Here is a 57476-nt window from a genome sequence, read left to right on the forward strand (position 1 = left end):
GTGGCGCACCAAGGCCCGCAGCGAGTCGATGGTCTGCGGCGTCTTAGGCGTCCTACTGGAAGATGGCGTCCGGGTATTGGCCAGGGCGCCGGGGCTGACGAGTAGCAGGCCGAGCACGGCCCAGATAGCTCCGCCCTTCACGCGGTAACGAATTGAAGGTAAGGTAATGACGGATATAAGGGTTGTGTAGACATAGCGGGGTGGTAGTAGAGCCTCTCCCCTCCCCCACCGTTAAGCGCAGTATTGGGAAAAGGCAAGAGCGGGAAACGGAACGGCCAGCTCAACCACGGAAGGTGAGCCGGCCGCTATACGTATGGAATAGCCCTGGGATACCAGCGCTGCCCTATTTTTTAGGTGCCATCATCTGGCGGATCTGCTTTTTCATCGCCTTCTGCAGCTGTGCTTCGTGCTCCTGCCGAAAGCGATTCAGAATGTTATGAATGATATCCGGGGCCGACGCGCCCCCGCCCAGGATAAAGCCGAGCTGGGTGAAATACTGCTGGTGGTCGGCCGTGATGCGCAGGGTGGTCGTCTTCTTCTCTGCCGAAGGCACGAACAGCTGCGCCAGGTCAAGCTCCCCACCCGCCGTGACCGGTGTGGCAACGGGCAACTCCTCCTCGGCTTCCTCCCCGACTTCTTCTTCCGGCGCGCTGGCCGGAGCTGGCGAAGGCAGTGGTGCGGGGGCGGCCGCGCGGGGCTCCTCCCCTACTGGTGCCGGCGCCGCTGCTGCGGGTTCTACCGCCTGAACGGGTGCCGCGGGTACGGCCGCCACCTCTGGCGCAGGCGTCGCCTTTTTTCCCGCTGGTTCCTTTGCCGCAGCGGGGGGAGCGACTTCAGCCGCGGGGGGCATCGACGGCGCGGCAGGAGTCTCCGCAACGGCAGCTGCGGATGCTTCAGCGGGCGCCGGTGCCGGCGCCACTGGCCGGGGGGCGTCGCCCATCAGGCTGAAAGCAGCAACGCCCGAGGTGAGGGCAGCAAGTTCACGCTGGCGCCGCTCGGCCGCGGCTTCTTTGGATTCAGTGGTTTTCTTGGCCATGGGAGCGGGCGTTATTTAGCGTTGTCGTCGAGGGTTTCAAGGGCAGCGGGGGCCGGCTGCTCGAATTCCGTGGGCGTGAAGTCAATGGTCTTGCCCGAGGGGGTAACCGTGCCCTTGCCGAGCACCAATTCCAGAATCTCCGTAATCAGGCTGCCCAGGCCGAGTTTGCCCAACTCCTTTTCCGGCATGGGGAACATCGTGGAGCGCTTGTCCTTGATGCTGACCAGCGACTCTACCCGGCTGTTGAGCAGCGGATAGCCCTTTTCACGAAACAGCTCGGCGGTCTTCGTGTAAACCGTCCGTTTCTCCGCCTTGAGGAATTTGTTCCAGAAGGCGTAAAAGCCTGCCAGGTTGGATTCCGGCCGCTGCTTATGGGTGAAGTTGCCCAGGATGTGCATGTAGGACATCGTGGAGGCAATGGTTCCCATATCCGGCTCCATGGGCAGGAAGATATAATCTACCCGCTCCAATAGCTCGCTCAACCCCACAACGTTGACCGTACCAGGCGTATCCACCAGGATAAAGTCGAACTCCTTCTCGGCCAGGGTGTCAATCGCCTCAACGGCCTTTTCAACGCTCGAAATAGCAATCGGGTAAGGCGTTACCCCTTGCTTGATGAGCCGCTCCTGAAAAGCCACGTCGGATTGCAGAAGCTGCTGCTCGTGGCTGCGGTAGGCGTGCAAGGTGTTCTGCGGATAGTCGCAGTCAAGCATCGCCACTTTGTAACCGTAGAGATAGCAGAGCGCCGAGGCGACGTGCGTGCCGATGGTGGATTTGCCAGCCCCACCCTTCTGAGTGGCAAAGGCAATTACCCGAGTGTTTTTCATTAGGTGAGTGGTTTTAAAAAAGTGGTAGTCGGTTCATAATGCGTCAATGCTTCAAAGTTGCAATGTGTCAATGAAGCATTGACTCTTTGCTTCTGTGCTTCAGAGCTTCTAACTGTTCACGAGTCGCTGAAGCAAAGAAGCAAGGCATCAAAGATACATAGCCTCGTTGAATTATCGAAGTATCGAAGCAGACTGTCAGCGCATCAATACTTCAATGCTTCAATGAAGCATTGAAGTATTGATTAAATTGAAGCGCCGAAGTAATGAAGCACTGAAGCAAAAAAATAAAACTTTGAGAAACCTGTAGTGAAGCAATGAAGCGCCGAAGCACAGAAGCAATAGTAACGTGGCAATTTTACAAGTAGTATAAAAGCTACATGTGAAGCAATGAAGCACCGATTCTTTGAAGCAGAAATTGCAGTAGATAGTAGCAATGTGTATTCAAATGTTCTGGTCCTTCATCACCAAGTTTAATTCGTGTTTTAAGTGCTTCATTGAAGCAAGGAAGCAATGATGCAAAGAAGCGCGCTAGTTATAGTCCTAGCCCCATTCAACGTCCTCGTTCAATATGCTCGTTCATCAACCAGCAGCAAGCCATGTCATTGTCCGGACAAACTTCGTTTGCCCAAACAATGACACCGCCATGTTCGCAGGCTCACATAGCTTGGCTTGCTAGCTCTAGCTGCTTAGATTTGCGTGAATGGTGAACATTACTATTCAGTAGCCATTCTTCACGAAGCGCCGTAAGTAGCTTATGGAATCAGAGAAGCCAGATGAAACAACTGCCGAGGCTGCGCGCACTTTGCGCATTGATGTGCGCGTAAGCCCGGATGAGAAAAAGGAGCTGCAGGAGAAGGCTATGGCTGCTGGCTACAAGAAGGTATCAGCGTATTTGCGGGACGTTGGACGGGGGGTAGAGATAAAAGAAAGCGTACCGGCGGAGTTGCGACGGCAGCTGGTTGGCATTGGTACTAACCTTAATCAGATTGCGCGTCTGGCACAGGCTGGTAAGTCGTTTAGCAACCATGAGGCGCAGCTGTTGGAGGCGCTGACAATTATTAGAGGCTACCTGATATGATTGCGAAAACAACCACGGGTAACGACTTTGAGGGCGCGCTGACTTACGGGGCTGGGCAGCGGCAGGGGAGGGGTAAGGAGCCAGGGGAGGCGCCACTTTTAGTGGTCTCCAACGTAATTCCAGGAAGCCCGAAAGAGATGGCGCAGGATATGCAGGCCGTGGCGGCACGGAGCAAGCGCGTGCGGAAACCCGTGTGGCATACGGTCCTTTCGTGGAAGGCCGGGGAAGCCGTGAGTCAGGCGCAAAAGGTGGCGGCGGCCAAGCGCTATTGTGAGTTGATGGGAGCACCGATTGATCGGCACCAGGTGGTCGTGTATGAGCACCGGGACAAGCAGCACGCCCACGTGCACATCTACCTGAACCGGGTGCCGATTGACGGCGGCCCGGCGTTGCGAACGGATAATAATTTCTACCGGCAGCCAGCCGTCACGCGGCAGATAAGCCAGGAGCTGGGCATGGACCCGCTACCCGAAAGGCGGCGTAGTTTGAAGACACTAGACCCAACCAAGGAGGCAGCGCGGCAGCGGGTAAGTCAGGCGTTGGCGCAGTTGCTGCGTCAGTCGGATAGGGAAGGGGAGCAGTGGCTGGCTTTGCAATTGCAAAAACTAGCCATCGAGATTCGCTACACCCACGACAAGGGCGGGGTATTGCGCGGCGTCAGCTTTGAAACGGAAGGAGTGGCCCTGCGGGGCCAGGAAGTAGGCTACAAAGGGGCGCAGCTGCGGGAGGCCCTGGCGGCATCCGTGATGCCGGTTATGGAGCCGGAAGCTGAGCGGAAGGCTCGTCCCAAGGTATCAACCACGCTGCCTCAGCCGGCGCCGCCTGTACGGCCGAAGCAAGCCCGCCGGAAGGGGCGTAGACAGTAGGGGCAGGGCAGGGGGTGTCACCCTTCGTGTGCTGAGCGTGCACCTCACCGCTGACTTTGAACCGCTCGTCAAGTAATCCGTGCCAGAGGTAAGGCGGGGCGGTAAGTTGCTTGATTCACCAAGCGGTTCAAGCAATGGAAGACGAAAAGGGGTTACGGAAAATCATGGAGTTTATGCGCCTGTTTGCCATTGGGCTGCTGGCCATAAACATCTACTACTACTGCTTCGCATACTTCCGCTCTCTGGGCTGGACAACCGGCGTGGTGGAGCACCTGCTGGAGAGCTTTACGCGAAATACCTTTCTGTTCAAAGCCAGCTGGGTCAGCAAGAGCCTAGCCGTGGTATTCCTACTGCTCAGCTGCCTGGGCACGCGGGGGCGGGCTAACCAAGAGCTCAAAGGCCGAACGGTGGCGTGCTCCGCCGCGCTGGGGCTGCTGCTGCTCTTCGGGGCGGATGCAGTGCGCGGGCTGACGCTGGGAGCCGGGCTGACGACGGTGCTTTACGCCGGACTGCTGACGGTTGGCTTTCTGCTCTTGTTGAGCGCCGGGGCGTGGCTGAGCCGGCTGTTCAACAACGACTTGCTGAAGGACATCTTCAACAAGGAAAACGAGAGCTTCCCGCAGGAGGAGCGGCTGATGGAAAACGAGTACTCAGTGAATCTGCGCACCGAGTACTGGCTGCGCGGCAAGCGCCGCCAGGGCTGGCTAAACGTGGTCAACCCCTTTCGCGCCACGATGGTGCTGGGCACGCCCGGCTCGGGCAAGAGCTTTGCCATCATCAACGAGTTTATCCGGCAGCACCTGGCCAAGGGCTTCTGCATGTACATCTACGACTACAAGTTTGACGACCTGAGCCGCATCTGCTACAACACGCTGCTGCGTCACCAGGACAAGTTCGATAGGCCGGTGGGCTTCTACGTCATCAACTTCGACAACCCGCGCAAAAGCCACCGCTGCAACCCGCTGCTGCCCGAGCTGATGACCGACATCGTGGACGCCTACGAAAGCGCGTCGACCATCATGCTGAACCTGAACAAGAGCTGGATTCAGAAGCAGGGCGATTTTTTCGTGGAGTCACCCATCAACTTCGTGGCGGCCATCATCTGGTTTCTGAAGCTGTTCGAGAGGGGCAAGTACTGCACCTTTCCCCACGTTATCGAGTTTCTGAGCCGCGACTACGAGGAGATTTTCCCGGTGCTGGCCTCGTACCCGGAAATTGAGAATCTGGTGAAGCCTTTCGTATCGGCCTTTCAGAAGGACGCCATTGAGCAGCTGGAAGGGCAGATTGCCAGCGCCAGGATTCCGCTGAGCCGGCTGGCTTCGCCCCAACTCTACTGGGTGATGTCGGGCAACGACTTTACGCTCGACATCAATAGCAACGAGGAGCCCAAGGTGTTGTGCGTGGGCAACAACCCCGAGCGCCAGGCCATCTACGGGGCCGCGCTGGGCCTCTACAACGCTCGCCTGGTGAAGCTGGTCAACCAGAAGGGCAAGCGCAAGTCGTCGCTGATCATTGACGAGTTGCCCACCATTTACTTCAAGGGCCTCGATAACCTCATTGCCACGGCCCGCAGTAACAAGGTGAGCACCTGTCTGGGCTTCCAGGACTTCTCGCAGCTGGAGCGCGACTACGGGCAGAAGGAGGCCGAGGTCATCAAGAACACGGTGGGCAACGTGTTCAGCGGGCAGGTATCGGGCAATAGCGGCAAGTGGCTAAGCGAGCGGTTCGGCAAGATTCTGCAGCGGCGCCAGAGCCTGAGCATCAACATGCGTGAGACGAGCACCAGCCTTTCCACGCAGATGGACAGCATGATTCCGGCCAGCACCATTGCCAACCTCACCCAGGGTAATTTCGTGGGAGCGGTAGCCGACAACTTCGGCGAGGAAATCGACCAGAAGGTGTTTCACGCCCGCATCCAGGTAGACGTGAAGGCCGTAGCGGCGGAAGCCAGCGGCTACCAGCCCATCCCTGATATTACCAGCTTCATCAATCCGACTACGGGCAAGGACGAGGCCGAGGAGATGATTAAGGCCAACTTCAACCGGGTGAAAACGGACGTGAAAGAGCTATGCGCCCGCGAGCTGACCCGCATCAAGCAGGACCCAGCATTGCGCCATCTGATTAAGGAAAAGGCCGAGCAGTAGAATCATTTATAGTGCGGTGGTGGGCCTGCCTGAGGATGCCGTTCGTGTACCCAGCCGGCACCTTACCCCCCAATTCTGACCACTCGTCAAGTTTCTGCTCCGCGCCTAGTGGTGGCCGATAGGTTTGCACAAGTCGAATTCCGGGCTGCCCGGCCCCGTGCTAAGCGGTCAGGGTGGCTTTTTCCTTCCTCTATTTCACTTTCCAATGGCTGAGCAAGATGACGAGATGACCCCAGCGTCGTTGCCCCAGATAAAGGCCAGCGACGCAAACGAATCTTTGACTGCCGGGCAGGCGCAAACCCCGCCGCCACCCGTACCCCAGGCCGAGGAGGTGGCCATACCTCCAGGCGTTGCGCCGGCCGGGGATACAGCTCCTGTGGCGTTGGCGCCCGATGAGCTACCAGCCGACCCGGCAGAGCAACCGGGCAACACCCCGCAGGGGCCGGAGCCACCGGTAGGGGAAGGGCAGCAGGCCCCCGCCGGCCTTGCTACTGACGTAGCTGCAGCAGCGCCCGTAGGCGAATTGCGCATCACCTGGCAGCAGAAGGGCGACGAGGTGGCCCCGCTGCTGGAAATGCGCGCTTACCTCGACCAACTCCGGGAAGCCGGCGTGGCCGTGGGCGCGCTGCAGTTCGAGCGTAACCCGGCGGGCAAACTCACGGGGGGCTTTGCGGTCAGCTACGACCCCGAATCCAACAAGCTGGGTCAGCTGGAGGCGACATTACAGGGCTTCCGGCAGATAGGGAATGGCGTGGGCGTGGTAGAAAAGCCGGAGCAGGCGGCCGCCCGCCGGCAGGAGGCGGGCTACGATGACGGCTACGAGCCCCCGCGCAGCAAGCAGGTGCGGCAGGCATTCGGCGCCGGGCAGTGGGACGCACTGAGCGCCCAGCTCGCGGCCGTGCCCAAGCACGCGCTAACCGTCCCGGAGCAGGGGCAGCAGGCCGCAGCCGAGCAGCGCGTGCAGCAGCTGGCCCAGCAGCATGGCAGGACCACCGAGCAGGTGCTGCGCGACGGGAAAAGCATTTTCGACATCGACACCAGCGGCAACCCGGCGTCAGCCTTTCTGAAGAACTTCTACGCCCATCTGAACGGCGGCCCCAAAACCCGGCAGCACCTGGAAGTGGACTACGAGCAAACCCGCCAGGATTTGCAGGCGCGCCTGCTCCGTAAGGCGGGCACTGCCCAAGCAAAAGTTCTGCCCGACCAGGCGCCAGCTGCCATAGGTGCCCACGCGGTGGCCGTCGCCGACGCCGGCAAGCCGGCCCCGATCGAGGTGATGGCCCCGCCGGTCCCCGTCGCCCCGCCATTCCGGGCCAGCGACGTGCCGCAGCAGGTGCTGGCTTCGCTGGGCCTGACCCTGCAGACGCTGGAGCAGAGCGGGCAGCTGGAAAAGCTGCTGAGCGGGCGGCAAACCGACCTGCTGGCCATGCAGGTGACAGACCGGCCGGATCAGGACCCCGTTCGGTTTGCGGGGAAGATGGTGCTGCGCCGCGAAGCTGACGGCACGGCTACCCTGAAAATGGAGTTGCCCCAGGCCCGGCTGGTGATTCCCAATGAGATTGGAGGAATGCCCTTCACGCCCGAGCAGCGGCAGCGGCTGGAAACGGAGGGCAACGCCGGCCTGCTGCGTGGCCTCAAGGACGAGCAGGGCCGCACCTACAACGGTTACGTAGCCGTGGACAAGGCCATGAACAAGGTGGTGATTCTGCCCGAGGACAAGGTGACGCTGCACGATACCATTGCCGGCGTCAAGCTTACGCCCGAGCAGAGCCACGACCTGCGCGAGGGCAAAGTTGTGGCCCTGGCCAACATGGCCAGCGGCGACGGCGGCCGGCAGTTCGACGGCACCGTGCAGGTAAATGCCGCCAAGGCCTGCATCGAGGTGCGTCCCGCCGCGCACGAGCTAATCCAGCACCAGGCGCCGCAGGTGCAGCAAACGGTACCGGGTGCTACCAAGACGGTGGTGGCCACGCCGGCCAAGGAGCAAACGACGCAGGTGAAAACCCGGGGGCCACGCCACTAAGCGGGCCAACTGCTTCCACGCCATCATCTATTCACCCCAAGCCCGGAAGCTCTTTTCCGGGCTTCTTTTTTCTGGGCTGCCCCCGGTCTAACCCATCCCCAAGCCATGGAACACGAGCTGACTTTTCAAAAAATCAAGGAGCGGGTGGAGTTGCCCGAGCTGCTGAGCCATTTCGGCTACACCCTGAAAAAAGGCGAGCAGTTGGGCCGAGGCAAGTGGCATGTATTCGAGGGCGACGATACCCTGGTCGTGTTTAAGGGCCGGGGCGGTGACTGGATGTATTTCAACGCCCAGGATGACCGCGACAAGGGCAGCGTCATCGACTGGATGAAGAACCGGGTAAGCTCGGGACGAATTGCTGGCATTGCCCAGCTGCCGGGTCGTACTCTGTGGCAGGCAGTCAACGACCACTTCCGCGCCTACCTGAGCCTGCCCGAGCCGCAGCGGCCCCGGCTCGATTTGCCACCTATTGCCGAAACCGCGCCCGGCGAGAAGTTCCACAGCATCTTCACTAAGGACTGCCGGCCGCTGGAAGACACCACCTACCTCGAAGGGCGGGGCATCAGCCTAGCTACGCTGCGGCACCCGCAGTTCGTCGGGCGCATACTCAACCACCGGCACACCGTGCAGCGGGCCGGGCTGCCGCCCAAAACCTACGTCAACACGGCCTTCCCGGCCTACCACGAGGGGCGGGTAGTGGGACTGGAACTGAAAGGCGCAGGCTTCAAGGGGCAGGCGCCGGAAAGCCAGTTTTCCCGCTCCTTGTGGCTGAGCCGGCTGCCCGAGGGCCGGCCGGCGGCGGTGCTCGTAGTCAGCGAGTCAGCCCTCGATACGCTTTCCTATGCGCAGCTGCACCCCCAGGAAAGCGCCCTCTACGCTTCCACCGCCGGCACGCTCACCCAGAATAAGATTTTCGAGTTGAAACGGCTGCTGCGCGAGGAGCAGATTCCGGCCATCCGGGCTGCCTTTGACAATGACACCCAGGGGCACCATTTCGACACGCGGCTCTTGGCGGGCCTGGCCAGCGACCAGAATCCGATGAAAGTGGTGCGCGAGCATGAGCACCAACTGACCGTCGAAATCGTGGCGCCCCAGCCGGCCGGCGTGCAGGCATTGAGCCGGCGGCTGCAGGCTTACAACGAGCAGACGAGTCAGCAGTTCAGTCAGGCTAATGGAGCCCCCGGTACGCCGGCCACGAGCCCGACCCTGCGCGATGAGCTAATACACTCTCAGAAGCTGGGCGCCCACACCTACCAGTTTCATCTGCCCATGAGCCCGGGGGCGCTGCACGCCTTCAATCAGGCGGCCAGCCAGACGCTGGCCTTCGAGCACCGGGTGGAACTCGTGAAAAGCCAGGGCAAGGACTGGAACCAGGATCTAAAGCAGGACCAGCTGCAGCAGGTGGTGCGGCGCGAGCTGGGTGACGTGGACGAGGACCAATACGGCTTCGGCCAGCAGCACTGGGACAATCCGGAAATAAGTGGCAGCGGGAAGATTGCCCAGCTGCACCAAGCCCAGGCCGAGGCCCGGACCCAAGGGGAGCGGCTGCTAGTGGTAGAGTTGCGCGAAAGCCGGGACGAAACGGCGCTGCTGCCCACCCTGCGCGAAAATCTGGAGCGCATCGGCCTGCACATCGACCACGCCACCCGGCAGCCGCCCGGTGTAGCCCGCGAAATACTAACGGAACTGACCCTGCGCTACCCCGTTCAATCACCCCAGTTGCCGGCCATCAGCGACGCAGTGGATGCGCTCCGGCAGAATCCCCGGGTCACGGTGGTAGAATCCGGGCAGGACGCGGTGGAGCGCCGGCAGCTGGCCGCCGCCCGGGAGCAGGAGCGCCAAGCTGGCCCGCCATTGCGGCCCAGTGACTCCCCCGCCCGTGACCAGGCCCGTCAGGACTTCATCGAGGCGGCGCGGCAGGTAGTCCGCGAGCTGCGCGTGTGCGCCGCCGGCTTGGAGGCCGCCCGGCTGCAGGAAGTCAGCAAGCAGCTGCTGACCCGGCCGGCGCTGACGGGTATCAACCAAGAGAATGTCGCAAGGGTTCTGGCGGTGGTGGATACGCTGGACACGCTGAAAGCCAGCCCCGCCGTACTGCAGTTGCGCCAAGCGGCGCAGCTGCTACATGCGCCCAAGCCCCCAGTTCCGGAAAACCGTCCCCGGACCAGCCCCCGGTGGTAGTGGTTGCCAGGTGCCGGGCGTCGAGAAGTTCACTAGCTAACGAGGCAGGCTAGTTGCAGAAGCATTGACTGCTATCCGACACTCTTCAATTTCCCGCTGCCGCATCCGGAAGCGTAGCCACCCGGTGAGCAGCACAACGCCGGCAGCACCAACCGCCCAGTAGCCCAACGACCCGGCGCGCACCGGATGAAGCTGAATCAGGGCCAGACCGAAGCCCAGCATAGCCAGACTGGTGCGCACGTAGGTGAGAAACGTACGCTCATTGGCCATGCGGGTGCGGGCCGCGGCCAGGCCCTGCTGGTCATAGTTGGGCGGTAATGAAGGAAATGCAGGCATGCGGAAGCAGTAAAGCGGAGGCCCGGGCTACCCCGGGCATTATACCACTACGAACGTCGCGTGCGGATGCACAACCATGGGCCGGTGCTGGGTTAAGTATGCCCGCATAACGGCCACCACGTGCTGCCCGGTTTTGCGGCGGTTGCGGCCCACCTGATGTGGTACGCCCTGGGAGGTGATATACGCGGCCGTATAGGTCCGTTCCGGGTCTAGGGGCTGGTCTTTGATAAACACCGTTTGCAAGCGGCTGCCCTTGGGGTTCTCGGCTTTGAAGTACGCTTTCAAGCCCAGGGCCCGCTTCACGTAGCCGCCCATCTGGTGCAACGGGTTCTGGCTGTAGGTGCCTTCCAGATTCTTCTCCAGCATCTGGCGCAACTCCGCGCCGGTGAGCTCGACCGTTTCAATCTCCGGGTCCATCGGCACCAGGTCGTAGAGGTCGTTGAGCTGCACCGGACCGGGGGGGATGGGCGCCCCGTAGCGCCAGCCGTTGGAGAAGTACAGGTCGGCGGGCACTAGCGCCCGGATGCTGGCCAACAGAAAATCGTCGGCCGGGCACTCCACCGACGTGCCCCGGTGCAGCCCGGTGGCGGTGACGCCCACCACCTCGCGCAGGCTGGCATAGGGCAGCAGGGCCGCGTCGATGCGCGCCTGCAGAGCCGGGTCGGGCGTCAGGTCCGCGCTGACTTCCCGTAACTCATGGTCGTGGGCGGTGACGCGGCCGTTTTCCACGGTGAGCGTGAGGCGGCCGACAAAGGAGCCGTGGGCCCCGGACTGAATAACCAGACAGTCGCCCGCGCGGAAGGGATCGTAGAGGCGGTTGTGGGTGTGGCTGCTCAGGCACACGTCCACGCCGGGGTGCGCCTGCAGCAGGGCTACGTCCTGCGGGAAGCCGCAGTGGGAAAGCAATACTACCAGGTCGGCGCGCTCTGGGCCGCGCAGTTCGGCCACGTAGCGGGGCAGCTCCGCCGTCCCATCGGTGAAGCGCAGGCCCTCACCGAAATGGGCCGGCATGGTTTTGTCGACGATGGGGCAGGCCAGGCCGATGACGCCCACGCGCAGGCCAGCCGTTTCGTAGACCTGATACGGCGGATACACCAATTCGCCCGAGGCTTTCTCATACACATTGGCGGCCAGCAGGGGGTAATTCAGCTGCTTAACCAACTGGCGCAGCCGGTTTGGTCCATAGGCAAAATCCCAGTGGGCCGTCATACCGGCCACGCTCAACTCGTTGAGGATGGGCACCAGAATCTCGCCCTGGGTATCCACCACCGGCCGGGTGCCGTGAAACGTGTCGCCCCCGTCGAAAAGCAGATTTTCCGGGTATTGCTGGCGCCACTGCTGCAGCAGGGTGGCAATGCGGGCGTAGCCCCCACAAGGACGGTACTCGGGGCCGGTGGGCCCGTAAAACAGCTCCTGGTGCAGGTTCAGGTAGCCATGCACGTCGTTAAGCTGGAAGAAGGAGAGGGTGGTGCCCATAGTGAATTGCAAGGCTAAAAATCTTCCAGCATGCCGCCTGCATCCTCGTACACGATGGGCTCTGGAAACTGGATTCCGTGGTGGTCAGTTAGATATTGCCGGCTCAACAACTTAACCAAGTACTGCGCTTCAGATAATGGCATCGGATTGGCAGGCGGTTGGTTGTTGCTAGGGCCGTGACGCGCTAGCAAGCCCGAAGCGCCGAAGTTGTCCGCTGTGCGGGTGAACAGTTTGTACTTGGCGTTGGAAATGCCCGCCGTCTGTAGAAGACCGTCAAAGTCACTTTCATAATGGCGCAGCGTATCCACAATGGCGTAGAGCGTGCGTAAGTCCAGTTCCTGGCCCAGTTGGGTCAATAGCGTAAGCACATCGGGCTCCGTGCGGGCAAGCAGCAAGGCTTGGCTCATCGGGCCGCTGCTGTAAACCGGATGCACTGGCTCAGCCAGCACAGTGGCCGTGTAAGGATGCTTGCTTGGCTCATCCGGCGTTTCGGAGTCGAGCCCTTTATCAGCCCATAAATCATACAGATTATAAAGCACCGGACGTGCTGACCCGAAAGGTGAATTGGGAGATAAAGAGGCCAGTACGTAAATGCCATGGAACATATCAAGCAACTGCCGGGCCCTTCCCCAAACCTGCGCTGGCTCACTTAATTCGTCCAGATGAGCAGATGTGAAAAAGAACTGAGGAGCACCGCTGTCGTACTCCTCGTTCATAAATGCCAGATCTGGACTAGGGTTGTGTGCAGATAAGTCAAAGAGTAGTGGATGCGAGTAGCCCCGAATGGCAAAGCGGTAGTGGTAACCTTTCATAAGGTAGGTGTAGTAAGGCCAGTGTTAGCCTGATTAGAGTTAACTAGGCCATACGGCTCTGCCGTGGGCACGTTCAGGCAACAACCTGGCTCTATGCGGTTATAGGCAGCAACCAGAAAGATTACGCTTTGCCGGCCAGAAGGTACCCGAAAACCCGGCAATTACATCTTCCAGCCGCTGGGCGTGAAAGGCATCATGCCCGTGGCCTTCCGGGTAGGAGTCGATGCAGTAGACGGGAACCGGGGCCGTTTTCACGCGCAGCGTAGTAAGGGCCGGAACAGGTAGGAGCTTAGCGGCCGAACCAGACGCGTACTACTCAGGTGAAAGGTTGAAGCGGGCCGGGCGCAACTGCCGGTGAAGGCGTCTACGCTATCCGGCGCGGGCAGGCAGTACATGCGGCGGCGAATGACGAGAGAGGAGAGTACTGTTAGCCCTCCGATGGCAGCCAGGGCGGCCCCCAGGCCCAGCGTATCGGCCAGTATGCCCGTAAGCAAGGCGCCGATGGCGTAGCCCACGTCCCGCCAGAGGCGGAAGATGCCCACGCTGTGAGCCCGCTGGGGCAGGGGGGCATACTCGGCAATAGCTGCCAAAAAGGTGGGATATACCAGGGCCGTACCGGCCCCCAGCAGACCTGCCAGCAGTAGAAACACCGGGTAAGAAGAAGTAAACAGCATGGCCAGCAGCACCGCCCCCTGCAGCAGCATGCCCCAGAAGAGCAGGTCTTTTTTGCAGAGCCGGTCGGCCAATGGGCCGGTCACCAGCTGGCCCAGCCCCCACACGGCCGGGTACACGGCGGCCACGGTACCAATCTGGGTAAGGGTGAATCCCTTGGAAGCCAGCAGCAACGGCAGCAAACCCCAGACCATGCCGTCGTTGAGGTTGTTCACGAGGCCGGCCTGCGTGACCGAGCCCAGGTTGGGGTGGCGCCAGGTCACGTCCCAGAAGGAAAGCGGCGGCCCAGCTGAACTGCCGGCCGGAGCCTGAGCCGCTTCCAGAGCCACGTGGTGGCGCGTATCGCGCACCAGCAGAGAGCCCAGCAGGCCCAGCACCGCCAGGACGATGCCCAGATAAAAGGGATAAGGCCGCAGGCCGTACTCGGTGGCCAGCCAGCCCGAGGCAAACGCCGTAGCGGCCACGGCCAGATAGCCCGCCGACTCGTTCAGGCCCATGGCCAGCCCGCGCTGCTTGGGGCCCACCAGGTCAATCTTCATCACCACGGTGCTCGACCAGGCCAGGCCCTGATTCAGGCCCAGCAGCACGTTGGCGAAAATCACCCAGCCCCAGGAGGGAGCCCAGAGCAGCAGCAGGGGCACGGGCAAACCAATGAGCCAACCAATAACTAGTAGGTTTCGGCGCCCCACCGTATTGGCCCAGGCCCCGGCGTAGTAGTTGGCCACGGCTTTCGTAAGCCCAAACACCACGATGAAGGAGAGAATGGCCGAGCGGGCTACTAAGTGGAATTCCTGCTCCGCCAGCCGGGGCAGAATCGTGCGCTCCAGCCCCACCATGCCCCCCACAAAGGCATTCACCAGGACCAGCAGGCTGAACTGGTGCCAGTTTTCACGCAGACCCAGACGCGGAGTAGTCATGGCTAGTAGCTAATGGGGGGAGGAAGTATAGGAAACGTAGTTGTTTAGGGGTGCACGATAGCCCAGCCCTGGGCCTGGCGGATGATCAGCTCACCGTTGCCGGTGGGTACGTAGCTGATAAAGGGAAACAGCTCGTCCTTACTGATCTTGCGCTCTTTCATCGTGTTCAGGCACTGGGCCAGCAACACGCCCTGCTGTTGGAGGGCTTTTAGATCCGCCTCGTAGGGCTGGGCTTTGCGGAACACGTCCGTGCCGCCGCCGTAGGCCACCAGCTCCATCTGCAGCTTGCCCTTGAGGCGCGGGTCTTCCAGCGCGTTTTTCATGTTGCGCAGGGTCTGCTTGATGAGCTTGGGGTCGTCGCTGTCCAGCTGGTACACCACTTTGTACTCCGCTTTGTCCGCTACAGCACCTGTGAATTCGGCGGCTGGTTTACCGGCGGTCGGGGTCTGGGCCTGGGTGGTGGTAAGGCTGGCCAGCAGCAGGGCAGAGGCCGCAAGAAAGCGGAGAGGAGCGTTCATGGCGAAGGGGAAAGGGTTAAAAATCGTAGTTGAGAATCAGATTCACCAGGTGCAGGTCTACTTTGTTGACTTCGTAGCGGGCCTCGCCGTAGGTGTTGCCCAGGCGGCCCTTGTACACGTAGAGCAGCTGCCCGCGCAGTCCCTTGGCCCAGCCCGGGAAAGCATAGGTCAGGGAAGCGTTCAGCTGGCGATACGAGGGCATACCGTACTTGTTGAGGCGGGTGTTTTTTACGTCCGGCAGGTAGTAGTGGCCGTAGCCAGCTTCCGCTTTCAGGCCCGGCACTCGGGCAAAGGAGTAGCCTCCCAGCACGGCCGCCGCATCCACTCCCCCGAAGCCCTCTTCCCGCTCGCGGGGCAGAAACGTGTAGAACGGCTCCCGGCCCCACTCCCGCGGAAACAGAAAGCGCCCGGTGCGGGTGATGCGGGTGTAGTTGCCGCTCACGCTCCAGGCCCCGCGCTGGTAGCCCAGGCGGGTGCTCAGGGCATGGGCCCGGCGGCCGGGGGCGCTGTAGGCCAGCTGTGGATTCGGGTTGCCGCCAGAGCCCACCGTGCGCTGGTAGTGGTACTGCCCACCCAACGTGAGCTGGCCCATACCCAGGACCCGGCCGGTGGTCAGCTCCGCAAAGCTGGCGTTGAACAGGTTGTCAGCGTAGTAGTTCCAAACTTGGGCTGTGGTACGCGCACCTACCTGCCGGTTGACGCCCACAATCCCTAGCCCCCGGCTGTGCAGGTTGCCCGCGTACAGGGCCCGCTGACCGGCTTCCGTTACACCCGCCGGGTACAGGCCCACGGAGCCGCCTACTGAGGTCCAGTCGGTGGTGGAGCGCACGGCCAAGCCGGTTAACCAGCCCGCGGAGAGGGTGGTGCGGGGAAGCTCCCGCAGCTCCAGCCACAGCCCTTCGGCGTAGTTGGGGCTCAGGCGGCCGTCCTGGGGGTTGAGCAGCGGGGTAGTGAGCAACTGCCGGCCCAGCGTGAGGGTGGACTGCCGCCAGCGGTAGCGCAGAAACAGCTCCTCGGCCCGCCCGGTGAGCCGGCGCCGGCCGGGGTTCGTCACATCAAACAACCCCACCTCGTAGCGGCTCACGGCGCCGGTCAGCGAGTCCGGCGTCGCCAAGTCATTGGAGGCCAGATTGGCCCAGAAAAAGCCGCCCACGCCCACCTGCAGTCCGTGGAAAGAGGCCGTTTCAAAGCGGGCCCCGGCTCCCAGGCCCTGGGCGTAGTAGTCGGGGTAACGGCCCTGGTTCAGGGTGGCCATCGTGTAGCTGCGCACCCGCCCGTGCCAGCGTCCCCGGCGGAAAGCATCCGGCAGGGAGCGGGCCCGCACCGTATCCGGCGCCGTCGGCGCCGGGTAGGGTGGCAGCTGCGTGCGCCCCGTTACCGGCCGGGTCAGGGCCGGCTCGGCGTGTTGCGCCCAGGCCGCCGCCGGCAGCAGCAGGCTGGCCACCAGCAGGCGCAGGAAGCGCGGCAGCGCGGACGACTTATTTGGCTTTGGCCAGTTGCGGGTGGGCATCTTCGATGGGCTGGTAGGGCCCGTATTTGTGCTGGCGCTCCGAGAAGGAGTCCGTATAGGGCCCGAAGGGATGATCGACGGGCTTTTTGCTGATATCGGGCCAGTCCCGGGGCGTGTGCAGGTGCGGCCGGGGCTGGGAGTTGACGAAGGCGGCCACGTCCCAGGCCTGCGCGTCGGTGAGCTGGGGGTGGTCGAAGGCCGCGCCGAAGGGCATGGCGGCCTTCACGTACTTGGCCAGGTTTGTGACGCGGTACAGGCCCGCCCCGTCGTTGTAGCTGCGCTTGCCCCAAAGCGGCGGGTACTGGTACTCGCGCCCGTCGGCCAGCTGCTTGCCTTCCCCGTGGGGGCCGTGGCAGCTCTGGCACTTGGCGGCAAACACGGCCTTTCCTATTACCGGGTCGGCGGCGCGTGGCAGGTAAGCCAGCTTTGTGAACCCGGTACCATACACTTTTTTCCCTTTAGGAATGTCGTGGCCCAGCCAGTTGATGTAGGCCACGATGGCGCGCATCTCCCGGCTGCTGTCGGCCAGGGCCCGGCCGTTGAGGCTGCGCTCCAGGCAATCGTTCACCCGCATCTGCGTCGTGACCATCGTGCCCGAGCGGGCCCGCAGCTTGGGGTAGGTGGCGGCCACGGCCAGGTAGTTGTTGGCAAAGCCCTTGGTGCCCGCATCCAGGTGACAGTTCTGGCAGTTCATGCCGTTGGTCAGGTGCGCTACCGAGCCCTGCGGCCCCAGATAGCGGGCAGTGTGGGCAATCAGGTCGCGGCCGTAGCGGATCTGCCGGCCGGCGGCGGTGCGGGGAAGGGTCGCCGTGTCGGGGGCGGCCGTGGCCGGGCGGTGGTAGCTGCCGGAAGGGGGCGGCCCCTCGTTGGCTTCGGCCACCGGGGCCGGCGGGGGCGGGCTGGCCGGGCCGTACAGCTGGGTCAGCACCACCACCACGACCAACACCAGCGCAGACGTCAGCAGCAGCAGGATGCGCACCAGCTGGGGCAGCCGGGCAACGGAATCAGACGGTGTTTCCATGGCAGCGTAGCGAAGGCGGGCACCGATGCCCGGCAGTTAGTGAGGCAGCTTTTCGCGCAGGGCGCTGTAGGTCCAGGTGCCGGCCAGGGCCGCGAGTATCAGCACGGCCGCGCCGGCCACGCCGCTGCCCAACTGGGCGAACATCGGGCCGGGGCAGGCGCCGGTTAGGGCCCAGCCCAGGCCGAAGATGGTGCCCCCGATCCAGGTGCCGTGGTTGTACTTCTTGTCGGCAATGCTGATTTCCTCGCCGTTGATGGTCTTCAGGCGGTTGCGCTTGATGAGCTGAATGGAAATCAGGCCGACTACAATGGCTGAGCCGATGATGCCGTACATGTGGAAGCTCTGGAAGCGGAACATCTCCTGGATGCGCCACCAGCTCACCACTTCGCTTTTCGTAAGAACAATGCCGAACAACACGCCCAGCACCAGGTATTTCAGGTTTTTCATGTCAGGTAACAGAAGTAGAGGTTAGGCGCGCGTGGCCAGCAGGCGCACGACATTGGCCGGGCCGGAGTGGAAGCTGCCCTCGTGCAGAACGACGCCCAACTCGTGGTTTTCCTGCACCGTCAGCCCAGCAAAGTCCTGGGCCAAGGTGTCGGGGTCGTAGAGCAGTTCGGCCGATTGTGGGCCGCCGGAGGGCAAGCCCAGCTGGCGGGGACTGAAGGCTTCCAGAATCAAGTGTCCCCCGGATGCTAGGCTTTGGGCCGCGGCCGCGTGCACGGCCCAGCGGGCCACGGGCGGCAGGTGGGCATAGATCAGGCCGATGGCATCGTAGCCGCCGGGCTGCTGCCAGCGCAGACTGGTCACATCGTCCACCTGGTAGTCTAGGTGCACGCCCTGGGATACGGCCAGGCGTTGGGCCTTGGCGCGGGCCTCATCGCTGAAGTCCACCGCCGTTACCTGCCACCCGCGCCGGGCGGCGTACACGGCGTTGCGTCCTTCGCCTTCGGCCAGCAGCAGCAGGCGGCCAGGCGGCAGCTTATCCAGTTGCTGGCGGAAGTAGGTGTTGGGCTCGGTGCCGTAGGCATACGCCTCGCTTTCGTAGCGGGCGTCCCAGAACTCGGCGGCCGCGGATTGGGAAGCAGTGTTCATGGCGGGTGGGGTAGCAGTACTGGGCTAAAACATCATTGGGTAGAACACCCACGTCATGAGCAGACCGCCCACGAAGAAGCCAATGACGGCCACCAGCGACACCCACTGCAGGTTGGACAGACCCGAAATGGCATGGCCCGAGGTGCAGCCCCCGGCGTAGCGGGTGCCGAAGCCGACCAGGAAACCGCCCAGCACCAGGAATACCCAGCCTTTCCAGTTCGAGAGGTTCTCCAGAGCAAACAGCTCCTTGGGCAATAGCCCCGAGAAGTCGGTCAGGTGCATCTGCGCTTTCAGGTCGCGCACGGTTTCCGGGGAAATGGCAATCGTATCGGCGTGGCCCATGAGCTGGTAGCCGATAAAGCCGCCGATGCCGATGCCCAGCACAAAAAACAGGTTCCAGAGTTCGGCCCGCCAGTTGTAGGTCAGGAAGGGAATACCGGCGGGCACGCAGGCGGCGCACACGTGGCGCAGCGAGGAACTGATGCCCAGGGCCTTATTGCCGATGAGCAGCAGGGCGGGCACGGTCAGGCCGATCAGTGGGCCGGCCACGTACCAGGGCCAGGGCTGGCGAAGTAATTCAAGCATGAAGTCAGAAGGTCAGGAGTATGGACATCCGGCCCGCCCGCCGCAGCGGCCGGCCGGAATTCTTGCTAAACAGGAAGGGAAAATGGATGCGGGTTAGCGAACCAGCTTTTCGGGCCAGTCCAGCACGCCACCCAGCAGGTTCGACACGTGCGCAAAGCCGCTTTTGGTCAGCTGCCCGGCGGCGTTAGCCGAGCGGGCGCCGCTGCGGCAGTACACGTAGGTGGGCTTGGTTTTATCCAGAGCCGCCACGCGCTGGGCGAAGTCGGGCGCGGTGACGTCGATGTTCACGGCCCCGGGCAGGTGGCCACCGGCAAACTCGTCGGGGCGGCGCACGTCCAGCAGCACCGCGCCGGGCTGGCGCAGGGCCGCGGAGAATTGAGCAGGGGTGAGGTTTTTATAGGCGGGCGTAGCGCCTTGAAAGAAATTCAGCATGGCCAAGAGGGGAAGAAGCAACGTGAGCGAAGGCATAGGATAAGGCCGTCAGGCAACCGGAGAGCCCGCCTGCAGGGCGGCTCCCCGGTCGGCCGTTGGGAATTAGTGCTGGGCGGAGGCGGACTGGAAAGACTTGACGGCCTCGCTCAGGTCGAGCACTTCCGTACCGGGCAGGGCATCGGCCACGATGCTGGAGCCCGCGGCCGAGCGGTAGCCGCCGGCGCAGTGCACTACCACGGGCTTATCGGTGGGGATTTCCTGGGCCCGCTCCCGCAGCTCGGGCAGCGGAATGTTGAGCGCGTCCGCAAAAATGGGCTCGTCGCGGTGCTCGGTGGCGTTGCGGATGTCCACAATGGTGTACTGCTCGGGATGCTGGCGGAACTGCTCCACATCCAGCTTCGGTAGCTTCGCCTCAGAAGATGGCGAGCCGACCAATGCCCCCTTGATCAGGGCCTCGTAGCCGATTTTGGCCGTTTTCCGGATCAGGTCTTCCAGGGTCGCCTCGTCGGCTGCCCCCAGGTAGAACGGCTCTTCCGGCCCCACGATGGAACCCAGCCAGGTTTCGAACTTGCCGCCCTGCTGGATATTAATGGCGCCGTCCATGTGGCCCTGCTTGAACTCTGCTTCGGGTCGGGTATCAACTAGGATGGTACCGGCTTCCAGAGCCGTGCCGGCAGCCAGGCGGTTCACTTTCTGCACGCTCGGCTTGTAATCGGGCGCACCGGCTTTGTTCAGGGCCACGTCGTAGCCGAAGTATTTCGGGATGAAGGGCTGGTCAGCGAGCAGCTCTTTCACGAACTCCTCTTCACTCATTTCCCGCAGCATAGGGTTGCCGAATTTCTCGTCGGCGATGGTGCTGCTGTTAGCGCCGCTGAGTGCCTTGCCGCAAAGGCTGCCCGCGCCGTGGGCGGGATAGACTAGCACCTCACCGGCCAGGGGCATCAGCTTGTCGCGCAGGGAGTGGTACATCTGCCGGGCCAGTTCCTCGCGCTTGGCCGTCATGTTGCCGGCTTTTTCGCGCAGGTCGGGCCGGCCCACGTCCCCGATGAACAGCGTATCACCGGTAAACACGGCTTCGTCCTGGCCCTCGCGGCTCACGACGATGCTGATGGAGTCGGGCGAGTGGCCCGGCGTGTTCAGGGCGCGGAAGGTCAGTTTGCCCACCGTGAAGGAATGGCCTTCATCGAAAGCTTCGTGGGTATAATCAGCTCCCAGCAGCTTGCTCACGCGGATGGTGGCTCCGGTGGTCTGGGCTATTTCCAGGTGGCTGCTCACAAAGTCAGCGTGGGGGTGGGTTTCGATAACGCTGACGATTTTCGCGTCGTTCGCCTTGGCGTAGTCATAGTAGGGCTGCGGGTCGCGGGCGGGGTCGATGAGCACGATTTCGCGGGCGCACTCGCTGAGAATAGCGTAGGAAAAGTGGGCCAAGCCCTTGTCTTCAAACTGTTCGATTTTCATGACCAAAAGTGGTTGGGAGGTGAGTGGAAGCGGAAAAACTAAAAGAGAGGTAAACCGGGAAACGAGAACTACCGGGATAAGAGCCAGCTGCTTAGTGGGTGAATACCAGCTCGCGCAGTAGAATGAAGGTGCCCATGGCTAGGGTGAACCAGCCGAAGGCCGGCTTGAGCTTGGCCCCGGGAATGAAGCGGGCCAGGTAGGTGCCCAGCACGATGCCCGCCAAGGCAAAGGCCAGGAAGCCGAGCAGGAAGGTCCAAGCAATGGGGGTGCCGGCGCTCAAATCGCCGGTAAAACCGATGAGGGAGTTCAGGGCAATGATGGCCAGGGAGGTGCCCACGGCCAACTTCATGGGCAGGCGGGCGCCCAGCACCAGGGCCGGAATAATCAGGAAGCCGCCGCCGGCGCCCACGAAGCCCGTGAGCGTGCCCACCACCAGGCCAATGCCCAGAATCAGCGGGTAGTTAAAGGCGTACTTCTGGTGCAGCTCTTCGTCGAGCACTTCCTCGGCCTGCTTGCTGCGGATCATCGACGTAGCGGCCACGACCATGAGCACTGCGAAGGCCACCAGCACCAGCAGGTCCTTGGTGAAGACAATGCTGCCCAGGGTAAAGAGCTCGTGCGGGATGGCGGGCATCAGCAGCTTGCGCACGGCAAACACGGCCAGCAGCGAGGGAATCAAAAAGACAATGGCCGTCTTCAATGACACGAGTCCCTTGCGGAAATAACCCGAGGCGCCCACTACGGAGGTGGAGCCTACTACGAAGAGCGAGTAAGCCGTGCTCAGCACCGGGCTTACGCCCATCAGGTACACCAGTACCGGCACGGTGAGGATAGAGCCGCCCCCGCCCATAATGCCCAGAGAAAGACCGATGAATATAGCCGCGAAGTAGCCGACGATGTGCAACATGGATGAACGGGTGAACGTATGTAGTTATGAAAAGTTGTTCATGCGTTTTGGCAAAAAAAAGGCTGGTTCCCTTACAGGAACGTGCAGCCGGCCAGGCACTGAATCACGTCGACCACTTCGCGCATCTTCAGTGCGTAGAAGATGTTCTTGCCGTCGCGGTGGCTGCTCAGAATACCTTTCAGCTTCATGCCCGTCAGGTGGTGGGAAAGCAGGCTTTGCTCCACATTCAGCTTTTCGCTGATGTCCGTGACGGAAAGGCTTTCCTGATTAGCCAACAGCTGCACGATGGCAATGCGGGTCGGGTGGGCCGTGGTTTTGAGAATGAAGGCCACCTTCTCCATCTTTTCAGTGGTCAGGTTCAGATCGGCGGAGGTGGTAGTCGGTGTCATAAGGTGCTGCAAATGTATGATCATTTGTTCATGTATACAACTTTCCCATTCTTTTTGGTTCCAAAATATTTCACCTGCTCATGCAAGCTTCTCCAAATACTGACTCTATTACCTTTTCAACCCGCTTTTTAGCCCCGTGGCGGTGGCTGGCGCTGGGTAGCGCGGTGCTGGCGGCCGCCGGAACGCTGAGCAGCTGTCAGAGCAACTCCCGCCAGAGTGTCGCTTCAGCCAGCGGCTCCTTCACCATTCTGCACACCAACGATATTCACGGCCGGCACCGGCCCTTTACCGTGAGCCCCGGCAATGCCACCGCCCAAACCGGCGACCCCGGCCGCAGCCCCTCCTCGTTCGAGCGCGCCGGGCGGGTGGGCGGGTTTGCCCACCTGGCCAGGGCTGTGCAGCAGGTGCGGCAGGCACGCGGGGCTGCTAACGTGCTGCTGCTCGATGGGGGCGACACGTTCAGCGACGATCTGCTGGGCAATCTTACGAAGGGAGCGGCCAACATCAAGCTCATGAATGCGCTGGGCTACCAGTTCATGGCCCTGGGCAACCACGATTTCGACTACGGCACGGCCCGCACCCGCGAGCTGCAGCAGTTGGCACGCTTCCCCATGCGTGGGGCCAACGTTACGGACAGGGCCACCGGCCAGCCGTTTCTGGGTGAGCCCGCTCAGGTGTTTACCGTGGGCGGGGTGCGCGTGGGGGTGCTGGCCCTGGCTTACCACAACACGGCCCAGACCGGCAACCCCGACAACACGAAAGAACTGGCGTTCGGTAGCGGTATTGAGGCAGCCCGGCGCTACGTGCCAGCCCTGCGCGCCCGCGCCGACGTGGTCGTGATTCTCTCCCACCAGGGCACCAAGGTGGATGAGCGGCTGGCCCGCGAGGTGCCGGGCATCGACCTGATTGTGGGCGCCCACTCCCACGACCGGATTGCGCCGCCCCGCCAAGTCGGTAATGCCTGGGTGGTGCAGGCGCTGTCAGACGCGGCTGTGCTGGGTCAACTTACCGTGCAGGTGAAGGCGGGCAAAATAACCAGCGTCGAGGGCATCGCGCCCACGCTGTGGACCACGGAATACCCGGCTTACACGAAGCTGGCGCAGCTCGTGGACTCGCTGCGGGCGCCCCATAAAGCGCGGTTGGAAGAAGTGCTGGCCACTGCTACCGGCCGCATCGGGCGGCAATACAAATCGGCCAGCCCCTTCGACCAGCTCGCCGGCGAGCTGCTGCGCGAGGCCACCGGCGCCGAGCTAGCCTTCCTGCCCGGCGTGGGTTACGGCGTTTCCTTGGAACCGGGCCCCATCACCCGCGAAATGCTCTATACCCTGCTGCCGCACCCCTCCAAAGTGGTGACGCTGGAACTGACCGGCGCGCAGGTGCGGCAGTTGCTGGAGCAAACGGCCACCAACCAGAACCCCGGCGACGACATGGCACGGGTGGGCGGCCTGCTGCAAACCAGCGGCCTGAACTGGACGGCCGACCTGAACCAATCCGTGGGCCGGCGGGTGAGCGACGTGCGGGTGAACGGGCAGCCGCTGGATGCCCAGCGCCGCTACCGCGTAGTCACGCACAGCGGCATGCTCACCGGCATTCACCGCTACACCACCTTCGCGCAGGGGACGAACGTGCTGAAGCTGGATAAAGGTGTGACGGAGGTTGTGGAGGGTGCTCTGCGCAAGCGCGGCACGGTAGCGCTGCCCACACCGGCGCGGGTACATATCGTGACAGCGAAGTAAAATAAAGTTGGCTTGAATGATAAACTATTGATTTTGCCAACTCTATAAAGAGCGTCCGCCCACAATGGACGGATGTTTAAATTCCATATTTCAAACACATGAGTACCGCTTCCATCAACCCGCTCACCCTCCTGCCGAAAGGCCGCCCGTTCAATGTCAGCCAATCGTTGAAACGAAAAATGGCTTCCTCATTCGCCGCTGATGCCAATGATTTCCTTTGGCGCGTTGGTATTCTGAATTCCAGCCGGCCCCACGACACCAACTCTTTCTTCTCCAAAATGTATGTCGACTTGTTGATGAGTGCGGAATGCGCCTTGAAGTCGTTGATTGTTAGTCTGTCACCGCCTAATGAAACACCCGAAGATGCTTACCTCAAGATCCGCAGCCTCGGCCACAATCTGGAAAAGCTTTACAAGGAAGTAGAACGGCGCGCTGTTAACCGCCTGAAACTGCTGAAGCCTGCGCAACGTGCGCTACTAATGGACGCAAACACCATTGGTGTAGGCTACCGGTACGACATCACTATCTTTTTCTTTTTGAGCCGGGAGTCCCGCCTGGACCGCGCATTCCAACAAGGCACTGTGAGTCGGATTCTGAACTACGACTTCATCATGGCATTGTACAACATGCTACATGAGCTGCGGGATTTAGCTGATGCCGCCCAGCTTAAACGGTTCGGTCCTCTCACTGCTTTATCTATGAAACAACTCGGGAAAATAGAGGAACGGGAAGATGCCTTCTTCGCGGCAGTAGGGCATCGCCTTTAAGTTTATTGTAAGGCTCCGCTGTCCTGACGGCGGCACGGTTTATGCGGCCCCGGCTGCAACCATGCCGCCGTCCAGTATGGCTTTAGCCCGTTCGGTTACCGAAATAGTGCGCACCTTTGCACCAAGCCCTATTGTTTATGTCTCGTTTGCTGACCCATTTGCTGTTGCTGCTATATGCGGGTGTTTACCTGCATTGCCAGCCGCTGCCTGCCCGGGTCCCCGCAACGACCACTGGGCTGGGTAGTCCGCAGGAACAGTCCCAAACTGGCCTGTGCAAAAAGAAGCTGCAGACGGTGCAGGCCGATCCGCAGGCCGACCACGCACCAGAAGTAAAAGCCAAGCTGCTGCCGCTGGATCTGGCGCTGAGTGGTGATTTCCCGGCCCTGTATTTCGGGCTGCTGTTCCCGGCCGACGAGCCGACCCTGAATCCCGCCCGTGGCCCGAATGCCGGCCCCGAGCACTCGTTTGCCAACCACCCTAACAAGGCTCCGCCCGTTCGCTTTTCTTAGGAAAACGCGTCGTGGAGCCGGGTGTGTACCCGGTTAGTTGCCCCGTTCGTGGGGGCGATAACCGGGTTTTTTATGCCCCTACCAGCCCGCCGCCTCATGCGGCTGCTCTTAACCCTGGTTATCGGGTAGTCCTGCCTTTTCCTGAGAGTCCCAGCAAATCTGCCTAGTAACTGGCTGGCTACGCCCCTGTGCGCCCGGCCCGGATTTCTTTCCTGACTTCTCTCAGCCCATGTTTTTCCCTTTTGTACCTCCTGTCCGGCGGCTGCCGGCAGGTAGTGCCTGGCTACTCGTCGCCCTGCTGTTGACGGGTCCAGTCAGCCAGGCACAACAGCGCCCGGTTCATCCAGCCGCCGGCCGGCCACTTTCCTTAAAAGAAGCCCTGGATCTGGCCCGCACCCAGGCCCCGCACCTGCAAGCTAAAGCCTACCAGGTGCAGGCCGCCGAGGCCGATATTGCCCAGACCAAAACCCAGCGCCTGCCTTCGGTGCGCTTGAGCGGGCAGGTGAGCTACGGCTCCACCAACGCCGTGGCCGGCACCATGCTGCCCGTGGGCACTATCATTCCCAGCAGCGGCTCGCTAAGCGGAGTCAACTCCTACAACGCCGTATTCGGCAGCATGGGCACGGCCCTTGCGGAGTGGAGTCCGGTCACCTTTGGGCAGTACCCGGCCCAGCGGGCCCGCGCCGAAGCCGCCCGCGACTACGCCCAGGCCGACGCCGACAACGAGCTGTTCACCCAGCAGCTGCGCGTGGCCCAGACCTACCTCGACTTGCTGGCTACGCAAAGCCTGCGCCAGGTGCGCGAGCAGGATGTGCGCCGGGTATTCATACTCAAAAAGACCATTACCCGGCTGGCGCTGCATGGTCTGCGCCCCGGCGTGGACAGCACCCTGGCCCGCGCGGCCGAGGCCCAGTCGAAGCTGGCGCTGGTAAGTGCCCAGGAACAGGAAGCCGACCGCCAGGCCCGTCTTTCCACGCTGCTGGGCCAGCCCGGTGCTACCTGGCAGCCCGATACGCTCTACAACCGAACCCTGCCGCCCGCGCTGGTGCCGCCCACGGCCACGCACCCCACGCTGGGCCTGCAGCAGCGGGCCGTGGACTTGGGCCAAGCCCGCGAAACGGTCATTCGCCGTCAGTACCGCCCCCGGCTTTCCCTGCTGGGGGCCACCTGGGGCCGGGGCTCCGGGCTAAGCTACAACGGCACCACCGACTACGGGCTGGGCGGGGCCGCACCCACCCGCTTCAACTACGCCGTGGGCGTGGGCGTGGTGTTCGACCTGCTCGACTGGCCCCGCGTGCAGGCCCAGGCCAAGGCCGAAAACCTACGCACCCAGGGTCTGCAAGCGGAATATCGCCAGCAGCAGCTGGAACTCAGCAACCAGGCCACTTTAGCTAACCAGCGCCTGCAGCTGGCCGCCGAGCGCGCCCGGCAGGCACCCTTGCAGCTTGCGGCCGCCCGCCAGGCGTACCGCCAGAAGCTGGCCCTGTACAACTCCGGCCTGGCCACCGTGGTCGACGTGACGCAGGCCCTCTATGGGCTGCAGCAGGCCGAGCAGGACCATGTGCTCACGGCCAACGCCGCCTGGCATGCCGTGCTGCTGCAAACCGCCGCCGCCGGCGACTTTTCCTTCTTTTTCACCCATGTAACGCCCTAGCCGCATGTACGAACTCATCCGGTCGGCCCTGCAGCGGCCCCTCACCGTGGTGGTGGCCATGCTGGCCATTCTCTTTTTCGCCTTCGCCGCCGTGCGCGACATTGCCGTGGACATCTTCCCCAGCATGGACGTGCCGGCCATCTACGTGGCCGAGCCCTACGGCGGGCTCTCGCCCGAGCAGCTCGACGGTTTCATGGCCAACCAGTTTCAGAACAACTTCCTGTTCGTCTCCGGGGTCAAGAAGATTGAAACCAAGAGCATTCAGGGCCTGACGCTCATCAAGCTCTCCTTTTACCCCGGCACCGACATGGCCCAGGCCGCCGCCGAGGTGGCCACCCAGGTGTCGCGGGCCACGGCCTTTATGCCGCTGGGCACGCTGCCCCCGCAGGTGGTGCGCTTCGATGCCAGCTCCCTGCCCGTGGGCCAACTGGTGCTGGAAAGCGAGAAAAGCTCCCTGACCCAGCTCCAGGATCTGGCCGCCAGCCGCATCCGGCCCATGTTTACCACCATTCCGGGCGTCACCTCCACGGCCCCGTTCGGCGGCAACATCCGCACCATCGTGGTGAAGGCTGACCCGGCCAAGCTGCGCGGCTACCAGCTCACGCCCGACGATGTGGTCAAGGCCATCGTCAGCAGCAACCAGCCCTCGGCGGCCGGCAACGTGAAGATGGGCGACGTGGCCTACATGGCCCCGGTCAACTCGCTGATTGAGAATCCCGCCGACTTTCTGGATGTGCCCCTGCGCACCGGTTCCGGCCCGGGCGTGTATTTGCGCGACGTGGCCACGGTGGAAGACGCCGCCGACGTAACGACGGGCTACGCCGTCATCAACGGCAAGCGGGCTATCTATATGCCGGTCATCAAAAAGGCCGATGCCTCCACCCTGAAAGTGGTGCAGCAGGTCAAGGACAAGCTGCCTACGCTACGGGCCCTGCTGCCCGAGGATGTGAAGCTCAGCTATGCCTTCGACCAGTCGACTTACGTGGCCAACTCGCTCAAAAGTCTGGTGACGGAGGGCATTCTGGGCGCGGTGCTCACGGGCTTGATGGTGCTCTTGTTCCTGCGCGACTGGCGCAGCGTGGTGATTGTGGTGACGACCATTCCGCTGTCGGTCCTGTCGGCGGTGATTCTGCTCAAGCTTTTCGGTCAGACGCTCAACATCATGACCCTCTCGGGGCTGGCCCTAGCCATCGGCGTGCTGGTGGACGAGGCCACGGTGACTATCGAGAACATTCACCAGCACCTGGAGCGGGGCAAGCCCAAGGCCCAGGCCATCTGGGACGCGGCCCGCGAAATAGCCCTGCCCAAGCTGCTGATTCTGCTCTGTATCCTGGCTGTATTCGCCCCGGCCCTGATTATGGAAGGCGTGCCGCGGGCCATGTTCCTGCCCTTGTCGCTGGCCGTGGGCTTTGCCATGGTGGCCTCGTTTCTGCTCTCGCAGACCTTGGTGCCGGTGATGGCCAACTGGCTCATGAAAGACCACGCCCCTGCCGCCGGCCACGGTCACGACGAGCCAGCTGAGCATACCGGGTTCTTCGCCCGCTTCCAGGCCGGCTACCAGCGCCTGCTCACGCGGGCCCAGGGCCGCCAGCGCGGCGTGGTGCTGGGCTACCTGGTTTTATCACTGGTCGTTGTAGGAGTGGGGTTTGCCTTCATCGGCACCGACATCTTTCCGCAGGCTAACAGCGGACAGTTCCAGCTGCGGCTGCGCGAGAAGGTGGGTACCCGCCTGGAGAAAACCGAGCAGACGGTGGCGGCGGTGCAGGCCATCATCAATAAGGAAGTCGGCCCCGACAACGTGGAAATCACCTCCACCTTCGTGGGCACCCAGCCGGCCAGCTTCGCCGTCAACTCGGTTTTCGTCTTCACCACCGGCCCCCACGAGGCGCTGATGCAGGTGGCCCTGAAGGAGGGCGTGCACGTGAACCTGAGCCAACTTAAGGAGCGGCTGCGCCAGCGTATCCACGACGCGCAGCCAGGCTTACAACTAAGCTTCGAGCCGATTGAGCTGGTGGAAAAGGTGATGAGCGACGGGGCGCCCACGCCCATTCAGGTAAACGTGGGGGGCAAAAACCTGAAGGAAGCCGCCGGCCACGCCCGCAAGGTGCTGGCTGCACTAAAGCAGATTGCCTACCTGCGCGACGTGCAGATTGCCCAGCCCCTGCAGTACCCGGCTTTGCGCATCGACGTGGACCGGGAGCGGGCCGCCCAGTTTGGCCTCACCAGCCAGGAAATCACCCAGTCGGTGGTAGCGGCCACCTCGTCCTCGCGCTTCACCAGCAAAAACCTCTGGCTCGACCCCAAGTCCGGTCTGGGTTACCAGGTGCAGGTGCAGCTGCCCGAAGACCAGCTCACCCAGTTGCAGGATCTGGAGGCGCTGCCCGTCAAGGCCGGGCAGGCCCGCCCCACCATCGGGGAGGTGGCCACGGTGTCGGCGCGCATGATGCCCGGCCAGATTGACCGCCAGGGGCCCTACCGCCTGGTGAGCATCACCGCCAACGTGCAGGGCCGCGACCTGGGCACCGCCGCGCAAGCTGTGCGTAAGGCGCTCAAGCAAGTCGGCGAACCCCCGCGCGGGGTAGTAGCCAACCTGGTGGGCCAGCCCCAGTTGCTGGAAGACACCATGAGCAGCCTGCAGACCGGGCTGGGCATGGCCATCGTGGTCATCTTCCTGCTGCTGGCGGCCAACTTCCAGTCGTTCCGCCTCTCGCTGGTGGTGCTGTCGGTGGTGCCGGCCGTGGTGGCGGGTTCCCTGCTCATGCTGCTGGCTACCGGGGCCACGCTCAACCTGCAGTCCTACATGGGCATGATCATGAGCGTGGGCGTGTCGGTGGCCAATGCCATCCTGCTCATCACCAGCGCCGACCACCTGCGCCACGAGCACCGCGACGTGCCCCTGGCCGCCCGTTTGGCCGCCGATACCCGCATCCGGCCCATCCTGATGACCAGCATTGCCATGATTGCCGGCATGTTGCCCATGGCTTCGGGCCTGGGAGAGGGCGGCGACCAGATTGCCCCGCTGGGCCAGGCCGTCATCGGCGGGCTCATTGCTTCCACGCTGGCTTCGCTGCTGGTGCTGCCCCACGTGTTCGGCTGGGCCATGCGCCGGGTGGGCTACGAGTCCGGCTCCCTGCTCCCCGCCCGCACCAGGCAGGCTGCCTAATCTTCTCCTTCTTTCCCTACTGAGTCTCTATGAATGCCTTCCTGAAATTGATTGCCCCTTCACCCCGATATACTTCCCTGCTGGCGGCGGCTCTGCTGCTGAGCGGCGTGCTGGGCAGCTGCTCGTCCGGCGCTTCGGAACCCGCGGCCGAAAAACCCACGCCGGCCGCGCCGGCCACCGTAACTACCTTTCGGCTGACCAACGCCCCGGCCGTGCGCCGGCTGCGCTTGCCCGCCGAGCTCAAGCCCTATGAGCAGGTCGACCTTTTCCCCCGCGTGGGCGCTTTCGTGCAGCGGGTGCTGGTGGACCGCGGCTCGCGGGTAACCAAGGGCCAGACGCTGGCCGTGCTCGAAGCCCCCGAGCTGGCGGCCCAGCTGGCCCGCGCCCGCTCGCGCTGGCAAGCCGCGCAGGCCAAGCTTTCTGGTACCCGGGCTAGCTACGAGCGGCTATTGCGCACCAGCCAGGAGCCGGGCACCATCTCGCCCAATGACCTAGAGCGCGCCCGCGCCGAGATGCAGGCCGACCAAGCCAATGTGCAGGCTGCGCAGTCTGAGCTGCAGGCCAGCCGGGAGCTGAGCAACTACCTGGTGGTGCGCGCCCCCTTTAGCGGCACTATTACGGCCCGCAACGTGTCAGCCGGGGCCCTGGTGGGACCGGGCGGGGGCCAGCCGTCGGCACCCATGTTCTCGCTGGAAAACAGCCGCACCCTTCGCCTGGAAGTGGCCGTGCCCGAGGCCGCGGCCGGCCAGTGGCTGCAGCCCGGCGCTGCGGTGCCGTTCACGGTACCGGCCTTTCCCGGTCAGACCTTTACCGGCGTGTTCCGCCGCAACGCCAGCCGCCTGAGCCAGACGGTGCGCTCGGAGCTGGTGGAGATGGACGTGCCCAACGCCGATGGCCGCCTGAAAGCGGGTATGTACGCCCAGGTGCTGGTGGCGCTGCCCACCGCTGCGAAAGCCGTTGCCGTGCCGACCTCGGCCGTATTTGCCACCCCGGACGCACCCAAGCAGGCCCAGGTAGTGCGCGTGCAGCAAGGGCGAGCCCAGTGGGTACCCGTGCGCAAGGGCCAGCTGCTAAGCCGCGACACGGTGGTGGTCTTCGGCCCGCTGGCGCCCGGCGACGAGTTGGTGCGGGAAGCCAGCGAGCAGGTGCCCGACGGCCAGTCCGTCACGGTGGCCAAGGCTAAGCCCGCCGGGGTCTAATATATGAACGTTTTTTCATTTGTTTGTTGTTGCGCGTTTAAATCCTTCGACCATGAATCGTAAAAATCTGCTCCAGTGGCTGCCGCTGGCTTTGTTTGCCCTTGTTCTGTTCACCCCGCTGCGCACGCCGGTACTGGGTGCGCTGCAGCGCGGCCTGCTGGCCACGGGCCTGTGGAAACCGGATGTGCCAGTAGCAACTCCGGCCCCGGCCGACGCGCCCATCGTGCCGACGGGTGGCGCTGCTTATCCCCACAACCTGCCGCTACTCACCCTCGATGGCAAACATGCTAACCTGAGCGACCTGAAGGGCAAGGTGGTGTTCGTGAACCTGTGGGCCAGCTGGTGCCCGCCCTGCGTGGCCGAAATGCCCGGCATTCACGCTCTGTACAAGAAAATGGACCCGAAAAAGGTGGCTTTCGTAATGATTTCTCTGGATGAGAATCCGGCCAAGGCCCAGGCCATGCTCAAGCGCCAGGGCTACACGTTCCCGGTGTATTTCCCCGCCGGCCCGCTGACCCCGCCGTTTGATTCCAACTCCATTCCGTCCACGGTGATTCTGGGCCCGGACGGGCAGGTAGCGGCCCGTCACGATGGCATGGCTGAATACGACACGCCGGAGTTTAAGGCCGCGCTGGAAAAGCTGGCGCGGTAAGTATAGGCTTTGCTGATTTCTTTCGCGTTCAAAGCGCCGGCCACTAAGGCTGGCGCTTTTTATTTTATTGGTTACTACTTGCTCGTCAAATCATTGATTAAGACCGAGCGCACACGCTTCTCAATCAGCGTATTTCTCCCTGCCAGGGTGAATTGGATAGTATCTCAACGCCGTCAGGGGAGACGAAATGAACAAAAGGGAGAAAATCAAACCTTGTGCCATAAATAAGCTAAAAAAGCATTTATAAATAAGCTGAAAAAGCAACTATAAGAGGTTCATTTGCGTTTAATAAGTATAAGCAACGCACCTAAAACAGCTTGGTAATCATGGTGTCAACGCCCCTTTCCCCTGCTTGTGCGCTCCTGGTTTCCTCAGCCCGTCGGAACCTGCGCGAAGTGCTCAACCATCCCGCCTTTAGCCCGGAGCGCCGCCAGAAGGCCGAGCCGCTGCTCAGTGCCTGCACCGATGCGGCCCAACTGCTGCGCTGGAAGCTGCTGGCCCTGCATGAAAGCGAAGCCTGGGAAGATGCCCAATTGGCCCGCGAGGCCCGGGAGCTAGGCCCGGCTGCTCATCCTGATTACCTCTACTAACGCTTTTCTCACCTTTTACCCGCCTTTGGTTTATGAAAAATGCCCCCGCTGCCGCCCCCCGCGCCGATGTGTATGACATCATCTCCAACCGGATTATCCTGGCTTTAGAAAGCGGCGTAGCCCCGTGGAAACAGTCGTGGAACGCGGCCCACGACGCGCCCCGCAACTACCGCAGCAAGCACGTGTATCAGGGCATCAACGCCCTGCTGCTGGCCATGCTCCAGCACGAGCAGCCCTATTACCTGACCTACAACCAGGCCCGTGAGCTGGGCGGGCAGGTGCGCAAGGGCGAGAAGGGGATGCCCGTGGTATTCTTTAAGGTGTCGAAGAAAGAGGACGCCCAGGGTAAGGAGAAAAAGGTAGCCATCTTGCAGTATTCCACCGTGTTCAACATCGCCCAGATTGACGGGGTGGACTGGAAGCTACCCGAGCCGGTACAGCGCGAGCATACGCCCCAGCAGGCCGCCGAGCAGATTGTAGCCGGTTACGCCGGTGGCCCCCGCATCTGCTACGCCGGCAGTGAGCCCCACTACCGCACCAGCACCGACACCGTAACCGTACCCGAGCCGGCGAACTTCCACACGCCCGAGGATTTTTATACTACCCTGTTTCACGAGCTGGCCCATTCCACTGGCCATACCAAGCGCCTTGACCGGGCCACGCTCACGGAAAAGGCCGCCTTTGGCAGCGAAACCTACGCCAAGGAAGAACTGGTGGCCGAGTTGGGCGCCGCCTTCCTGAGCAACGCCGCCGGCCTGGACCTGGCGGTGACCGAACCCAGCACCGCCGCCTACCTGGCCAACTGGCTGCAGGCCCTGCGCAATGATAAGCGCCTGATTATCTCCGCCGCCAGCCAGGCTCAGAAGGCTGCTAACCATATTCTGGGCATTGTCCCCAGCTACGAAGCGGATAGCGCCGAAGCCCTGCCCGAAGCGGCCTAGTAGGGGAGAGGGTACCGGCTGGCAACCGTCAGCCGGTACCCCGGCGCGCCAACAAAAGGAAAACACCCGGCCCCGAAGCCAGCGGCCCCAAGCTCCGCCGTTTCATCAGTCATCACTTACTGCCTCATCATGTCCAGTTCTTCCGCTTCCGCCGCCCGTCAGCCCACCCTTAGCCCTACCGCCTGGATAGGGGAGCCGCAAGCCTGCCCGGCGTGGGTAGGGTTTCCCAGCCTGGCGGGCTTCCCGGCCGGGCTGCAGTGGTCCGGCCGCGGCCAGGTGCCGGCCATCGGTGACCGTGTGCACATCTACCTGAACAGCTTCGGGCCGGCCGAGGTGAAAGCCTACTTTCATGCCGAGGGCTTTCTGGGTGTGGTATGTGCTCCCGAAACGTTACCTGCCTGGTTTCAGCGGCAGTGCCCCGGTGTCACGCTGGGCCACTGCTTTGGCCGGGAGTTGGAGCCCTACCAGCCCACACCGGCGCCGGTCGTTGGCAGCCCCGAAGACTGGATACCCGACTATCCGCCGCAGGATGAAGAGTAGGCTGGGGCTAAGTGTCGCCCTCGGGCGGCACCGACCAGACGCTCCGGGCCAGGGGTATGGCTTTTTCTCTTTTGTTGCCATTGTGGCAAGCCTGCGCGTGGCCCAAGCCACTTAACGTAGGCCCACCATCTTGAGAAACAGCCCGCCCGGGTTCTTATCGGCCTTCACTTTGCCGGTTTTGTGCTTGTAGCAGAAGGAAAAGAGAGCATTTAGCTTCTTGGCGTCCCCGAGAATCTGGCTGACCAGCTTAGGGTCCCGGATTTCCAGCTCTTCCAGGTTCTGCAGGGCCCGGCGCTGCTTTTCTTCCTCAGCCCCATCCTCGAAGGGAATGGGCAGTTGCTGGGGCACCTGGCCGTTGACGAAGAAGCGGATACTGTGGAAGGAGCGCCCCTTCTTAATCAGCTCATAGTTGATGCGCAGGTCGGTGTGCTCGTTGATTTGGGTGGTGGCCACGTCGAGCACATACTTCTGCAGGGCCGAAATCTTCTCGTACTGCTCCGGTTCGTGACCCTTTGGGTCTTTGAGCGAGAGCATGATCTTAAACTCGTCAAGCGTGAAGGTTTTCGTTTCCCCGATGTCCTTCCACTGCGAGGCAATCTGGTAGATGCGCTTCGCGTACTTGCTCGATAAACTGAAAACCGACTGCAGGCGGTAGGATGTAAAGTTGTTTTTCAGGTCAATCAGGTAGCGCCGCATGCGCTCCGAGATTTCCAGCTCGATGATGCCCTCGCCCTTCACGTACAGCGCTGAAGCCAGCAAACCCACCTGCAGCACGTGCTTGTTGTCCTCAATCACGTACTCGCGGCTGCGCAGGTTGGAGGTTGCTTCCAGCAGGCGCTGGTAGTTCCAGGAGCGGCCCGTCATCTGCTCCAACTCCTTCACCCGGATGCGGTAAATAGTGCCCGGCTTATCTTCTTTGCGCAGTACCGAGAGCAGCGAGAAGACAATGTCCATCTCGACCGCGCTCATCTCATAGCGGGCGGTGGTAATGGCATTGTGCTGCCGGATTTCCACTCCGGTGGAGGGCGTGCTGGCGGTAACGGGGGTACTCATGCTAGTGGGAATAGGTAGAGCGTATGATCAAAGATAAGAGAGTTACAGACATTAAGGTAAGCCTTCCTTCAAGCTCTATCCTTTCGCTTACAAAATCTATCCATTGGGCTTACCATCCCTATCCTTTCGCTTACTGTTCCTATCCTTTCGCTTACTGTTCCTATCCGTTGGACTTACCATCCCTATCCTTTCGCTTACCATCCCTATCCTTTAAGTGGCATAAAAATCGAAAAGTCAGAGACTTACGAGCCCTGCAAATAGAGTAAATACTTGACAAATAAAAAAAACTCACAAATTTGTTGATGACGTTCGAACGAAAGGCTTTTAAAGGGTACAAAACGCTGCAACGGGACAAGAATACAACAAAGGGGAAGTATAAGCTAGCATAAAAGCGTTGTACTATTTCAAGAAATTTTATACTTTTATTTACTTTATTAGCCTTCCAGCCAGGCTGAGGCGACTTACAAGATTACGACTCCCTTTTTTCTTAGGCTCCACTTACCTCTAAAAACCTGCTGTGTCGAGCGGAGATTTGCCAAGTTTATAGGCAGCTACCCGCACCACTGCTAAATCATCAGAATTACCCTACACCCGAAAGGATAGAAATGATGAGCGGACGTGACCGACGCGGCCGAAAGGATAGAAATGGTAAGCCAGCGGGTATTAACTGATAGCGAAAGGATAGAAATGGTAAGCATTTACAGCGCCTGGAGGCTGTTTTTACTTTTTCGGAGGGTGACCTACGCAGCCTATCCCTGCAGAGTTAACTTACAAAACCTATCCTTTCCTTGACTGACCATATCACCCCGGCCCGATTTCCTAAACCGTTAGTCATAAGCGGTCCAAGGCTAGGAAGTTACCCTTTACAGCTCACCCGGCGGATAGCTGCTAAAAAGATTTTGGCCTTGCTCATCAGCCAGCAGAGAGAGCTATTGGATGACTTACCATTTCTATCCTTTTCACTAACCCGGAACTAACCGGCCGCTACTTCCACTGGCGCCAGCCGTGCCCACGAGGCCCATTCGCCCGGTACTGAGTGACTCCCTTCGATGGCACTCCAGCAAGTACTGACCAAATCACAGATCAGAGCTGAGCCACTGGAAAAACCACTTTTAATAAGCGAATAACGAGGGGGGAAACCGGGAGACTGTCACTTTTAAGACGCAATAAAAGCGCTTATAAATAAGCTAAAAAAGCAACTTTATTGCCTATACTGGTGTTTATTAATAACACCCCAATCCGTTCATAAATACCCTGTCAGTCATGGATAAACCTATTCCTAATAGCCCTGAAATCGTTGAGGAGGCCTACATCATCCTGTTGCAGTTAGGAGGATGTCGGTTTTTGGCTATGACCGGCGCCAACCAACTACTGGCTGCCGGTCGCACGGCCACCAACCCCAACCCCTGGCTGCGCATGAATCTGCACCGCAATGAGGCCGGCGTGAATCGGCTGAAGATTACGCTGATGCCCACCGATACATACACGGTCGAGTTCTACCATCAGCAGTTGGTCGACTGTGAGGCAGTTATTACCCGCAAGCAAACCTTCGACTTGGTGTATGGGGAGGACCTGCCGGGCCTGTTCACGTCGGTGACCGGCTATGATACCCACCTGTAATTGCCAAGCCAATGAAAGCCACCGAAGCCCCCACCATGTGCCATCAGGACTGGAACAGGTTCCGCAGCCGGGTAATTGCCGCCGTGACCGACGTGGAAGCCCAGATGCAGCAGCTGGGCAAGAGTCTGAACTACGAGGGTCTGACCTGCGAGGTAGCCCCGCGGCTCGGCTTGGAGGTTAACACGCCGGACGATTTTGCCGTGCTCGAAAAGCTGGTGCGGGCCGTTCGCCCCATCGCCGAGGATGCTCTGCGCTGCACCCGGGAGGAACAGGGCGGACAATTTGCCTTGCTGTTATTATAGCGGGACCAGCCGTGGAACTAGTATGCTGCTACCGAATTGGTCGTGAATTACGCCGGGCCGTAATAATGCCAATTTAGCAACCTTTTTTTACGGCATGAAAACTCCGAAGTCAACCCCACCCAGCGTGCACGTGCATCCGTTGGAGCGTGAGCAGCTGCCCGTTGCCCCCGTTGCCTGTAGCTCACTGGCCGAACTGATTCACTCGCTGGGTACCCGCAAAGAAGTAGCCGAAGCTTGGAAAGTGGTGCCGCGTACCTTGGCCCAGCGGATGCAGAAGCCCGAAACCGCTACCCTGGAGGAACTGCAGCGCCTGGCTGTGCTCGCCCGCCTCGACCTGCCCACGGTGTTTGAGCTGGCCTACTACCAGATGCAGCACCCCGTGGCCGTGCCGGCGCCGCAGCTGGGGCGCCCCAAGCAACAGCAATGAGGTGTGACTTGGTATTCATTGGTCTTCCGGCAGGTACCCGCGGAACCGTTCGCGTAGTCGTGGTGCATTTCGCGGCTAACTTTTTACCATTCGTCCTTTTTTCGCCCCGGGCCTGCCCGCAGTTGGTAGCTTCGCAGTGTCCACCTGGTCGCGAAGGCACCAGAAATTGTAGACCGTCGGTTGGGTTTGGGTGCTGCACGAGCTGCTGCGGTGTCTACCCTGACCCGCCTAATCCTGAACCCGCATGGAAGTTGAATGCCCGGTAGTAGCCCCGCTGCCTTTTCCCGACTTACAGCTGACCGTGACCTACGCCGAAGCGCTTCGCTACGCGCAGGGGCGGCTGAAAATGCTGGGCAACGGGGGCTTGAAGCCTTTTTGCGCGGCGCATCAGCTTACGTACCCCAACATCATCAACCTGAAAAATGGCAAGCTCAAACGCGAGGAACCGCGCCTGCTTCAACGGCTGCTGGGTTGCCTGGCGGTACCCACCGAGCTGCTGCACTATCCGCTGGCCAGCAAGACGCCGTGCTTTCTGCTGCCGGATGCCGAGGCCCTGGCCACGTTCCGCGAGCAGCTACAGTTTCTGATAAACGCCGAATAAGCCTCTTTGGGGAGCCTTTCGGCCAGTAAAAACGTTAATTACAGTGTACTCACGCGCTTAATCAGTCCCATTATGCAAAAGCCCATCACGTATTCCGAGCGGGAGAAAACCCCGGCTCAGCGGCAGGAACTTATCGACAATGCCCGGGCCTGGAGTGTGGCGCAGGGAGCCGTGCCCAGTGCCCGTGCGGAAGCGCTGTATGCCCGCTACGTGGCGGGGGAGCTGACCCTGCAAGACGTCACCGAGGAGCTGCGGCGCCAGGATGCTCCCCGCGTAGCAGCGGCGGCTCAGGTTGCTTCCGGAACTAGTAACACTCCTACTGCCACTCCGCGCCGCGCGGAAATGCAGCCGGAGCAGGATTTTCTGACCTGAGGTCCGCCAGCAGCATCGAAACCCGTCCGGGCTGAACCCGGACGGGTTATTTTTTACCAACTCACCAGCAGCTTGTGGCTATTCAGGACGGATTCTTCAACGCCCGCGACCAGGTTATCTACAATCGGCTGGGTATTACCAACGCCGAGCAGCTGCGCCAGGTAGAAGCTGACTACTCCATTCCAATCATGGCCCAATTGCTGGTGGGCACGTTGGAGATACCCGGCCAGTTCAACGCCGCGCACCTGAAGCAGATTCACCGGACCCTGTTTCAGGACGTGTATGATTGGGCCGGCCAAACCCGTGCCCACGGACCAGAGGGGCCTTTTCAGGGGCAGAAACCGGCCTACGTGCTTAATCCGCAGGGCGACATGATGCGGTACGCGCCCTACGCGCAGCTCGACCAGCGGCTGGATGCTATTGGCGCCCAACTGCAGCAGGAAAATACCCTACGAGGCTTAAGCCCGGCGCAGTTCGCTGAACGGGCAGCATACTACTTCGACCAGTACAATCATGCGCACGCCTTCCGCGAGGGCAACGGGCGTACCATTCAGGGGGTACTAGCCGTGCTGGGCCGGCAGGCCGGGTACCAGGTCGAATTAAGGCCGGCCGCGGCTGCTCAGCTCAACAACGCGCGCGACTTAGCTATCATCCGGCCCCACGGGCCCGGGCAGCCGGCGAAAAATCTGGAACCGCTGACTTTACTCCTACGCTCGGGTATTACCCCACTACCGGGCCCGGAAGCCGCCCACTGGCGCTACCCCAGCCAGGCTCGGCCATTGGCCGAGCCAACGCCCGATATGCAGCGCATGGAAGCGCAGCGGGTACTGCAGGCCAGTGCCTACGTCATCGGGGCGGCCCTACGCGACATTGACCGGGGCGATACCACCCGCGGCAATCAACTGTTGCAGCAAATGACGCTGGTGCTGCACGATCCTGGCCGGGCCGGGGAGCAGAGTGCAAGCTTGCAGCAGGCCGCATTAGAGGTATCCAAGCACCCGGTGTTGTGGCAGGAGGCGCCCCTCATGCAACAGGCCGTGGCCCTAGCCCACAGCGTGCAGCAGTTGGTCCAGCTAGAATCGCTTGCCCAGAAAAAGATGCAAAGCCAATCCCTTAACGATACAGTAGCGGCTCCTAAACGCCGAGGACCAAGATTATAGATTTTCCTTTTGCTAACCACTGTGCATACCTAACAATAAAGCCTAATTCATCAATCAGTTTCAAGGCCAATAGAGCTTAACTTGTATTTCCGTCAAGTTTGCGGCATGACGGGTCAGGAGTTCGAGTTGAATAGATGTCAATGGGGTAAGATTAGTACCGACTTGGCATACCACCTGCCATTCATCTATAGTTAGGTCACGAGCGGCCAAATCGGCATATCCCACCTGTTGTTCAAGATGTTCTGTGAGAGCAAAACGATACTCTTTTGGATTAGCTATCCAGTCAGCACGTAATTGTCGGGCTGCCATCACCGCTGGGGAAATGTTTCCTTGGGCTAGATTATCGATAAAGCCTGGAATGCTGTTTTTTAATTGCCATCCTAGTGACAGATAAGCAACACACTTACTGTGCTCCGTTGCACGCTGGAAAAGGTTGGCCATCATCTGCGCATTCTTGATGCGGTGCATGAACAAATCCACTGTGCGCAGTAGTAAGGCCGCAGTATTTGGATATTGGCGGCTACCTAAGGGGCTCAATCCAGCCCCAGCATCCGACACGACAATGGTATTGCACTCATAGCGGCTGTTGGCCTGTGTAAGTTTCTGGATACCCTGATTATCATAAACCCCGCCGTCGATGAGCTGCGGTTGGGCGCGGCTGGCATCGGCTGGTTCTCGAAAGTATTTGGCGTCAATGGTAATAGGTGTGAAAGCGAATGGTACGCAGGAGGAAGCGGCTACAGCCCGTGCCACCGGGAAATCAGCCGCATCGAAATGCACCGGGGGCTGGTAGTAAGCATACGTCGAGTCTGCCATCCATTCCCGCGAGAAAGTAAATGGCCGTCCCGTCTGTAAATTCGACGTGCCAATAGCTAGAATAGGCGTGGAACGAAGGTGTTGTAACGTTTGGCCTTGAAAAAAAAAGGCATCGTAGGCCTGCTCAATCTCTCGACTAACCGGGAGCAGGCGAAACTGGTAGCGAAGCACCACAAGTACCAAGCCGACTAGGGGCACTAGCGAGAAGGGGGCCCAGTGAGTAAAAAGCAAAGCCCCGCTTGGCACCAGAAAGGCTAAAACCACCAATAAGAAACGCACGAAAGACCAAGACAGCAGGGCACGGCGAATGACGTTGCAGCACAGCAACGCCTGTATCATCTGGTCATAAAACTCCTCAAAAGTCCCTTGGTGCAAGCAATAAGCTGCTCCGGTGATGGACCCACCCGAGATAGTAGAAATGACATCAATGGAAGCCAGCCGCCCCATCTCATGCAGTTTACGGAGCGTGCCCAAATGAAAGGCAGCGGCCCGGTAGCCACCACCAGACAAGGCTAGGCCAAAGCGGCGAGTAAATGACATGCGTGCACGGGTAGTTAAGTAGAGTGTTGGCTGTCAACTAGGGCTGCTATTCTGCAACTGCTGTTTTCGCAGGCCGAGCGGCTAATAGTCATCTTTGAAAGCTCGTACCGCTCTCAAAAAATCAGCTATGAGCAGGCAAAGCTGCTTTTTTTCGGCTGACATGAGCCTGTTGAAATTCTTATTGGAAAGAGGTTGAATAAGAGTTGCTTGGATTGCATCGTAGTAGCCTGCATTGCCACGCTCCAGTTTGTAGCGTACCGCCGGCGAAGTAAAATGCTTCTTCTGCTTGGCCTTATAGCGGTCAGCTTCGCGGCCTGATATAACGCCATCCATCATAAACTGATGGGGAAAGCCCTCGATAGTAGCGCTGAAAGAATTACGCAATGCCTGAATGGACAAGCTCTTGTCGGGCTCGTACGTCACCACACAGGCCTTATCAACTTCATCTTTCAAATAGTCGGTTAGAACCTGGCTGAAATCCTGTGTGTCGAAGCGCTTGTCTTCGTTCTTCACGGGCTGCCCGAGTTGCTGCGGCGCAAGGTATTGCTGCACGAACTGGCGTAGCACTTTCAACTCCTCAGCAGTTTCTAGCTGCGAGCCTATCTCAATGGAATTGCTGTTGGAAGAACCCAGCAGATTCAGTGATGTGATAAGGCCACTCGTTTCGTTGAAGTAAAACTTAGCGTGCAGCCAGGGCACGAGTTGTGGCGTAATACCCAGTGCTTCTACCTGTTCTTTACTGGTTGGGTCGTTGGGTTCGTGCCGGGTAAAGAAGGTAATGCGTACGCCCCGTGCATGAGCAGCCTTAATGGCGGTGGCCAGTTGCTTCCAGTGCGTTAGGTTGACGTAAGGTGATACCAGCACGAGTTCCTGCTGCGCCTCGTGGATGAGGTCGAACAACGCGCCGCTAATTTTATGCGGAGGTAGAATTTTCACTGGGTCGAAAGTCAGGCTTCTTTGTAGGGCTGCGTAACGGCTAAGCCTTGCTCAATCAACGGCAGTAGCTCAGCCGCGCTATTGCTGCCTGCAATGCGCGGTAATAGGGCTTCTAGTTGCTGCACTTCCACGGGAGAAAGCTTGCGTCCCCGGCGAGGCTTAATAAAGGCTGCTATGGCTTTTTCCAAGTATCCCTTCACCGCTGCCAACTGCTTGGCGGCCGAGCCCAGCGCACTAATTTTCAATCGACCAGATTCGGTATTCTGCAAGTTGCGGAAGTAGTCCAGAGATGCTCCTTTTCGGTGTCGGTCACAGCTGTGAGCTCGGCGAATGAATATTTCATAAGACATCGAGGAGGTATAGTCTTCCATTAAAAGGCGGGATGAGAAAATGCTAGTGTGATAAGCAAGCACGCTAAGATACTTAGAAGGCAGAAATGTAAGCCGAGATAGTGCGACAGTAACTCTCTGCTAAAAGCAGCGATTTTGGCAACTGATTTTTATAGGCTTTCACAAGCTAACCATCCCCGCACTCTTCCTCAACCACCTCGCTTACTGTTGTGCCTTCAGCGGGACCAAACTACCGCTACTGCTTATGCCTTCAACAGCCTAGTGATAGCGGGCGACGGCCTTGTTGAGCAGCTTCTGCATTGAATCGCGAAGTGAGTCAGGAGCGAGTACCTGCAGGTCAGGCCCGAAACTGAGTAGTCGGGATTTAAGTTCTTGATTTATAATCAGATATATCTCTATTTCTATGCCTTTAGTGTCTTGACTTACTGTGACTTGACTAGGGTGCAAAGGCTTTGTAAGCACATAGGGTGCCCGCCCTGCTCTGATGTATAAGCGAATATTCTCAACCTGTGAGTCTCTCTCTGGTATCGTTACCCCAATGAGGTGGTCGAAGTAAGTGCTAAAATCAGTATCGGTAGGCTGAAAAGCCACGGAGCTTGCACTAAGCCCCTTAATGCGGTCGAGCGCATAATTTTGTATATGAGGCCCTTTGGCTTCGTTGCGAGCTAGTAGGTACCAGCGGCCATTATAGGTTTTAAGCAGATAGGGATGCACTACTTCTGAGCTAGCCTGCTCTTCCCGGTAGGGTTGATACTGCATGACTAGTGGTGTCTTTTCCCGGATAGCCTTGTAAAGCGGTTTTAAATACTCAGTACCAATGTATTCGGGTGCGGCTTCTAATTGTAGAATAGAATTGGTTGCGGCCCCGGCACTGGGTTGTTTTCGTTCCAGACGCTGAATCAGATCATCTAAGTCATCTGCCAAGCCCAGACCGCGCAATGCCTTCAGTGTGTGCAGGCTCTGATGAAGTATGAGCAGGTCTTCACTCGTGAGCGGTGTCTTGTGAATCGAGTACTCGGGGTCTGTATAGTGATACCCACGCCGCCGGCTGTACGCAATAGGAGCATTGTGATGGGTTGGCAACTTCATGTTGTGCAAGTCGCCTTTCAGTGTCCGCTCGCAGACGCCGTTCTTATCAGGTGTAGTTTCCAGATAATCTTCCTCCACTGCTTTCAGCAAGTCCTGGATAGTCCAAGGACGACCACCTTGCTGTAAACAGCGGTCAATAATGAGGTAACGATTGTAGGCGTTTTTATTAATGGGCATCGGGACACGGGAAAATAGCCGCTCGCCACCTGCGCAGGTGAAAGAGCCTGGCGAAGAACGGTCTTTTCCTGGATTACAAAAGGCAGTAAGGACTTTAGAGAAATTTCATCGGTGAAATTTTATCGTTGTTTATCAGGTGATTGTGGCAAAATATGGGGTATTGAGAAAAAAATAATGGAGCAAGTCCTTAGTGTGCAAAAAGACTGCACACTTGAGCGTTTGCTTTGCCGGGGCAATGAAGGAAAGCCCATGCTTCTGGTCGTAGCCGGACATCGACCGGGGCGCAGGATTGACTTCTTGCCAACTGTTGTTTAACCGAACCCATTACGTCGCAGCCTGCGGCCACATGGTTTCCAAACCGTAACTGCTTTGCTACATGCACCAGATAACCATTTTTAACCTCGGAAACGCCGATACCTCGCGGATTGACCTCGCGAACGGCAAAAAGCTGCTGATTGACTACGCCAACATGCGGTGTGCCACCGACCCGAAAGACAAGCGCATCAACCTGCCGGTGGAACTCCGCGCTGACTTGCTCAATGCCAAGCGCGACAATTACGATGTTGTTGCCTTTACGCACCTCGACAACGACCACACGTGCGGCGCTTCAGAATTTTTTGAGTTGCTGCACGCAGCTAAATACCAGGGCGCTGGCCGGGTAAAAATCAAAGAGCTATGGGTTCCTGCGGCTGTCATTGTAGAAGAGGGCTGTGAGGACGAAACCCGCATTCTGCGTCAGGAAGCTCGCTACCGCCTACTAAAAGGTGAAGGAATTCGGGTATTCTCCGGCCCGGGTCAACTCGACGATTGGCTGGCCTCCAAGAACCTCACGGTTGCCGACCGGGCGCACCTCATTACGAACGCCGGCACCCTGATTCCCGGGTTCAACCTGGCTACCGACGGGGTGGAGTTCTTCGTGCATTCACCGTTTGCCGGCCGTACAGCCGGCGGGGGGTTGGCCCTAATGGACCGCAACAGCGACGCCCTTACCTTCCAGGCAACATTTGAGGAGGGCGGCCGCAAAACTCGTATGCACTTCTTCTCCGACATCGACTGGGAAGTCATCAAATCCATCGTGAAGGTGACCGAGTACTATGGCCGGACGGAGCGCCTGGAGTGGGACGTCTTTAAGATTGCCCACCACTGCAGCTACCTCTCGCTCAGCAGCGAGAAAGGCACCGACGTGACAGTGCCGGATGCACACGTGAAAAAGCTATTCGAAACGTACGGGCAGAGCCGGGGCCGCCTCATCTCTACCAGTAAGCCAATTTCCAGCAACGACGAGGACAAACAGCCTCCGCACCGCCAGGCGGCGGCTTATTACGAAGCTCAGGCAACACGCCTCGGTGGGGAGTTTCTGGTCACGATGGCGCACAAGAGTATCCTATATCCTGAGCCCATCGTCATCAAGATTGACCAATTGGGAGCCAGCATTGGCAAGTTGGCGGCGGCTGCCGCCAGCATCGCAAGCGGCAACACGCCTCCCCCACGGGCTGGCCACCAAGGCAACTAAGGAGGCAGATGATGGAACTACCTGAAATTGCCTATTATCCTATAGCGGGCGAGCCAGTGGCGGCTGACGCGCTGCTACTGCCTAAGGCTGTCGAAATGGTGCAAGCCCTGCAAAGTCAGGGCTTGCCCTACGTGCGGCTGCTAGAGTGCCGACGCACACCGGAATACGAAATAGTCGTGGTGGATATTGAGGCCGAAGTGCCTCAGCATCCGGTACACGATGTGCGTACTGTCGAGCGCATTGCTTTTGGCTTCGCCCCAGCCGATACCGACCACCAGGTTGTGTTGGCACTCCGAGAGGATTTTCCGTTGGTGCCCCATCTTCATTTTGGTGGCGAAAACATGCCGCGTAGCCTGTGCCTGTACCAGACCGCCTACGCCGACCTGAAGCCAACTTGGACCGCCGCCGCGCTGCTCCGGCAGTTGCAGCACTGGCTGACTCAGACGGCACGCGGTGAGCTGCACGCTGCCGACCAGGCCTTGGAACAGGCTTTCTATGCGCCAGCCGAGCGGCTCGTACTACCGTCCGCTTTCTTTGCTGCTGAAGCAACCGATTTGGAGCCCGTGTGCGCCCGCATTGTCAGCAACGTGTTGGGGCAGACAACGCTGGTGGCGCTGCCACTGTCGGCCAGCCCGCCCACAGCAGGCTGGCAGGTACAGTTCGCCAGCTTTGTGTACACCACTCCGCCCCAGGTACACGTGCTGATTCAGGAGCAGCCTCGCACCTTGGCAGCATTGCAGACCTACTTGTCAACGGAGAACACCGATTTTCTGGATGCCTTGCGCCAGCACCTGGCCACCAGCAAAGGCCGTTCGGGCTTTAGCTGGGACTATAAGCTGCTACTCATCGTGCGGATGCCCAAGCAGCGTACTGCAGAAGGCCCTATTGAAGGCATGGAAGTGTGGGCTTTTGCCACAGTAGGTACGTTAGCTGAAATCGGCACGGACGTTGGAATTTGGCGGGCTCAGCCTAACAAGGTGGTTGAGCTGTTTTACACTGATGCAAGCCGCACCGGCCAGCAGAGCCCGTTGGTGTTGCTTAATCCCGTGTGTGCCCTGACGCGCGAGCTAGCAGCGGCATATAACGACGTACCCCCCACCACAACCCGCTTTGTGGCCATTGGGGCAGGCAGTTTAGGCTCGCAGGTCGTTAATAACCTAGTAAGGGCTGGACAGGGCAACTGGGTGTGGCTGGACGAGGACTACTATCAGCCTCACAATACGGCCCGCCACTATTTGCCCGGCAGTGCGGTCGGTATGGGTAAGGCCGAAGCCATGGCAGCCTCCCTGCAGACCACGTATGAACAAGCGGAGGTGCAGGCTATTGCAGCCAACGTGCTGAAGCCAGTTTCAGACTCGGTACGGAATGCCTACGAAGCGGCCGAGGTCGTACTGGATATGTCGGCCTCGGTAGCCGTAGCGCGGCACCTGACCTTGGGAATAATAAGCCCAGGCCGCCGCATGTCGCTGTTTCTGAATCCGTCAGGTACAGACCTGGTGCTGCTAGCCGAGCCACGGGACCGCACCCTGCGCCTCGACCAGCTGGAGATGGAATATTACCGGTCGCTGCTCCGCCAGCCCGCCCTACAGTCGCACCTGCACCTGGCCGGCCGACCCATTCGCTACTCCCACGCCTGCCGCGATGTTTCGGTGCGACTGCCGCAGGACCAGGTTGCTCTGCACGCAGCTATTGGAGCCCGAGCAGTACGCACGACGGTAGCCGAGCCGGAAGCCCGCCTCAAAATCTGGCAGGCTCAGCCCGATTTGACGGTAACAGCCCATGAAATCGAGGTATCTCCTTACATAGAAACGGTGATGAGCGGCTGGATGGTAAGCCTTTCACAGCAACTAGTACGGGAACTACACGCCCAGCGCCAGGCTCGCCTGCCCAATGAAACAGGGGGCATACTGGTGGGTGTGTTTGATACCCAGCAGCGCCGGCTGTACATCGTGGACCTTATTCCCTCGCCAGCGGACAGCTTGGAGTCGCCCACATCTTATGTGCGCGGCATTGAAGGGGTGTCCGCCGAACTAGCCCGCATCAGCGAATGCACTGGTCGACAAGTAGTGTACGTCGGCGAATGGCATTCTCACCCGAACGGCTACAGCATCCGGCCCAGTGACGACGATAAGAACCTGTTTGCCCGCCTGCAGCGCGAGCGGCAGGCCGAAGGTCTGCCGGCCGTCATGGCCATTGTGGGGGAAGATGGTGCCCTGGGGTGGCATGTGGCGACTATGGCTGCTGACGCGGAAGGACCGCATCTGGGCAGCCAGGCTATTAGTTAAGGCTAAGCGGGTAAAGCTGGGTTTGGTATTTTGCATCGCAGCCGCAGCCGCGATGGTCGGTGCGCAGGTTCTTGGGGATGTGGCCACACTGCTGGCAGGCTAGGGCCTCGGCCAGGTCGTAGGCTGCCTGCCCAAACTCGCGTACATCGTTATCCGACCAGTCGTTGCCCAGGGCGTTAAAGTGTGCGCCCACTTCGTTGCGAATAAGCTTGATAGCATCAAGCTTTTCGTGGTGCTGCTTCAGGGCGATTTCCATCCAGTTTTCTTCCAAGTGTGGTGCGAGGGGATGCCCGTGTGTATCCCGTCGTATCCGCCGCACTTTCGCCGTCAGGAACAGCCTTTTGGTGGTGCGCAGCAAATCACCCAACGTATGCCCGCGGCCCGGCCGGTACTTCAGGCTACACTCGTAGTAAGCGGCCAAGTTATCGAGGACATTCTCCAGCAGTACGCCAGCCTTTGATGCTACTGCTTGCCGGTCAAAGTTGTCTGCTTCCAGGGCAGCGGCCAGTTCGGTCGCCAGTATCTGGTCCTCGTGCGGCCGCAGGCCCCGAGCCAGCGTCCAGCGTTCGAGCTTGAGCAGATGCACGCTGGCACCGCTGATTTTGTAATAGTCGTGCCAGAGCCGGTTATGCGTGGCGATAATGACTTGTTGAAAATTAGCTGCTTGCGCCGCCAGCAAATCCGAAATCCGACGGAAATGCTGCGCGTCAACCGACGTAAATACGTCGTCGAGCACCAGCACCAATTGCTTCGGATTGTCGCGCTTGGCTAAAGCCAGCCACAGACAGAACCCGAACGTGTCGAGGTGTGACTCGCTGAAATAAGCTTGGGGCACCACCCCTTCTTTATCTTCAAAGGTGGCGTGCTGGTCGAGCGAAGCACGCTTTGCGTCATCCATTTCGAGCCGGTGCAGGCCAATTTTTTCGCCGGGATGGATAAACTGGTACAGGGCATTCACTTCCCCAATGATTTCATCCAGAATGGCCTGTACAAAGTCACGGCGCTTATTTACTACCAGCGTGCAGGCCTTGCGCAGGCGGTCCAATACAGCCTGTAGATGAGTCACCTCATCCGTACTCTTGGTCAGCGCCTGTGCCTGTGTTTTGATGTTGTTGTAAACGGCAAGCCGGGTTTGCAGCGTGTCGCACTCCGATTGCACCGCTTCTTTAACGGCAACCAGCTTCTCGCTTAGTGCCGCGACCTTAATACTGGTGTCATCATTGGCCATGGCCAATTCTATACCCTGCGCCGGCCAGTCGATATGCAACTCCTTCACAGCAGCTGGCTCGTGCTTCGTAAAGTGCGCCCCCATAGACTGTATTACCCGCACTAGTTCCTGATTACAGCGCGTCTTTTCGTCGCTTGCTGTTTTGAAGCGAGCCTGGGCTTCGGTTACTTTTTGTAGGAGTAGGCGGGAGGTTTGCAGTTGGGCGAGCTGCGTCTGAATACGTGAGCGAAGTGCATCTGCCTGCACGCTGTTATCACACAAGGGGCAGCTGCTCGGCTCAACTGGCGGTGCTAAATATCGCTCGGCAGAACTCAGCAGGCTGATAAGCTCAGTGCTTCTGGCAGTGGCATCCTGATTCTGGTCTTGCAGGGCAGTGTTGGCGGTATCTAGGCCATCTTGTTCAAGGGTGAACTTGGCTTGGGACTGCTGCCATTGCGCCACGATACCTGCGAGTTGCTGTATTCCAGCAGGGCCTTTGGCCAGGAAGCCGAGTCGGCTTTGCAGCTCGCTCACATTTTCAGAAGCGCGGTGCTTAGCCCAGGTCAATGCGTTCTGAACTGGTTCGCCCGGCTGCCTTTCCTGCTCCCAGAGTGTTTGCAATGATTCCGCTGCCTGCGCTCGGGTAGCTTCAGCCGTGCCAAGTTGCCTTTCTACGGCGTTACAATCTACTCGCAAAGCTGCTTCCGCACTATCGACCCCTGAAACGGCGATAAACTTTTGAATGGCTTCGTAACGCTTTGCCGGCGTAGCCTCGATGAGTTGAAGTAAATCGCGCCGACGTAGTACCCGAATTTCGGGCATAACAGCATCCGCGCTGCCAGATGAGATGACAACCGTCTTGCCGCTTAGCGTGGCCTTGCGGGTGTTCCCCGCTTGGGTCGTCAGTTCCGCTTCGACCGATTGTGCATCCCGCGTAAGCGAAGCCACATACTTTTGCGGCGCTTGTATGCCGGGCCGGATGAGTGAGCCAAACGATGTATTCCCGATTACATCCAGCGCATCCACAATCGTGGATTTACCAGTGCCGTTTTCCCCGAAAATGACAACAACATTGGTTTTCACCCCACCTTTCTCAGGAGTGAATTTGATAGTGACCGGCTGCGTAGCACCCCGAAAATTCGTTAGTCTAAGCTGTGTGATGCGTTGCGGCATGGTCGGTAGTAGTTGTAGGAGCTAGTTTTTTCTCAAGCAGCTGTCGCCAATCACCGGCTTTGGCTGTTTCCGTGGTGAGTAGGGCCGACGCTAAGGGCGCATCACACCCCTCAATAAAATTAGCTTCTTGTAAGGCCGTCACTATTTGAGTTGCTAGCGCTGCGTTGGCAGTTTGTGGCGTGCTGGGATTCGTAGTGGCTTGAGACATCAGCGATTAAAAACAGGAAGCAAAATATTGGTTGATAATTGAGGTTCTCCGATAGTATTGCCAGTCCTGCAATTTGGGCATTGAAGATATTAAATCTGGCTTGAAAATCTTTGCTAGGGGTATGGTCCAATAGCATATTCAGTGTATGGAAGCAGTAACAACAGCCGTTATCGTCACGTCAGCATGGAGTTTTCTCGACTCGATAGGCATGAATCCGATTTCGTTAGCTCAAAAAGAAGCGGGTAAACGGGTCACGGATTATGTCAAGAATTTGCTTACGACCAAGCCTACCTATAAAAATCGGCTGGCATTCATTATTGAGCAGCTGCTCGCCGAGTACCGCGCAGAATACCAGGCGGCGACAGATGACCGGCGATTCTACTTTTTCCAATCGGCCTTCCTCTGGGAGACAGCCTTAACCTACGAGCTGTTCGAGCAGGACTCACCGCTCAGACCAGAAGACTTTCCTACGCTGCCGAATATGCGCCCGCCCACCGCCGAGCAACTCACGGAGTTTTCGGCCCGGCTGCGTGCTGCCATGAAAGCCGACAAGGAACTGGAAAAGCGTTTTCTCGAAGAGAATTATAAATCCATCACAGTGCATTTTGCCCTGTCGGCCCAGGGGCAGCTGCAGGAGGTGCTGGCGCACACGACCGAGCTGCTGACCCGCCCCGATGCCCAAAGCATTGGCCTGGTAAATGCCGTGCTCGATGCTATTGAGCGCGACGACTTGGCCGCCCACAAACCTGTTACGGCCCAACGCCAGCTATACAACATAGAACAGGTGGTGACCCGCCACCTCGCCGGTGAGCACGCGCTAGTGGCACGGCTGTATTTTTTGCTAGGCCGGGCGCATCAGGAGATGGGTGAAATAGACCAGGCCGACCAATTCATGCTGCGAGCCCACCTGCTGCAACCTGCCAACCTGCCTTACGCCGAGGAAGCGGCACGGGCATACGTCAGCCAAAAGCAACTGCCCGAAGCGCAAGCCGTCCTAGAAAAAATCGAGCGCCTCGACCCCCTCAACGCTCCCGCCGCTGCTGTCCGTCTTGCCCTGGGCAAACCAGATGAATTCGACCAGAATTTACGGGCAGTACCTGTGTTCATCGCGCAAAATGAGCGGTTTAAACTGATGGCCTTGGCTCTGCTAGTTGATGGCACGGCCAGCGGGTCAGTTATCGCAGAAAGGCTGCTGGAATCAGACTTCCAGTCTTACCGGCCCAGTGCCCATCTTACCCCCGAAAACCGACGCTTTCAGGCTACCCTGGCCCTGTTTGTCATCGAACGGGGGTTGCGGCAGATGTCACCAGTCATTGTTTTAAACGAGGCATCAGCGCTGTTGAGCAACCCCGATATGCATGCCGCTCATAAGGTATTGAAGCAATACACTGACCTGCTGCAGCCTACTGAAAAGTCCTCGGTGCTGACGCACTACCATTTCGTGCGGGGCGTGGCGGGCTGGGTGCTTCTGGGTGATATTACTGAGTACGACGAGCTGCGCCGCCGCTTCCCCAGCTTGTCGGCAGCAGAGCGGCAGCGCTATGCCAACCAGTTTGTCTTTGCTCTCTACCAGGCCAAGGAGTACGAAGCCGTGCTGGAAATAACTGCCCTACTTGATACCCGCGCTATACCTGAAGTAGGGTTTCTGCGCTATTCAGCGCTGCGACAGCTAAAACGACCGAAGGAGGAGGCCCGCGCCGCGCTGGGCCAGCACTTAGATGAGCTTGACCACTTGGACGATTTCGTGTTTTTCAGGGCACTGATTTACCTGGAGCACTGCGAGTCGGTGGCCGAACGACTGGCGTTTGTAGAAAAGAGCATCCAGCGGCAGCAAGTTTCGTCTGGGCTGCCGGCCTTGGTCCTGCAAGCCCAGGCGCTGGTAGCCGACCCAGACCAACAGGAAAAGGTAAAGCAACTGGGCCTTGGTTAAAAGTTTGGTACAAAAGTTAATCGGCGGCCTTGGCAGCGGCTGGCTTTCGGTGGGCGTGGATGACCACTTTACGGTGGCGTAAGTACTTATAAAGGGTAACCTTCGTTTTAGTGAACAAGCCAGCTGGCTATTTTTAGGATTTCCTTCCTGCTCCATGGCCCGCTACTTGTTTTTACTCGACGCGACCCAGCGCCGTGCCTTCGACCAGCCCCCTGTTTTCAATCCGCCCCAGCGGCAGCTCTTCTTTGCGTTGCCCGACTGGGCCACCCGGTCTCTGGCTACGCTGCTGGCCCCGCACAGCCGGGGCGGCTTCGTACTGCAGGTCGGCTACTTCAAGACGACGGGGTGCTTCTTTCCCGTGGACCGGTTCCTGGCGACTGACCAGGCGTACGTGCAGCAGCGTTACCACTTGGGAGCGGTGGAGTGGACGCGCTACGGCAAGGTCACCCGCTTTAACCACCAGCAGCAGATTCTGCAGCAATTCGGGGTTCCGCCCTTCGAGCAGGTCGAAGCCGCCGTGCGCCAGCAAGTGACGCATTTCGCCCGCCTATTAGGACCGCCTTTTTCCGTATCTATTCAGGCACTGTCCTGCCTGCTTTGGCTGAAATCATTTTCTCCGATGCTGACCCGAAGGCCCGTTGACCCGCTAAAAAGGCCATCCTGGAGGCCAGGCCAGCGCGGCGGCGGCGGGTTTCGCTACCTTTAAAGCGCATGAGTACGACCGCACGGCCCCTGGAACGGCAACTATCTCCGCCCCTGGTGAGCGGCTCCACCATTGCCCTGGCGTGGCTGCTGTTCAGCGGGTTCATGGTGCTGCTGATTTTTGTGCAGAACCTCTCGGCCGGCACGCCCACTGACTGGCGCGAGGCCCTGGGCGGGCGGCTGTTGCACGGCCTGATTTGGGGCCTGCTCACGCCAGTGGTGTTCGCCCTGGCGGCCCGCTTCAACCTCACCGAACGCCGGCACCGCCTCTGGCACCTGCTGGCCCACGCGGCGGCTAGCTACGTCCTGACCCTGGTGTACCGCCTGGGCTACGCCGCCGTGATGCACGGCAGCGGGGCCACGCCGGGCGGCTTCTCCCTGCATACCGTTGTGGCCAATGCCAACAACTGGGTGCCCATCTACTGGATGCTGCTGTGCATCGCCTACGCCGTGCAGTACCGCGAGCGGTACCGCGAAGGCCGGGTGCGGGCCGCCCAGCTCGAAACCCAGCTGGTGCAGGCCCAGCTGCAGGCCCTGAAAATGCAGCTTCAGCCGCACTTTCTCTTCAACTCGATGAACGCCGTCTCAGCCCTGATGACCCAGGACGTGAAGGCCGCCCGGCGCATGTTGGCCCAGCTCAGCCAGTTTCTGCGGCTGGTGCTGGAAGGCACCGACGAGCAGGAGGTGACCCTGGAACAGGAGCTGCGCCTCACGCGCCTCTACCTCGAAATCGAGCAAACCCGCTTCCCCGACCGGCTAGCCGTGCGCTACGACATCGCCCCCGATACCGAGGGCGCGCTGCTGCCTGCCCTGCTGCTGCAGCCGGTGGTGGAAAACGCCGTGCGCCACGGCCTGGCGCCCCGCGCCGGGGCCGGCGAGCTGGCCGTGCGGGCCGAAAAACAGGGCGACCGACTCGTGCTGCAAGTGCACGACAACGGCCAGGGCGCGGCCGATACCGCCGCCCGGGGCATCGGCCTGCGCAACCTGGAAAGCCGCCTGACTACGCTCTACGGCCCAGACTACGCCCTGGCGGTGGAGTCGGCCCCGGCGTGCGGCTACTGCCTGCGCCTGTCCATCCCGTTCCGGCTGGCAGCGGCCGGGGTTACGCATCTATCCGCATGAGGCCCATCCGCACGCTGCTGGTCGACGACGAGCCGCTGGCGCGCAGCCTGCTGCGGGAGCTGCTGGCCGATTTTCCGGCGCTGACCGTGACGGGCGAAGCCGCGAACGGCACCGAAGCCTTGGCCGCCCTGCAAACCGGCGCGTACGACGTCGTCTTTCTCGATGTGCAAATGCCCGACCTCGATGGCGTGCAGGTGCTGGGCCGGCTGCGGGAAGCCGGCCAGCCGCTCCCGCTGGTGGTGTTCGTGACGGCCTACGACCAGTACGCGGTGCAGGCCTTCGCGCTCCACGCTGTCGATTACCTGCTCAAACCGCTGGACCCCGACCGGTTTGCCGACTGCGTACGCCGGGTGCAGCAGCAGCTACGCCTGCGCCAGTACCAGGCCCGCGTCCCCGAGCTGGAGGCCCTGCTGCACAGCTGGACCGCCCCGGCAGCTGACTACCAGGACCAGTTCCTGGTGAAGCTGCCGGAGCGCAGCTTCTTCGTGCCGGCCGCCGAGGTGTGCTACTTCGAGGCCAGCGGCAACGGCGTGCAGCTACACGCGGCCGGCCGGCACTACCCGCTGCGCACGGCCCTGGGCCAGCTGGCCGAGCGGCTCGACCCGGCCGTGTTCCTGCGCATCCACCGCTCGTGCATCGTCAACCCGGCCCACATCGTGGACTTCAGGCACTGGTCGCACGGCGAGTACCTGTTTCGCATGGCCAACGGCCAGCACGTCACCTCCTCGCGCAGCTACAGCGCCGGCGTACAGCAGTTGCTCAAGCGATTTGCCTGAGCCGGCCCGGAACCTGGAAGGCCAGTTCACCCCGGGATAGGTCCAGTTGGCCCGTGTCGGGCGTTCATTTTTGGAAGTTGCCCGTTAGTGCACCAGCCCCCCACTCATGGGACGGCAACAGCGCACGACATGACCAAACCCTTCCTCTTTTTGCTGGCCTTCACCTTCGGCGGAGTCGCGACGGCCCGCGCCCAACACCATACCCCGGCTGGTACTACATCAATGCCGGGCACGACCCACTCCATGACGGGCATGACCGGCCTGAAGATGGACCACACAGCCGCGCCCGGCACCCCGGTCGCCGCCTTCCAGCACGGCATGGATTCGGTGATGGTGGTGATGGACGAGGGCATGCGCCGCATGGAGGGGGCCCGCCCCGACGACATCGACGCCAGCTTCGCGGCCATGATGCTGCCCCACCACCAGGGGGCCGTGGACATGGCCCGTCTGCAGTTGCTGTACGGCAAGGACCCCGCCCTGCGCCGCCTGGCCCAAAGCATCATCGCCGAGCAGCAGGTCGAGATTCAGCAGATGGCTGCCTGGCTGAAACAGCACCCCGTGGGCACGCAGAATCCTGGCAAATAGTACCTAATTCCGTTTAAACCGTCATGCTGAGCTTGTCGCAGCATCGCTACCGCTTCGTTGAAGAAGTGTTGATTAGTAAAGAGGTAGCGATGCTGCGACTTCGTTCAGCATGACGTTCTTTTTTCCCTATCCCATGAAATTCCCTCTCCTCCCCGGCCTGCTGCTCATTTCCAGCGTGGCGGCGGCTCAGGTCGTCAGCCACCGCGACCGGGTGTACACCGCCGACCAGATTTCCAACACCGTCTCGGTTATCGACCCCATGGATAACAAGCTGCTGGGCCAGATTATTCTGGGTAAGCCGCAGCCCGACTTGCTCTCGGCGCTCTACAAGGGGCAGGCGCTGGTACACGGCCTGGGTGCTTCGTCCGACCATAAGCTGCTGGCCGTGGTGTCGGTGGGCTCCAACAACGTGACCTTCATCGAAACGGCCACTAACGTCATCAAAGGCAGCGTGTACGTGGGGCGGGCCCCGCACGAGGCCACCTTCCGGCCCGATGGCAAGGAGGCCTGGATAACGGTGCGCGGCGAGGACTACCTATCGGTGATTGACGTGGCCACGATGCGCGAAACCCGCCGTGTGCCCGTGCCCAACGGCCCCGGCCAGATTGCCTTCAGCCCCGACGGCAAGCGCGCCTTTGTGTGCTCCAGCTTCTCGCCCGAGCTGGCCGTGGTGGACGTGGCCACTTACAAAGTCATCAAAAAGGTGCCGGTGGTGAGCCCCTTCTCGCCCAACATCTTCCCCACCAAAGACGGCCAGCAAATCTGGTTCACCCACAAGGATGTGGGCAAGGTATCGGTACTGGATACCAAGACGCTCACCATCAGCGGCGTGCTGACAACCGGCCCCGTCACCAACCACGTGGCCACGGTGGATGTGGCGGCCGGCAAGCTGGCCTACGTGACCGTAGGCGGCGAGGACGTAGTGAAGGTGTACAGCCGCGCCCCGGGCTTCAAGCAGCTGGCCACCATTCCGGTGGGGGCTAATCCGCACGGCATCTGGCCCTCGGGCGACGGCAGCCGGATGTACGTGGGCCTGGAAAACGGCGACTCCGCCGTGGCCATCAGCACGGCCAGCAACCGGGTGCTGGCCAAAATCAAGGTAGGCCAGGCCCCAATGGCGCTGATGTACGTGCCCAACGCCGTGCCTGCCGGCGCGGCCACAAACACCGGCCTCGGCCGGCAGCTGGTTGACCAGCCCGCCGTGGTGCGGACGCTCAAGCCGCCCACCGCTGGCCCCGCCACCGGCACCATGACGCTGCGCTCGGAAGGGCTGGTGGATTTGGCCACCTTCGCCCTGCGCGGCCTGACGCCGAACACCGACTACGACATCTTCCTGACCAGCGGCACCAAAGCGCCCTACGCGCGCGACTACGCCCTGACCACCGTGCGCACCGATGCCAAAGGCGGGGCCATGGGCCAGGCCCTGGGGCCGGTGCAGCGCATCGCGGGCGGCGAGTTGAACCCAGCGGGCAAAAAGTTTTCGCGGGTAATCGTCGCACCCAAAACCACTGACGGTGAACCCGCTTTACTGGCCGAATAGTCCGGCTTAGACTGGGCGGCAAAACCAGCATTTCATCCCTCCATGCGCATCACTACCTTATCCACCTGGGCCCTGGCAGCCACGCTGTTGCTCGGGGCCTGCTCGAAAAAGAACAGCGAGGAAACCGAGCCCGACATGGTCATTCCGCCCGACCCCGGCCCCATCGCAGCCAGCGCCGCCGACCGGGTGTACCTGGCCGACCAGTCATCGAACACGGTGTCGGTGCACGACCCGAGCACCAACCGGCTGCTGGGCGTGATTCGCTTGGGCAAGGGCCGGCCCGAGTTTCTGAGCCCGCTCTACGACATGGAGTCCAACGTGCACGGGCTGGGGGTGTCGCCCGATGGCAAGACGCTGGGCGTGATTGCCACCCTCACCAACGCGGTGATTTTTATCGACCTAGCCACCAACACCGTCAAGGGCAAGGTATACGTGGACCGCAACCCCCACGAGGGCTTTTTCACGCCCGACGGCAGACAGTTCTGGGTGGCGGTGCGCGGCAAGGATTACGTGACGGTGATTGACGTGGAGAAAATGCAGGTGGTGAAAAACATTGCCACCGAGCACGAGCCGAGCATGGTCGTGTTCCGGCCCGATGGCAAAGTGGCCTTCGTGGACCACTCCGAAACCGCTACGCTCGACGTAATTGATGTGAAGAAGCGCGAGGTCATTGCCCGGGTGCCGGTGGTGAGCAAGTTCTCGCCCAACCTGGTGGTGACCGAGGACGGCCAGCAGGTCTGGATGACCCACAAAGACGTGGGCAAGGTGACCGTGGTGAACGCCCAGACCTACGCCGTGGAAGGCGTGATTGACACCGGCCCCGGCACCAACCATGTGAACATGGCCGGCCCCGGCGGCGGCACCCGCTTCAGCGGGGCCAGCGCCGGCGACTTCGCTTACGTAACCGTGGGCGGCGAAAACGCGGTGAAGGTGTATTCGCGCCAGCGCCAGCTGCTGGCCACTA

At 60.5% G+C, this 57476-nt stretch carries 53 protein-coding genes (2 of these 53 running past the window's edge); 30 read left to right on the top strand and 23 right to left on the bottom strand.

The window, feature by feature from the left end:
* From EU556_RS16470 to EU556_RS16480, 3 genes are all read right to left on the bottom strand, one after another.
* A protein-coding gene (locus tag EU556_RS16470; RefSeq protein WP_135435229.1) for a sensor histidine kinase crosses the window boundary here: on the bottom strand, window positions 1–141 show its start. It extends 1710 nt beyond the left edge of the window; only the first 141 of its 1851 coding nucleotides appear in the window; its start codon is at window positions 139–141; its stop codon lies beyond the left edge, outside the window.
* 202 nt (window positions 142–343) lie between these two features.
* Window positions 344–1036, bottom strand: coding sequence for a hypothetical protein (locus EU556_RS16475; protein WP_135435230.1), 693 nt, complete (start codon window positions 1034–1036; stop codon window positions 344–346).
* 11 nt (window positions 1037–1047) lie between these two features.
* Window positions 1048–1863, bottom strand: coding sequence for a ParA family protein (locus EU556_RS16480; protein ID WP_135435231.1), 816 nt, complete (start codon window positions 1861–1863; stop codon window positions 1048–1050).
* Window positions 1864–2617: 754 nt separating this feature from the next.
* Between EU556_RS16480 and EU556_RS16485 the strand changes: the two genes are divergently transcribed.
* The 5 genes from EU556_RS16485 to EU556_RS16505 all read left to right on the top strand — a co-directional run bounded on the left by EU556_RS16485 (window position 2618) and on the right by EU556_RS16505 (window position 10152).
* Window positions 2618–2941 (top strand): plasmid mobilization protein, encoded by a 324-nt coding sequence (locus EU556_RS16485; protein ID WP_135435232.1) that lies wholly within the window; start codon window positions 2618–2620, stop codon window positions 2939–2941.
* Window positions 2938–3807: a relaxase/mobilization nuclease domain-containing protein gene (locus tag EU556_RS16490; protein WP_135435233.1), complete on the top strand. Its 870-nt coding sequence runs from the start codon at window positions 2938–2940 to the stop codon at window positions 3805–3807. The genes EU556_RS16485 and EU556_RS16490 overlap by 4 nt, the downstream gene beginning before the upstream one ends.
* A 134-nt stretch (window positions 3808–3941) precedes the next feature.
* Window positions 3942–5951, top strand: a complete 2010-nt coding sequence (gene mobC, locus EU556_RS16495) for a conjugal transfer protein MobC (RefSeq protein ID WP_135435234.1) — start codon at window positions 3942–3944, stop codon at window positions 5949–5951.
* A 205-nt stretch (window positions 5952–6156) separates the two neighbouring features.
* Window positions 6157–7974, top strand: coding sequence for a DUF3945 domain-containing protein (locus tag EU556_RS16500; RefSeq protein WP_135435235.1), 1818 nt, complete (start codon window positions 6157–6159; stop codon window positions 7972–7974).
* A 105-nt stretch (window positions 7975–8079) separates the two neighbouring features.
* Window positions 8080–10152: a toprim domain-containing protein gene (locus EU556_RS16505; RefSeq protein WP_125433101.1), complete on the top strand. Its 2073-nt coding sequence runs from the start codon at window positions 8080–8082 to the stop codon at window positions 10150–10152.
* A gap of 36 nt (window positions 10153–10188) precedes the next feature.
* On the opposite strand, the gene EU556_RS16510 is transcribed toward EU556_RS16505, so the two are convergent.
* The 14 genes from EU556_RS16510 to EU556_RS16575 form a co-directional block, all read right to left on the bottom strand.
* Window positions 10189–10488 (bottom strand): YidH family protein, encoded by a 300-nt coding sequence (locus EU556_RS16510; RefSeq protein ID WP_125433102.1) that lies wholly within the window; start codon window positions 10486–10488, stop codon window positions 10189–10191.
* A gap of 39 nt (window positions 10489–10527) precedes the next feature.
* Window positions 10528–11964, bottom strand: a complete 1437-nt coding sequence (locus EU556_RS16515; protein ID WP_245327717.1) for a bifunctional metallophosphatase/5'-nucleotidase — start codon at window positions 11962–11964, stop codon at window positions 10528–10530.
* A 14-nt stretch (window positions 11965–11978) separates the two neighbouring features.
* Window positions 11979–12776: a hypothetical protein gene (locus tag EU556_RS16520; RefSeq protein WP_135435236.1), complete on the bottom strand. Its 798-nt coding sequence runs from the start codon at window positions 12774–12776 to the stop codon at window positions 11979–11981.
* A gap of 251 nt (window positions 12777–13027) precedes the next feature.
* Entirely contained in the window at window positions 13028–14365 is a 1338-nt protein-coding gene (locus EU556_RS16525; protein ID WP_135435237.1) for an MFS transporter, read from the bottom strand.
* A 44-nt stretch (window positions 14366–14409) separates the two neighbouring features.
* Entirely contained in the window at window positions 14410–14883 is a 474-nt protein-coding gene (locus EU556_RS16530) for a DsrE family protein (RefSeq protein ID WP_125433104.1), read from the bottom strand.
* A 16-nt stretch (window positions 14884–14899) separates the two neighbouring features.
* Window positions 14900–16393, bottom strand: coding sequence for an OprD family outer membrane porin (locus tag EU556_RS16535; protein WP_135435238.1), 1494 nt, complete (start codon window positions 16391–16393; stop codon window positions 14900–14902).
* Window positions 16362–17414 carry a c-type cytochrome gene (locus tag EU556_RS16540; protein WP_135435239.1) on the bottom strand — a complete coding sequence of 351 codons (1053 nt, stop codon included), beginning with the start codon at window positions 17412–17414 and terminating at the stop codon, window positions 16362–16364. The genes EU556_RS16535 and EU556_RS16540 overlap by 32 nt, the downstream gene beginning before the upstream one ends.
* 36 nt (window positions 17415–17450) lie before the next feature.
* Window positions 17451–17861: a DUF6691 family protein gene (locus EU556_RS16545; RefSeq protein WP_135435240.1), complete on the bottom strand. Its 411-nt coding sequence runs from the start codon at window positions 17859–17861 to the stop codon at window positions 17451–17453.
* 21 nt (window positions 17862–17882) lie between these two features.
* Complete coding sequence (locus EU556_RS16550) at window positions 17883–18506, bottom strand: class I SAM-dependent methyltransferase (RefSeq protein WP_135435241.1); 624 nt, start codon at window positions 18504–18506, stop codon at window positions 17883–17885.
* Between the two features lie 24 nt (window positions 18507–18530).
* On the bottom strand, window positions 18531–19091 hold the full coding sequence (locus tag EU556_RS16555) for a YeeE/YedE family protein (RefSeq protein ID WP_073285590.1): 561 nt from the start codon (window positions 19089–19091) through the stop codon (window positions 18531–18533).
* 93 nt (window positions 19092–19184) lie between these two features.
* Entirely contained in the window at window positions 19185–19523 is a 339-nt protein-coding gene (locus tag EU556_RS16560) for a rhodanese-like domain-containing protein (RefSeq protein WP_210116312.1), read from the bottom strand.
* A gap of 102 nt (window positions 19524–19625) precedes the next feature.
* Complete coding sequence (locus EU556_RS16565) at window positions 19626–20981, bottom strand: MBL fold metallo-hydrolase (RefSeq protein WP_135435242.1); 1356 nt, start codon at window positions 20979–20981, stop codon at window positions 19626–19628.
* A 91-nt stretch (window positions 20982–21072) separates the two neighbouring features.
* Window positions 21073–21888, bottom strand: a complete 816-nt coding sequence (locus EU556_RS16570; RefSeq protein WP_210116313.1) for a sulfite exporter TauE/SafE family protein — start codon at window positions 21886–21888, stop codon at window positions 21073–21075.
* Between the two features lie 71 nt (window positions 21889–21959).
* Window positions 21960–22277, bottom strand: a complete 318-nt coding sequence (locus EU556_RS16575) for an ArsR/SmtB family transcription factor (RefSeq protein WP_073285581.1) — start codon at window positions 22275–22277, stop codon at window positions 21960–21962.
* Window positions 22278–22357: 80 nt separating this feature from the next.
* Here EU556_RS16575 and EU556_RS16580 point away from each other — a divergent pair, with 80 nt between their 5' ends.
* The 10 genes from EU556_RS16580 (at window position 22358) to EU556_RS16625 (ending at window position 34028) form a co-directional block, all read left to right on the top strand.
* Window positions 22358–24013: a bifunctional metallophosphatase/5'-nucleotidase gene (locus EU556_RS16580; RefSeq protein ID WP_135435243.1), complete on the top strand. Its 1656-nt coding sequence runs from the start codon at window positions 22358–22360 to the stop codon at window positions 24011–24013.
* Window positions 24014–24111: 98 nt separating this feature from the next.
* Window positions 24112–24780, top strand: a complete 669-nt coding sequence (locus EU556_RS16585) for a hypothetical protein (RefSeq protein ID WP_135435244.1) — start codon at window positions 24112–24114, stop codon at window positions 24778–24780.
* A gap of 137 nt (window positions 24781–24917) precedes the next feature.
* The gene (locus tag EU556_RS16590) at window positions 24918–25289 is read left to right on the top strand and encodes a hypothetical protein (protein ID WP_135435245.1); all 372 of its coding nucleotides are present in this window, start codon (window positions 24918–24920) and stop codon (window positions 25287–25289) included.
* Between the two features lie 229 nt (window positions 25290–25518).
* Entirely contained in the window at window positions 25519–26943 is a 1425-nt protein-coding gene (locus EU556_RS16595) for a TolC family protein (RefSeq protein WP_135435246.1), read from the top strand.
* A gap of 4 nt (window positions 26944–26947) precedes the next feature.
* Window positions 26948–30106: an efflux RND transporter permease subunit gene (locus EU556_RS16600; protein ID WP_135435247.1), complete on the top strand. Its 3159-nt coding sequence runs from the start codon at window positions 26948–26950 to the stop codon at window positions 30104–30106.
* 29 nt (window positions 30107–30135) lie between these two features.
* Window positions 30136–31305, top strand: coding sequence for an efflux RND transporter periplasmic adaptor subunit (locus EU556_RS16605; protein WP_135435248.1), 1170 nt, complete (start codon window positions 30136–30138; stop codon window positions 31303–31305).
* A 52-nt stretch (window positions 31306–31357) separates the two neighbouring features.
* Complete coding sequence (locus tag EU556_RS16610; RefSeq protein WP_245327718.1) at window positions 31358–31957, top strand: TlpA family protein disulfide reductase; 600 nt, start codon at window positions 31358–31360, stop codon at window positions 31955–31957.
* Between the two features lie 326 nt (window positions 31958–32283).
* Window positions 32284–32547 (top strand): hypothetical protein, encoded by a 264-nt coding sequence (locus EU556_RS16615; RefSeq protein WP_135435249.1) that lies wholly within the window; start codon window positions 32284–32286, stop codon window positions 32545–32547.
* Between the two features lie 32 nt (window positions 32548–32579).
* Window positions 32580–33488, top strand: a complete 909-nt coding sequence (locus tag EU556_RS16620; protein ID WP_135435250.1) for an ArdC family protein — start codon at window positions 32580–32582, stop codon at window positions 33486–33488.
* Window positions 33489–33617: 129 nt separating this feature from the next.
* On the top strand, window positions 33618–34028 hold the full coding sequence (locus EU556_RS16625) for a hypothetical protein (protein ID WP_135435251.1): 411 nt from the start codon (window positions 33618–33620) through the stop codon (window positions 34026–34028).
* 111 nt (window positions 34029–34139) lie between these two features.
* Here the strand turns inward: EU556_RS16625 and EU556_RS16630 are convergent, their stop codons facing one another.
* Complete coding sequence (locus tag EU556_RS16630) at window positions 34140–35081, bottom strand: replication initiation protein (RefSeq protein WP_125423153.1); 942 nt, start codon at window positions 35079–35081, stop codon at window positions 34140–34142.
* A gap of 1263 nt (window positions 35082–36344) precedes the next feature.
* Between EU556_RS16630 and EU556_RS16635 the strand changes: the two genes are divergently transcribed.
* The 6 genes from EU556_RS16635 (at window position 36345) to EU556_RS16660 (ending at window position 39563) form a co-directional block, all read left to right on the top strand.
* On the top strand, window positions 36345–36701 hold the full coding sequence (locus EU556_RS16635; protein WP_135435252.1) for a hypothetical protein: 357 nt from the start codon (window positions 36345–36347) through the stop codon (window positions 36699–36701).
* Window positions 36702–36712: 11 nt separating this feature from the next.
* Complete coding sequence (locus tag EU556_RS16640) at window positions 36713–37003, top strand: hypothetical protein (protein WP_135435253.1); 291 nt, start codon at window positions 36713–36715, stop codon at window positions 37001–37003.
* A 94-nt stretch (window positions 37004–37097) separates the two neighbouring features.
* A complete protein-coding gene (locus tag EU556_RS16645; protein WP_135435254.1) occupies window positions 37098–37430 on the top strand; it encodes a hypothetical protein in 333 nt (110 codons plus the stop codon).
* Window positions 37431–37674: 244 nt separating this feature from the next.
* On the top strand, window positions 37675–38031 hold the full coding sequence (locus EU556_RS16650; RefSeq protein ID WP_135435255.1) for a hypothetical protein: 357 nt from the start codon (window positions 37675–37677) through the stop codon (window positions 38029–38031).
* A gap of 72 nt (window positions 38032–38103) precedes the next feature.
* Window positions 38104–38403, top strand: coding sequence for an antitoxin VbhA family protein (locus EU556_RS16655; protein ID WP_135435256.1), 300 nt, complete (start codon window positions 38104–38106; stop codon window positions 38401–38403).
* A 74-nt stretch (window positions 38404–38477) separates the two neighbouring features.
* Window positions 38478–39563, top strand: coding sequence for a Fic/DOC family protein (locus EU556_RS16660; RefSeq protein WP_135435257.1), 1086 nt, complete (start codon window positions 38478–38480; stop codon window positions 39561–39563).
* A 60-nt stretch (window positions 39564–39623) separates the two neighbouring features.
* Here the strand turns inward: EU556_RS16660 and EU556_RS16665 are convergent, their stop codons facing one another.
* The 4 genes from EU556_RS16665 to EU556_RS16680 all read right to left on the bottom strand — a co-directional run bounded on the left by EU556_RS16665 (window position 39624) and on the right by EU556_RS16680 (window position 43471).
* Window positions 39624–40919, bottom strand: coding sequence for a patatin-like phospholipase family protein (locus tag EU556_RS16665; RefSeq protein ID WP_135435258.1), 1296 nt, complete (start codon window positions 40917–40919; stop codon window positions 39624–39626).
* An 81-nt stretch (window positions 40920–41000) separates the two neighbouring features.
* Window positions 41001–41855, bottom strand: coding sequence for a phospholipase D-like domain-containing protein (locus EU556_RS16670; RefSeq protein ID WP_135435259.1), 855 nt, complete (start codon window positions 41853–41855; stop codon window positions 41001–41003).
* Window positions 41856–41866: 11 nt separating this feature from the next.
* Complete coding sequence (locus EU556_RS16675; RefSeq protein ID WP_135435260.1) at window positions 41867–42124, bottom strand: hypothetical protein; 258 nt, start codon at window positions 42122–42124, stop codon at window positions 41867–41869.
* Window positions 42125–42463: 339 nt separating this feature from the next.
* Window positions 42464–43471, bottom strand: coding sequence for a helix-turn-helix transcriptional regulator (locus tag EU556_RS16680; protein ID WP_135435261.1), 1008 nt, complete (start codon window positions 43469–43471; stop codon window positions 42464–42466).
* A 376-nt stretch (window positions 43472–43847) separates the two neighbouring features.
* Between EU556_RS16680 and EU556_RS16685 the strand changes: the two genes are divergently transcribed.
* Window positions 43848–44984 (top strand): ComEC/Rec2 family competence protein, encoded by a 1137-nt coding sequence (locus EU556_RS16685; RefSeq protein WP_135435262.1) that lies wholly within the window; start codon window positions 43848–43850, stop codon window positions 44982–44984.
* A gap of 8 nt (window positions 44985–44992) precedes the next feature.
* Window positions 44993–47269 (top strand): Mov34/MPN/PAD-1 family protein, encoded by a 2277-nt coding sequence (locus EU556_RS16690; RefSeq protein WP_135435263.1) that lies wholly within the window; start codon window positions 44993–44995, stop codon window positions 47267–47269.
* Here EU556_RS16690 and EU556_RS16695 read toward each other — a convergent pair.
* Entirely contained in the window at window positions 47262–49649 is a 2388-nt protein-coding gene (locus EU556_RS16695; RefSeq protein ID WP_135435264.1) for an AAA family ATPase, read from the bottom strand. The genes EU556_RS16690 and EU556_RS16695 overlap by 8 nt on opposite strands.
* Before the next feature lie 416 nt (window positions 49650–50065).
* Between EU556_RS16695 and EU556_RS16700 the strand changes: the two genes are divergently transcribed.
* The 7 genes from EU556_RS16700 to EU556_RS16730 all read left to right on the top strand — a co-directional run.
* Window positions 50066–51787 (top strand): tetratricopeptide repeat protein, encoded by a 1722-nt coding sequence (locus EU556_RS16700; protein ID WP_167855609.1) that lies wholly within the window; start codon window positions 50066–50068, stop codon window positions 51785–51787.
* A gap of 154 nt (window positions 51788–51941) precedes the next feature.
* Window positions 51942–52493 carry a DUF4158 domain-containing protein gene (locus tag EU556_RS16705; RefSeq protein WP_044518448.1) on the top strand — a complete coding sequence of 184 codons (552 nt, stop codon included), beginning with the start codon at window positions 51942–51944 and terminating at the stop codon, window positions 52491–52493.
* A 5-nt stretch (window positions 52494–52498) separates the two neighbouring features.
* Window positions 52499–53611, top strand: coding sequence for a sensor histidine kinase (locus EU556_RS16710; protein WP_082017271.1), 1113 nt, complete (start codon window positions 52499–52501; stop codon window positions 53609–53611).
* Window positions 53608–54387 carry a LytR/AlgR family response regulator transcription factor gene (locus EU556_RS16715; RefSeq protein ID WP_044518450.1) on the top strand — a complete coding sequence of 260 codons (780 nt, stop codon included), beginning with the start codon at window positions 53608–53610 and terminating at the stop codon, window positions 54385–54387. The genes EU556_RS16710 and EU556_RS16715 overlap by 4 nt, the downstream gene beginning before the upstream one ends.
* 129 nt (window positions 54388–54516) lie before the next feature.
* On the top strand, window positions 54517–54972 hold the full coding sequence (locus EU556_RS16720) for a DUF305 domain-containing protein (RefSeq protein ID WP_065814192.1): 456 nt from the start codon (window positions 54517–54519) through the stop codon (window positions 54970–54972).
* Window positions 54973–55105: 133 nt separating this feature from the next.
* On the top strand, window positions 55106–56512 hold the full coding sequence (locus EU556_RS16725) for a YncE family protein (protein ID WP_044518525.1): 1407 nt from the start codon (window positions 55106–55108) through the stop codon (window positions 56510–56512).
* A gap of 42 nt (window positions 56513–56554) precedes the next feature.
* Window positions 56555–57476, top strand: the 5' portion of a protein-coding gene (locus EU556_RS16730) for a YVTN family beta-propeller repeat protein (protein ID WP_084549015.1). 551 nt of this gene lie beyond the right edge of the window; 922 of the gene's 1473 nt are visible here — the first part of the coding sequence; it begins with the start codon at window positions 56555–56557; the stop codon falls past the right edge of the window.

Source organism: Hymenobacter fodinae (assembly GCF_004745825.1).
Classification (GTDB): Bacteria; Bacteroidota; Bacteroidia; order Cytophagales; family Hymenobacteraceae; genus Hymenobacter; species Hymenobacter fodinae.

Coding starts and splice junctions, on each gene's coding strand:
- EU556_RS16485 (WP_135435232.1), top strand. CDS start 2,618: ATGGAATCAGAGAAGCCAGATGAAACAACTGCCGAGGCTGCGCGCACT.
- EU556_RS16560 (WP_210116312.1), bottom strand. CDS start 19,523: ATGCTGAATTTCTTTCAAGGCGCTACGCCCGCCTATAAAAACCTCACC.
- EU556_RS16555 (WP_073285590.1), bottom strand. CDS start 19,091: ATGCTTGAATTACTTCGCCAGCCCTGGCCCTGGTACGTGGCCGGCCCA.
- EU556_RS16615 (WP_135435249.1), top strand. CDS start 32,284: ATGGTGTCAACGCCCCTTTCCCCTGCTTGTGCGCTCCTGGTTTCCTCA.
- EU556_RS16645 (WP_135435254.1), top strand. CDS start 37,098: ATGAAAACTCCGAAGTCAACCCCACCCAGCGTGCACGTGCATCCGTTG.
- EU556_RS16665 (WP_135435258.1), bottom strand. CDS start 40,919: ATGTCATTTACTCGCCGCTTTGGCCTAGCCTTGTCTGGTGGTGGCTAC.
- EU556_RS16700 (WP_167855609.1), top strand. CDS start 50,066: ATGAATCCGATTTCGTTAGCTCAAAAAGAAGCGGGTAAACGGGTCACG.
- EU556_RS16640 (WP_135435253.1), top strand. CDS start 36,713: ATGAAAGCCACCGAAGCCCCCACCATGTGCCATCAGGACTGGAACAGG.
- EU556_RS16580 (WP_135435243.1), top strand. CDS start 22,358: ATGCAAGCTTCTCCAAATACTGACTCTATTACCTTTTCAACCCGCTTT.
- EU556_RS16480 (WP_135435231.1), bottom strand. CDS start 1,863: ATGAAAAACACTCGGGTAATTGCCTTTGCCACTCAGAAGGGTGGGGCT.
- EU556_RS16605 (WP_135435248.1), top strand. CDS start 30,136: ATGAATGCCTTCCTGAAATTGATTGCCCCTTCACCCCGATATACTTCC.
- EU556_RS16565 (WP_135435242.1), bottom strand. CDS start 20,981: ATGAAAATCGAACAGTTTGAAGACAAGGGCTTGGCCCACTTTTCCTAC.
- EU556_RS16585 (WP_135435244.1), top strand. CDS start 24,112: ATGAGTACCGCTTCCATCAACCCGCTCACCCTCCTGCCGAAAGGCCGC.
- EU556_RS16690 (WP_135435263.1), top strand. CDS start 44,993: ATGATGGAACTACCTGAAATTGCCTATTATCCTATAGCGGGCGAGCCA.
- EU556_RS16595 (WP_135435246.1), top strand. CDS start 25,519: ATGTTTTTCCCTTTTGTACCTCCTGTCCGGCGGCTGCCGGCAGGTAGT.
- EU556_RS16575 (WP_073285581.1), bottom strand. CDS start 22,277: ATGACACCGACTACCACCTCCGCCGATCTGAACCTGACCACTGAAAAG.
- EU556_RS16715 (WP_044518450.1), top strand. CDS start 53,608: ATGAGGCCCATCCGCACGCTGCTGGTCGACGACGAGCCGCTGGCGCGC.
- EU556_RS16720 (WP_065814192.1), top strand. CDS start 54,517: ATGACCAAACCCTTCCTCTTTTTGCTGGCCTTCACCTTCGGCGGAGTC.
- EU556_RS16545 (WP_135435240.1), bottom strand. CDS start 17,861: ATGAAAAACCTGAAATACCTGGTGCTGGGCGTGTTGTTCGGCATTGTT.
- EU556_RS16680 (WP_135435261.1), bottom strand. CDS start 43,471: ATGCCCATTAATAAAAACGCCTACAATCGTTACCTCATTATTGACCGC.
- EU556_RS16630 (WP_125423153.1), bottom strand. CDS start 35,081: ATGAGTACCCCCGTTACCGCCAGCACGCCCTCCACCGGAGTGGAAATC.
- EU556_RS16650 (WP_135435255.1), top strand. CDS start 37,675: ATGGAAGTTGAATGCCCGGTAGTAGCCCCGCTGCCTTTTCCCGACTTA.
- EU556_RS16505 (WP_125433101.1), top strand. CDS start 8,080: ATGGAACACGAGCTGACTTTTCAAAAAATCAAGGAGCGGGTGGAGTTG.
- EU556_RS16590 (WP_135435245.1), top strand. CDS start 24,918: ATGTCTCGTTTGCTGACCCATTTGCTGTTGCTGCTATATGCGGGTGTT.
- EU556_RS16525 (WP_135435237.1), bottom strand. CDS start 14,365: ATGACTACTCCGCGTCTGGGTCTGCGTGAAAACTGGCACCAGTTCAGC.
- EU556_RS16535 (WP_135435238.1), bottom strand. CDS start 16,393: ATGCCCACCCGCAACTGGCCAAAGCCAAATAAGTCGTCCGCGCTGCCG.
- EU556_RS16550 (WP_135435241.1), bottom strand. CDS start 18,506: ATGAACACTGCTTCCCAATCCGCGGCCGCCGAGTTCTGGGACGCCCGC.
- EU556_RS16725 (WP_044518525.1), top strand. CDS start 55,106: ATGAAATTCCCTCTCCTCCCCGGCCTGCTGCTCATTTCCAGCGTGGCG.
- EU556_RS16705 (WP_044518448.1), top strand. CDS start 51,942: ATGGCCCGCTACTTGTTTTTACTCGACGCGACCCAGCGCCGTGCCTTC.
- EU556_RS16520 (WP_135435236.1), bottom strand. CDS start 12,776: ATGAAAGGTTACCACTACCGCTTTGCCATTCGGGGCTACTCGCATCCA.
- mobC (WP_135435234.1), top strand. CDS start 3,942: ATGGAAGACGAAAAGGGGTTACGGAAAATCATGGAGTTTATGCGCCTG.
- EU556_RS16475 (WP_135435230.1), bottom strand. CDS start 1,036: ATGGCCAAGAAAACCACTGAATCCAAAGAAGCCGCGGCCGAGCGGCGC.
- EU556_RS16500 (WP_135435235.1), top strand. CDS start 6,157: ATGGCTGAGCAAGATGACGAGATGACCCCAGCGTCGTTGCCCCAGATA.
- EU556_RS16610 (WP_245327718.1), top strand. CDS start 31,358: ATGAATCGTAAAAATCTGCTCCAGTGGCTGCCGCTGGCTTTGTTTGCC.
- EU556_RS16570 (WP_210116313.1), bottom strand. CDS start 21,888: ATGTTGCACATCGTCGGCTACTTCGCGGCTATATTCATCGGTCTTTCT.
- EU556_RS16490 (WP_135435233.1), top strand. CDS start 2,938: ATGATTGCGAAAACAACCACGGGTAACGACTTTGAGGGCGCGCTGACT.
- EU556_RS16710 (WP_082017271.1), top strand. CDS start 52,499: ATGAGTACGACCGCACGGCCCCTGGAACGGCAACTATCTCCGCCCCTG.
- EU556_RS16620 (WP_135435250.1), top strand. CDS start 32,580: ATGAAAAATGCCCCCGCTGCCGCCCCCCGCGCCGATGTGTATGACATC.
- EU556_RS16530 (WP_125433104.1), bottom strand. CDS start 14,883: ATGAACGCTCCTCTCCGCTTTCTTGCGGCCTCTGCCCTGCTGCTGGCC.
- EU556_RS16635 (WP_135435252.1), top strand. CDS start 36,345: ATGGATAAACCTATTCCTAATAGCCCTGAAATCGTTGAGGAGGCCTAC.
- EU556_RS16600 (WP_135435247.1), top strand. CDS start 26,948: ATGTACGAACTCATCCGGTCGGCCCTGCAGCGGCCCCTCACCGTGGTG.
- EU556_RS16510 (WP_125433102.1), bottom strand. CDS start 10,488: ATGCCTGCATTTCCTTCATTACCGCCCAACTATGACCAGCAGGGCCTG.
- EU556_RS16695 (WP_135435264.1), bottom strand. CDS start 49,649: ATGCCGCAACGCATCACACAGCTTAGACTAACGAATTTTCGGGGTGCT.
- EU556_RS16540 (WP_135435239.1), bottom strand. CDS start 17,414: ATGGAAACACCGTCTGATTCCGTTGCCCGGCTGCCCCAGCTGGTGCGC.
- EU556_RS16515 (WP_245327717.1), bottom strand. CDS start 11,964: ATGGGCACCACCCTCTCCTTCTTCCAGCTTAACGACGTGCATGGCTAC.
- EU556_RS16625 (WP_135435251.1), top strand. CDS start 33,618: ATGTCCAGTTCTTCCGCTTCCGCCGCCCGTCAGCCCACCCTTAGCCCT.
- EU556_RS16685 (WP_135435262.1), top strand. CDS start 43,848: ATGCACCAGATAACCATTTTTAACCTCGGAAACGCCGATACCTCGCGG.
- EU556_RS16655 (WP_135435256.1), top strand. CDS start 38,104: ATGCAAAAGCCCATCACGTATTCCGAGCGGGAGAAAACCCCGGCTCAG.